Origin of the sequence: Clostridium sp., assembly GCF_029258205.1 — a bacterium.
Taxonomy (GTDB): domain Bacteria; phylum Bacillota; class Clostridia; order Clostridiales; family Clostridiaceae; genus Sarcina.
The window spans coordinates 1-45,952 of record NZ_JARHZJ010000070.1 but is presented as its reverse complement, the minus strand read 5'-3'; the positions used below and the strand labels follow the sequence as shown (position 1 = coordinate 45,952).

At 28.4% G+C, this 45,952-nt stretch carries 34 protein-coding genes and 1 pseudogene; 29 read left to right on the top strand and 6 right to left on the bottom strand.

What is annotated here, in order from left to right; genetic code table 11:
* The 3 genes from Q1J60_RS09135 to fabV all read left to right on the top strand — a co-directional run.
* Window positions 1-1,454 (top strand): glycoside hydrolase family 31 protein (locus Q1J60_RS09135; protein ID WP_300261164.1); only part of this gene is annotated, 1,454 nt, incomplete at its 5' end.
* A gap of 424 nt (window positions 1,455-1,878) precedes the next feature.
* Window positions 1,879-3,369, top strand: coding sequence for an amino acid permease (locus Q1J60_RS09130; RefSeq protein WP_300261161.1), 1,491 nt, complete (start codon window positions 1,879-1,881; stop codon window positions 3,367-3,369).
* Between the two features lie 237 nt (window positions 3,370-3,606).
* Window positions 3,607-4,776 carry an enoyl-ACP reductase FabV gene (gene fabV, locus Q1J60_RS09125; protein WP_300261158.1) on the top strand — a complete coding sequence of 390 codons (1,170 nt, stop codon included), beginning with the start codon at window positions 3,607-3,609 and terminating at the stop codon, window positions 4,774-4,776.
* A gap of 168 nt (window positions 4,777-4,944) precedes the next feature.
* Here fabV and ytaF read toward each other — a convergent pair whose 3' ends face one another.
* Both ytaF and uvsE read right to left on the bottom strand, forming a co-directional pair.
* Entirely contained in the window at window positions 4,945-5,553 is a 609-nt protein-coding gene (gene ytaF, locus Q1J60_RS09120; RefSeq protein ID WP_423249126.1) for a sporulation membrane protein YtaF, read from the bottom strand.
* Window positions 5,554-5,637: 84 nt separating this feature from the next.
* Window positions 5,638-6,876, bottom strand: a complete 1,239-nt coding sequence (uvsE, locus tag Q1J60_RS09115; protein WP_300261153.1) for a UV DNA damage repair endonuclease UvsE — start codon at window positions 6,874-6,876, stop codon at window positions 5,638-5,640.
* A gap of 956 nt (window positions 6,877-7,832) precedes the next feature.
* Between uvsE and Q1J60_RS09110 the strand changes: the two genes are divergently transcribed.
* From Q1J60_RS09110 to recJ, 7 genes are all read left to right on the top strand, one after another.
* Complete coding sequence (locus tag Q1J60_RS09110; protein WP_300261150.1) at window positions 7,833-9,233, top strand: glycosyltransferase family 2 protein; 1,401 nt, start codon at window positions 7,833-7,835, stop codon at window positions 9,231-9,233.
* 245 nt (window positions 9,234-9,478) lie between these two features.
* Window positions 9,479-10,546 carry a tRNA 2-selenouridine(34) synthase MnmH gene (gene mnmH, locus Q1J60_RS09105; protein ID WP_300261147.1) on the top strand — a complete coding sequence of 356 codons (1,068 nt, stop codon included), beginning with the start codon at window positions 9,479-9,481 and terminating at the stop codon, window positions 10,544-10,546.
* Complete coding sequence (locus tag Q1J60_RS09100; RefSeq protein ID WP_300261145.1) at window positions 10,539-12,485, top strand: DNA gyrase/topoisomerase IV subunit B; 1,947 nt, start codon at window positions 10,539-10,541, stop codon at window positions 12,483-12,485. Before mnmH ends, Q1J60_RS09100 begins: the two co-directional genes overlap by 8 nt.
* A 13-nt stretch (window positions 12,486-12,498) precedes the next feature.
* On the top strand, window positions 12,499-15,438 hold the full coding sequence (locus Q1J60_RS09095) for a DNA topoisomerase IV subunit A (RefSeq protein ID WP_300261143.1): 2,940 nt from the start codon (window positions 12,499-12,501) through the stop codon (window positions 15,436-15,438).
* A gap of 11 nt (window positions 15,439-15,449) precedes the next feature.
* On the top strand, window positions 15,450-16,025 hold the full coding sequence (locus Q1J60_RS09090) for a DJ-1 family glyoxalase III (protein ID WP_300261140.1): 576 nt from the start codon (window positions 15,450-15,452) through the stop codon (window positions 16,023-16,025).
* A gap of 212 nt (window positions 16,026-16,237) precedes the next feature.
* A complete protein-coding gene (locus Q1J60_RS09085) occupies window positions 16,238-17,449 on the top strand; it encodes a M16 family metallopeptidase (RefSeq protein ID WP_300261138.1) in 1,212 nt (403 codons plus the stop codon).
* Between the two features lie 11 nt (window positions 17,450-17,460).
* Complete coding sequence (recJ, locus tag Q1J60_RS09080; protein ID WP_300261135.1) at window positions 17,461-19,239, top strand: single-stranded-DNA-specific exonuclease RecJ; 1,779 nt, start codon at window positions 17,461-17,463, stop codon at window positions 19,237-19,239.
* A 121-nt stretch (window positions 19,240-19,360) separates the two neighbouring features.
* Here recJ and Q1J60_RS09075 read toward each other — a convergent pair whose 3' ends face one another.
* On the bottom strand, window positions 19,361-19,537 hold the full coding sequence (locus Q1J60_RS09075) for an alpha/beta-type small acid-soluble spore protein (RefSeq protein WP_300261132.1): 177 nt from the start codon (window positions 19,535-19,537) through the stop codon (window positions 19,361-19,363).
* A 136-nt stretch (window positions 19,538-19,673) separates the two neighbouring features.
* Here Q1J60_RS09075 and murG point away from each other — a divergent pair, with 136 nt between their 5' ends.
* The 8 genes and pseudogenes from murG (at window position 19,674) to Q1J60_RS09035 (ending at window position 30,573) form a co-directional block, all read left to right on the top strand.
* Entirely contained in the window at window positions 19,674-20,747 is a 1,074-nt protein-coding gene (gene murG, locus Q1J60_RS09070; RefSeq protein WP_300261130.1) for an undecaprenyldiphospho-muramoylpentapeptide beta-N-acetylglucosaminyltransferase, read from the top strand.
* Window positions 20,748-20,956: 209 nt separating this feature from the next.
* On the top strand, window positions 20,957-21,382 hold the full coding sequence (locus Q1J60_RS09065; protein ID WP_300261169.1) for a flavodoxin: 426 nt from the start codon (window positions 20,957-20,959) through the stop codon (window positions 21,380-21,382).
* Between the two features lie 110 nt (window positions 21,383-21,492).
* Window positions 21,493-25,002, top strand: coding sequence for a pyruvate:ferredoxin (flavodoxin) oxidoreductase (gene nifJ / locus Q1J60_RS09060; protein ID WP_300261166.1), 3,510 nt, complete (start codon window positions 21,493-21,495; stop codon window positions 25,000-25,002).
* 606 nt (window positions 25,003-25,608) lie between these two features.
* Window positions 25,609-27,027, top strand: a complete 1,419-nt coding sequence (gadC, locus tag Q1J60_RS09055; protein WP_300261128.1) for a glutamate/gamma-aminobutyrate antiporter — start codon at window positions 25,609-25,611, stop codon at window positions 27,025-27,027.
* Window positions 27,028-27,185: 158 nt separating this feature from the next.
* Entirely contained in the window at window positions 27,186-27,350 is a 165-nt protein-coding gene (locus tag Q1J60_RS09050) for a DUF2776 family protein (RefSeq protein ID WP_300261125.1), read from the top strand.
* A gap of 529 nt (window positions 27,351-27,879) precedes the next feature.
* Window positions 27,880-29,274, top strand: a complete 1,395-nt coding sequence (gene gad / locus Q1J60_RS09045) for a glutamate decarboxylase (RefSeq protein ID WP_300261122.1) — start codon at window positions 27,880-27,882, stop codon at window positions 29,272-29,274.
* Between the two features lie 207 nt (window positions 29,275-29,481).
* Entirely contained in the window at window positions 29,482-29,856 is a 375-nt protein-coding gene (locus tag Q1J60_RS09040) for a DUF1292 domain-containing protein (RefSeq protein WP_300261119.1), read from the top strand.
* A gap of 82 nt (window positions 29,857-29,938) precedes the next feature.
* Window positions 29,939-30,573: pseudogene (locus Q1J60_RS09035) on the top strand (HAD-IB family hydrolase).
* Between the two features lie 48 nt (window positions 30,574-30,621).
* Here Q1J60_RS09035 and Q1J60_RS09030 read toward each other — a convergent pair.
* Window positions 30,622-32,271, bottom strand: coding sequence for a putative manganese-dependent inorganic diphosphatase (locus Q1J60_RS09030; protein ID WP_300261117.1), 1,650 nt, complete (start codon window positions 32,269-32,271; stop codon window positions 30,622-30,624).
* A gap of 243 nt (window positions 32,272-32,514) precedes the next feature.
* On the opposite strand from Q1J60_RS09030, the gene Q1J60_RS09025 reads away from it, so the two are divergent.
* Window positions 32,515-35,064 (top strand): calcium-translocating P-type ATPase, PMCA-type, encoded by a 2,550-nt coding sequence (locus Q1J60_RS09025; RefSeq protein ID WP_300261114.1) that lies wholly within the window; start codon window positions 32,515-32,517, stop codon window positions 35,062-35,064.
* A gap of 89 nt (window positions 35,065-35,153) precedes the next feature.
* Here the strand turns inward: Q1J60_RS09025 and Q1J60_RS09020 are convergent, their stop codons facing one another.
* Window positions 35,154-35,558 carry a hypothetical protein gene (locus tag Q1J60_RS09020; RefSeq protein WP_300261112.1) on the bottom strand — a complete coding sequence of 135 codons (405 nt, stop codon included), beginning with the start codon at window positions 35,556-35,558 and terminating at the stop codon, window positions 35,154-35,156.
* A 274-nt stretch (window positions 35,559-35,832) separates the two neighbouring features.
* Here Q1J60_RS09020 and deoC point away from each other — a divergent pair, with 274 nt between their 5' ends.
* The 10 genes from deoC to holA all read left to right on the top strand — a co-directional run bounded on the left by deoC (window position 35,833) and on the right by holA (window position 45,530).
* Window positions 35,833-36,507, top strand: coding sequence for a deoxyribose-phosphate aldolase (deoC, locus tag Q1J60_RS09015; RefSeq protein WP_300261109.1), 675 nt, complete (start codon window positions 35,833-35,835; stop codon window positions 36,505-36,507).
* Between the two features lie 200 nt (window positions 36,508-36,707).
* A complete protein-coding gene (locus Q1J60_RS09010) occupies window positions 36,708-38,993 on the top strand; it encodes an AAA family ATPase (RefSeq protein WP_300261106.1) in 2,286 nt (761 codons plus the stop codon).
* Between the two features lie 133 nt (window positions 38,994-39,126).
* Window positions 39,127-39,462: an anti-sigma F factor antagonist gene (gene spoIIAA / locus Q1J60_RS09005; protein ID WP_300261103.1), complete on the top strand. Its 336-nt coding sequence runs from the start codon at window positions 39,127-39,129 to the stop codon at window positions 39,460-39,462.
* A 13-nt stretch (window positions 39,463-39,475) separates the two neighbouring features.
* Window positions 39,476-39,898 (top strand): anti-sigma F factor, encoded by a 423-nt coding sequence (spoIIAB, locus tag Q1J60_RS09000; protein WP_300261100.1) that lies wholly within the window; start codon window positions 39,476-39,478, stop codon window positions 39,896-39,898.
* 17 nt (window positions 39,899-39,915) lie between these two features.
* Window positions 39,916-40,665 (top strand): RNA polymerase sporulation sigma factor SigF, encoded by a 750-nt coding sequence (gene sigF / locus Q1J60_RS08995; RefSeq protein WP_300261097.1) that lies wholly within the window; start codon window positions 39,916-39,918, stop codon window positions 40,663-40,665.
* 143 nt (window positions 40,666-40,808) lie between these two features.
* Entirely contained in the window at window positions 40,809-41,276 is a 468-nt protein-coding gene (gene spoVAC, locus Q1J60_RS08990) for a stage V sporulation protein AC (protein ID WP_300261094.1), read from the top strand.
* 5 nt (window positions 41,277-41,281) lie between these two features.
* Window positions 41,282-42,301 carry a stage V sporulation protein AD gene (spoVAD, locus tag Q1J60_RS08985; protein ID WP_300261092.1) on the top strand — a complete coding sequence of 340 codons (1,020 nt, stop codon included), beginning with the start codon at window positions 41,282-41,284 and terminating at the stop codon, window positions 42,299-42,301.
* A gap of 66 nt (window positions 42,302-42,367) precedes the next feature.
* Window positions 42,368-42,733, top strand: a complete 366-nt coding sequence (gene spoVAE / locus Q1J60_RS08980) for a stage V sporulation protein AE (RefSeq protein ID WP_300261089.1) — start codon at window positions 42,368-42,370, stop codon at window positions 42,731-42,733.
* A gap of 51 nt (window positions 42,734-42,784) precedes the next feature.
* The gene (locus Q1J60_RS08975; protein ID WP_300261087.1) at window positions 42,785-44,440 is read left to right on the top strand and encodes a ComEC/Rec2 family competence protein; all 1,656 of its coding nucleotides are present in this window, start codon (window positions 42,785-42,787) and stop codon (window positions 44,438-44,440) included.
* Between the two features lie 43 nt (window positions 44,441-44,483).
* Window positions 44,484-45,530, top strand: a complete 1,047-nt coding sequence (gene holA, locus Q1J60_RS08970; RefSeq protein ID WP_300261084.1) for a DNA polymerase III subunit delta — start codon at window positions 44,484-44,486, stop codon at window positions 45,528-45,530.
* Between the two features lie 95 nt (window positions 45,531-45,625).
* On the opposite strand, the gene rpsT is transcribed toward holA, so the two are convergent.
* On the bottom strand, window positions 45,626-45,889 hold the full coding sequence (gene rpsT / locus Q1J60_RS08965) for a 30S ribosomal protein S20 (protein WP_164799787.1): 264 nt from the start codon (window positions 45,887-45,889) through the stop codon (window positions 45,626-45,628).
* Window positions 45,890-45,952: the final 63 nt, after the last annotated feature.

Below are 45,952 nucleotides of genomic sequence, written 5' to 3'. Positions count from 1 at the left end.
GTTATTTTAGCCAAGATGAAGTAAGAGAGTTAGTAAGAACTTTTGAAGAAAAAGATATTCCATTAGATGTAGTTTATTTAGATATAGATTACATGGATGGATTCAGAGTTATGACTTTTAAAACTCCCAATTTTGATGATGCGGCGTGTCTTATTAGTGATTTAAAAGAAAAAGGAGTAAGAACTATTACTATTATTGATCCTGGTGTTAAGGTAGATGAAGATTACCAGATATTTAAAAGAGGTAAAGAAGGAAACTATTTTACTAAGAAGTTAGATGGAGAAATGTTTATTGGAGCAGTTTGGCCAGGGGATAGTGCTTTCCCTGACTTTTCAAATAAGGATTGTAGAGAATGGTGGAAATATGAACTTAAAAAATTCATAAGTGAATATGGAATTGATGGGATTTGGAATGACATGAATGAACCTTGTGTGTTTAATAATGATCATAAAACAATGATAGAAACATGTCTTCATAATAGTGATAATGGAGTTATAGAACATAAGGAATTTCATAATAGATATGGTTTTGAAATGAGTAGATGTTCTAAGGAAGCACAAGAAGAATTACATCCTAATGAAAGAGGATTTTCAATGACTAGAGCTACTTATGCCGGTGGTCAAAGATATTCATCAGTTTGGACTGGAGATAATATGAGTCTTTGGAGCCAAATGATAATGTCAATATCAATGAATGCTAACTTGGGGATAAGTGGTTTTTCTTTCGTTGGAAATGATGTTTCAGGTTTTGGATTAGATTCAAGTGAAGAATTATTCATAAGGTGGATGGAAATGGGAGCATTTATTCCTATATTCAGAAATCACTCAAATATGTACACTAGAAGACAAGAACCGTGGGCTTTTGGACCAAGAGCTGAAAAAATAGCAAAAAAATATATTGAATTAAGGTATGAATTACTTCCATATATTTATGATTTATATTATATATCACATGAAGAAGGATTACCTATATTTAGACCTATGATAATGGAATATGAGAAAGATATGAATTTATTAAATATGAGAGAACAATTTATGTTAGGTGAAAGTATGATTGTTGCACCAGTATTATATGAAGGGGAAAGAAGCAAAACTGTATATTTACCAAAGGGGATTTGGTTTAATTATTTCACAATGGAGAAGTTACAAGGGGGAAAATGGCATAAGATTCCTTGTGAATTAGATGAGATTTTAGTTTTTGTTAGAGAAGGGTCAATAATACCAATATATAATAAGAAATTTAGAAATTTTAAAGAAAGACCAAATAATGTACTTCTTAAGGTTTTTGGAGAGAATGCTAAAGGATTCCACTATAATGATGATGGACATACTATGGAATATTTAGAAGGAAAATATAATTATATGGAAATAGAAGTTGTCAATGAAAAAGAAGAATTTAAGTATATTCATAGTGACTATATTAGAGAAGATATAGAAATTCAAATAATAAAATGATTTATCATAAATTATTTTTACAAATAAAGAGATTATTAAATTAATTTAACATAATAAGTAACATATGACCACTAATATTTAAAAAAATGTTAGTGGTCATACTTATTAATTAAATTAAAAGATAGTTATTAAAATTTTGTCTACTTAATAAAGATTTTTTTATTATTAGAACTTAAAAGTAAAAGTTTTGAAGTGAAGGAAAGAAAATAAAAGTAATAACAAGATAAGCAAGAAGAAGCTTTATAAATTTAGTTTAATAAAGGATTTTAACAATATTGCGTTAATTTTAATAGGATGATAAAATTAATATGTAATATTTAACGTTATAATAGATTTTTTATGTATTATTTTAAAAGTGGACAATTATTTTTCGGAAGATTTATAGGGGGATTGTTTTGCAAATAAAAATTAGGAGGAAAAAGATATGAGCAATAGCAATGATGAAAAGAAGCTTATGTGGTACAACCTTGGACTAATGGCATTCGTATCAGTTTGGGGATTTGGTAACATAGTAAATAACTTCGCAACTCAAGGGTTAACTGTAGTAACATCATGGATATTAATAATAGCTTTATACTTTGTACCATACGCACTTATGGTTGGAGAGTTAGGATCAACTTTTAGAGATAGTAAAGGTGGAGTAAGTTCATGGATAGGTAAAACAATGGGGCCTGGATTAGCTTACTTAGCAGGTTGGACTTATTGGGTAGTGCATGTACCTTATTTAGCACAAAAACCACAAGCAGTACTTGTTTCATTAGGATGGGCAGTGTTTCAAGATGGAAGCACTATAAAAACTATAGATCCTAAAATTACTCAATTAGTATGTTTAGTAATATTTTTATTTTTTGTTTGGATTGCTTCAAGGGGAGTAAATTCATTAGGTAAAATAGGAACAATAGCAGGTACTGCTATGTTCGTTATGTCTATTCTTTACATAATACTTATGTTAACAGCACCAGCTATTACAGGAACTCACATAGCAAGCCCGAATATGACTTCAATAAAAACATATATACCAAAATTTGATTTTGCATATTTTACCACTATAGCTATGTTGGTATTCTCAGTTGGAGGAGCTGAAAAGATATCTCCATATGTTAATAACATGAAAGATTCTAAAAAAGGTTTTTCAAAAGGTATGATAGCTTTAGCTGTAATGGTTGCAGTTACAGCGCTTCTTGGATCAATAGCAATGGGAATGATGTTTGATTCAAATAATGTTCCAGATGACTTAATGTTAAATGGTGCTTACTATGCATTCCAAAAATTGGGGAATTATTATGGAATAGGAAATTCTTTATTAATATTATATGCATTAGCAAACTTTGCAACTCAAGTTTCAGCCTTAGTATTCTCAATAGACGCTCCGTTAAAAGTTTTATTAGCGGACACTGATGCAAGATATGTTCCAATAGCATTAACTAAGACTAATAAGAATGGAGCTCCAATAAATGGATATATAATGACTTCTGTTTTAGTTGGAATATTAATAATAGTTCCAGCTTTAGGAATTGGAAACTTCAATGCTTTATTTACTTGGTTATTAAAATTAAATGCTGTTGTTATGCCAATGAGATATTTATGGGTATTCTTAGCTTATATAATGCTAAGAAAAGCTATAAAAGGTCAATTCAAGTCAGAGTACAAGTTTGTTAAAAATGATAAATTTGCAATGTTAATTGGGGCTTGGTGTTTTGCATTTACAGCATTCGCTTGTATATTAGGTATGTTCCCAACAGATATTCAAGCATTTTCTGAAGAATGGATGTTTAGAGTAGGAATGAATATTGGTACACCTTTAGTACTAATAGGATTAGGATTAATATTACCTAAAATAGCTAAGAGAACTAATGGAAAAGTATATGATGATGCAGTAAGAGAAGCAGCAGCAACAAAATTCGAAAATAAATAGTAAAAAAGCACTCTTTTAGGGTGCTTTTTTTATATGCTAAAACTTTATATTTTTGGAAGTTTATTAGGATAATTATAATGACAAAATATATGAAATATGATAATATGATAATTATAATATATTTTGATAATCAAACAAAATATTTATGAGAAATTAAAAAGAGAGTAGAGAAAGCTTTCAAGAAAATATGAGAGTTTGAAAATAATAAATATAAAAGAAAAATGGAGAGAAATCAGAATGATAGTAGAACCAAAGTTTAGAGGATTTATATGTACTACATCACATCCTGTAGGGTGTAAAAAAAATGTTGAAAATCAAATAGAGTATGTAAAAGAAAAAGGAAAGATAGAGGGAGCTAAAAAAGTACTTGTACTAGGGTCTTCCACTGGATATGGCTTAGCAAGTGCTATTGTGGCTTCTGAGGCATGTGATGCAGAAGTTTTAGGTGTTTCATTTGAGAGAGAGGCAAAAGGTAAGAGGACAGCTTCAGCAGGTTGGTATAATATAGAGTCATTAAAGAAGTTTGCAGAAGGTGAAGGTAAAAAATTTATATCAGTAAATGGAGATGCTTTTTCTAATGAAGTTAAAAATGAAGTTATAGAATTAATAAAAGAAAATATGGGTAAGGTAGACTTAGTTATATATTCATTGGCTGCTCCAAAGAGAAAGGATCCAGTTTCAGGAGAGGTTTATAGCTCTTGTTTAAAAACTGTAGGAAATCCATTTACTAGTAAAACTTTAAATTTCCATACAGGAGAAATACATGATATCACTATTAACCCAGCTACAGAGGAGGAAATAGAAGGTACTAGAAAAGTAATGGGTGGAGAAGATTGGATGCTATGGATTCAAGCTTTAAAAGAAGCTGATGTATTAGAATATGGAGTTAAAACAATAGCTTATTCATACATTGGGCCAGAAGTTACCTATCCAATATATAGAGAAGGAACTATAGGAAGAGCTAAAAATGATTTGGAAAAAACTGCAGGAGAGATAACTGAAGTTTTAAAATCATTAAATGGAGAAGGGTATATATCTGTAAATAAGGCCTTAGTAACACAAGCTAGTTCAGCTATTCCAATAGTATCTTTATATATTTCAATTCTTTATAAGGTTATGAAGGAAAAAGGTACTCATGAGGGTTGTATTGAGCAAATATACAGAATGTTTAAAGAGCTTTATGAAGGAAACTTAAATTTAGATTCAGAAAATAGAATTAGAATAGATAATTTAGAAATGGATGAGGATGTACAAAAGGCTATTGAGGAAATATGGCCACAAATAACTAGTGAGAATGTTTTTGAATTAAGTGATGCAGAAGGGTTTAAAAAAGAATTCTTTAAGTTATTTGGATTTAGTTTAGAGGGAGTAGATTACTCAGAGGATATTGATATAACAACAGTTTAATATAAAAATATTATTTGATTAATTTAAAAAATATGAAAAGGTCATACTTTAGTTAAGGTACTAGAAGTAAGGCCTTTTATATTTTATTAAGAGTTAATTTAGTTAATAAGTTATAGTTTATTTCTGTATGGTAAGGTTTTTTATATTTTGAATAAAACTTAATTGTATCTAAAAAATAATAAATAGTGATAATATGATGATTATTATTCCTGCAATTAAGTTACTATTTTTTGAAATATTTTTACTTTTTATTGTTTTTGATAAATAGAAGCCTAAAGATATAAATATCAATGAAATAATAAATGTTGATATTGTTGTAAATGTAATATTAAGTCTAGAGATGCTAGCTCCTATTCCTAAACCGAAGTTGTTTAAGGCCAAGGCTAAGGATAAGGCTAGAGATTCTTTAAAGTCAATATTACCAGACTTATCTTTATCAGCAAATTCTGGATTTTCTAATATAAAGGTTGGAGAGGAGTTATTATCACTATTAGGTGAGGTTAGTATTTTTTTTTCTTTAAAATAAGAATATATAGAATAAAAACCTAATGCAAGGAGAACTAAACCACCTATAATATCTCCTAATTTAACAGGAATTAAATTCACTAAAAATTGTCCTAATATCATTGAAATAAAAGTTCCTAAAGCAGATATGGATGCTATGACAAGAGTACTTGAAAAATTTATTTTTATGTCTTTTAAACCATATGCTAGAGAAACAACAAGTATATCTAAACTTGCAGCAATTACAAAAAGAAGTATACTTAAAAAGCTCACTTTTTCTGCCTCCAAAATTTTACTGTTAATTCCAATATATTTTATTAATATATAAATTGTGACAATTTTGTAGTGTGAGTAAGTTTAAGATTGAGAAATATAATAAGATAATTCCTTAGGTGGAAATTCTATTTTTTTTACTAACTTTGTTAAATAAATTTTAGCTTTTTCATATTCTTTTTCATTAATAAGCTTTTTAAAATATAGGGTTTCTCTATTACTAATATGATCTTTTAAAATAGTAAAAGCTAATTCTAAAGAGTATTTGAATCCTATTATATCCTTAGGAGATAATAATAAGTTATCTAGATAAGAGTAGAGTTCTATCAATCCATGAGAAAAGGAGTTAAGTTTTTTCTGAAAGTTTTTATCATATTGGAGCAAAAGTAATTTATAATCCTCTAATTCTTTTCTATAAGTTTTAATATCTAAAGTTTTATTTATTTCTTTTAAGGAATTTATGCATTTAATTGAAGAAATATCCTTATCCTTAACTTCTAACATTATATCTGGAGAAAACTCTTTAACTTCCTCATAATAATCTAAAAAACTATTTATAGAAATTGAAGAGGAATGCGATCCTTTCTTTTTAAAAATATTTTGTTGACTATAATGAACTTTCATATTTCCATCTAACTTTTTATTCCATGTTTTGATTACAAGAGAGTATATTTCTTTTAAACTATAGGAGTTATCTCCATAGCATATGTTATGTAAATTATCAAATATAACAGGAATATTTATTTTACTAGAAATATCTAATACATCATCTAGAGAAAAATTTCTCTCATCATTTTCTATGACTAATCGCTTTTTAGAAGAATCAGAAAGTTTATTAAATCCTTTTAAAAAATTTTCTTTTGCTAATTTTTTGTCACCATACACTCCTCCTATATGAAGTATTATTTTATTTTTATAATCTATATTTAATGAGTCTAAAAATTTACAATGGTACTCAATATCTTTAATAGATTTGTATAATATATCCTCTTTAGGAGTGTTTATTACTGTATATTGACCAGGATGCATAGAAACTCTAATGTTATTATTCTTAATAAAAGTTCCTATGGATTCTAAATTGTATTTAAATTCTTTTTGCCAGTTAATATTATTTATTTTATGGGAGCCTAAGGGAATAATATCTGACCCTATTCTAAATAGGTAAATATCATTTTTAATATTCCATTCTAATATTTTTTGTAAGTCTTCTAAATTTTGCTTTGCAATAGAAAGAAATTTACTCTTAGAAAAATTCTTTAGTAATATTCTACGATTGGTTCTAGCATTTATTGTTATTGGAGTACAAGCATATCCTATTTTCATACAATCAGTCCTTTTCAAAATATTAATTATATATTTTGCATTTAAATAAAAAATACAAGGGAGGAAGTTTGGTAATTTGATAAATTTTTGGGATATTATTTAATAATTAAATATAAATACTTATTAAAATAAAAATAGTGAAATTATTGCTAAATAATAGTTTAGGAACTATAATAATCATCACTTTTTATTTATAAATTAATAATTTTGTAATAATTCATAAGGGGGTTATATGGCAAAATTATATTATGAAAAAGATATATATTTAGATTTAAAGAAGTATAAGAAGTTTGTAAATTTTATTTGTTATAATTAAATATATAAATTTAATCTAAAGGACAGTGAGTATAACTATGAGGTTATATAAAGCAAACTTTGATAAAATGTTTAAAATACGAGGCAAAAAATTAAGGGTTTAGTGATATATCCAAAATTAAAAAATAATAATTTTTTAGTGGCTTATAATATTAAATAAAACGAAGCTTAAACTGATTTTTTTAGAGTAGGCAGTATTTAACTAGTATTATAGAATGGACTAAACATACTGCAGAATATGACGATTATATGGTTAGTAAAAGAATAGTAACAAATAATGATAAGAAATTTAAAAAAATTCTTAGGAAAATTCAAAAGGAACCTTTGTAAAAAAATGGTTGTTTAAAATATAAAAGTATTTCAAGAAAACATCTAATTAAACTTTTAGGGAGTTAAAACATCTTAAATAGATCGTTGTAATACTTAAAATTTTGGTGCAATTGATTCATAAAACATACTTTGTTTTATGAATCAATTGCTATGAAAATTTTATGACAATATTTATTTTAAAATGTTAATTTTATTCCAGTTAGGATGTTTTTTAATAGTTTATTAAAAAATAACAAAAAAATATATTTTACAAAATATATAAACAACTGTTATAATGTCAGAGGTTAATTTAAGTTATAGGAGTGGAATTTATGGAAAAGTATATATTTTGGGTAACAGCTATTTTTCAAATAGGCGTATTTGCTCTAATGCTATACTATTTATTCATAGCGTTATTTGGATTCTATAAGAAAAAAGATACAAAAACTTTTGAGCCTCAAAAGAAATTTGCAATGCTTGTAGCAGCCCATAATGAAGAAGTAGTTATAGAAAATCTAGTTGAAAGTTTAAAACATTTAGATTATCCAAAAGAATTATATGATATATTTGTTATTGCAGATAACTGTACTGATAATACTGCTAAGATTGCTAGAAAAGCAGGGGCAAATGTATTTGAAAGATTTAATAAAGAAAAAAGAGGTAAAGGTTTCGCATTAGAATGGATGTTTGATAAAATATTCAAAATGGATACTCATTATGATGGAATAGCAGTTTTTGATGCTGACAACTTAGTTGATAAAAATTTCTTAAAAGAAATGAACAATAAAATGTGTGAAGGATTTAAGGTTGTTCAAGGATATATAGATTCTAAGAATCCACAGGATTCATGGATAACAGAATCTTATGCTATAGCATTTACATCAGCTAATAGAATGCTTCAATTAGCTAAAAGCAACATAGGTTTATCAGCTCAAATAGGTGGAACAGGATTCGTTATAGATACTGCAACTCTTAAAAAATTAGGTTGGGGAGCTACTTGCTTAACAGAAGACTTAGAATTTAGTTGTAAGCTTATATTAAATGGAGAAAAAGTAGGTTGGGCACACGATGCTATAATATATGATGAAAAACCATTAACTTTAAAGGCTTCATGGAACCAGAGAAAGAGATGGATGCAAGGATTTGCTGATGTTGCTACTAGATATGGAATGAAACTTTTAAAGAAATCTATAAAAGATAGAAGCTTAGTTGCTTTTGACTGTACTTTATATGTAATGCAACCATTTGTTACTTTAGCAACTGGATTAGCTGGTTTATTAACTTTCATACAAATAAGGGCAGTAGATGGTCTTGGAATATTTGTTATAAGTTATTTGTTTAATGCAACAGTATGGCAATTATTCTGCGTATTCCAATTCTTATTAACACCATTTGCGTTACTATTTGATAAAAAGATGAGTGGAAAGTTATTTGTAGTTTTAGGACTATATGCATGTAATGTATTTATACAACCATACTTAATAACTCAATTAGGTATATTAGACAATGTAGTATTATTAACACTATTTAATGTGGCTTATGTAGGAATATTTTTAATAGGAACTTTATTATTCTTAGGTAAGAGAAATTTCCAAATGTTCTACAGATACTTAATTTATCCATTATACATATTAACTTGGATACCAATAACAATCCAAGGTATAATAGATAAAGATAAAAAAGAATGGTCACATACTAAACACGTTAGACAAATTGGAATATATGAAGTTTAATTATGATAAGACATCCATTAATGGATGTCTTATATTTTTGCTATAAAAGTGATTACGAGAATATAAAGTTGACAATATTACTAAGAACATATTATTTATATAACGTAAATTTTTGTATTTTAAAATCTTTTGATATAATTAATAATCGTGAAGTGATATAAAGATATGTTATATGAGAACAAACGTTTGACAATGTATTTTTAAAGAATTATACTATTTTAGTAAATTGAAAGGATGATATATAAATGTTTGGATTAATAAGTTATGAGGAGATATATGGACATGAGGACGAGTATATCTTTATAGATGTTAGAAGCCAAAGAGAATTTTTTGAAGAGCCTATGATAGGAGCTATAAATATTCCAGTGCTTTTAAATGAAGAGAGAGATGTAGTCGGAACTTTATATGTTAGAGAGAGTGCAGAGGCTGCAAAAGAGCAAGGAATAGAATTCATCTCTAGAAGATTGCCTGAAATATTTAAACAAGTTCAAGAACTTTATAGGAATAAGCATGGTAAAAAACTTGTTGTTTTTTGTGCAAGAGGTGGAATGAGAAGTGGAAGTCTGCATTCATTACTAAATAGTTTAGGAATAAATTGTTATAAATTAGAAGGTGGGTATAAATCATATAGAAGTTTTATAATAAATAAAATTGAAGAATTCTCAAGGAAAATTAATTTTATAGTATTATATGGAAATACTGGTGTAGGAAAAACAGAAATGTTATATAAGTTAGAAGAAAAGGGATATGATATTTTAGATTTAGAGGGATGTGCAAATCATAGAGGTTCAATTCTAGGAGGCGTTGGATTGGGTGATTGCAACACTCAGAAGAGATTTGATGCATTAGTTTATCATAAACTTAGATATAGAAGTTCTAATGTTGTATTCATTGAAGGAGAAAGTAAAAGAATAGGGAAAATTTTAATTCCAGATCCTTTATTTGAAAAGATGTATGAGGGTGCAAAACTTAAAATAAGTGCTGATCCAGAAGTAAGAGCAGAAAGATTAGTTAGAGAATATACTGCCTTTGAAAATGTAAATGAACAACTAGATGAAGCTTTAGGAGTTCTTAATAAGCATATAAGTTCAGAAAGAGTGGAACAATATAAAGACTTAGTAGCTAAAGGTGACTATAAGAAAGTGGCCTTAGAACTTATGGAAAAATATTATGATCCTAGATATGGAACAAGTGCAAAGAAAAAAACTTTCAGAAACGAATTAGAGATAAATGATATAGAAAATGAATTGTTTAAATTAGAAGAAATATATAAAGAGATTTTAGAAGAATTAAGGGAGGATTTATATGAGTAGTAGAAATAACAATTATGATGTTACCTCTTTAACTTCTTTAGAAAAGTTAGAACCAGTAAGAGTAAGACCAGGAATGTACATAGGTTCTACAGGAAGCAAGGGACTTCATCATTGTATATGGGAAATATTAGATAACTCTATAGATGAAATATCAAACGGATATGGAAATAAAGCTAAAATTATTTTAAATAAAGATAAAAGTGTAACTGTAATAGATAATGGAAGAGGAATTCCTACAGGGATGCATCCAATAAAGAAAAAAACTGGTGTTGAGATGGTATTTACAGAACTTCATACTGGTGGTAAGTTTAATAACCAAAATTATAAGACTTCTGGAGGACTTCATGGTGTTGGGGCGGCAGTTGTTAATGCCTTATCAAGATGGTTAGAAGTTGAAGTAAAACAAAACGGAAAAATATATAGACAAAGATTTGAATATGCTTATGACAAAGAGCTTAAAAAAGATATGCCAGGAACACCAGTAACTCCGCTAGAAGTAGTAGGAGAATCTGAGGAAACAGGCACAAAGGTTACTTTTTTACCAGATAGAGAAGTATTTTCAACATCAGATTTTAAATTTGACATAATAGATGAAAGATTACAAGAATTAGCTTTTCAAAACAAAGGAATAAGATTAGAACTTATTGATAATAGAAAAGAAGAGAGTGTAAGTAAAGAATATTACTCTGAAAGAGGACTTTTAGACTTTATAGATTATTTAAATGAAAGTAAAACTCCCCTTCATCCAACTCCTGTTTTATTTGAGGGAGAAAGAGAAGTAAATAATATACAAATGTGTGGAGAAATATGTCTTCAATTTACTGATTCAACAACAGAGAACATAGTTAGTTACGTAAACAATATTCCTACTACAGAGGCTGGTACCCATGAAACTGGTTTTAAAACAGGAATGACTCGTGCTTTTAAAGAATGGGCTAAAAAGCTTAATCTTGTAAAGGAAAAAGATAAGGATTTTGAAGGTGATGATTTAAGAGAAGGTATGACGGCTATTGTCAGAATAAAAATTACAAATCCAGTCTTTGAAGGACAAACAAAAACTAAGCTTGGAAATAATGAAGCTTATACAATGATGAATGATTTAGCTTATACTAAATTTGGTGAATGGATAGAGGATAATAAAGAAGTTGCAACTATGATTATAAATAATGCATTAGATGCAGCTGCTAGAAGAGAAAAAATTAAAAAGATTAATGATGCAGAGAGAAAGAAAATTGGAAAAGGGACAGCACCTTTAGCAGGAAAGGTTGCAGTATGCACATTGAAAAATAAGGAAGTTAATGAATTCATAGTAGTTGAAGGAGATTCTGCAGGTGGATCAGCTAAACAAGCTAGAGATAGAAGATTCCAAACAATAATGCCTTCAAAGGGTAAAATAATGAATACAGAAAAGCAAAAGTTAGAAAATGTTATAGCTTCTGAGGAATTAAAAATCTTTAATACTGCCATAGGTACAGGAATTTTAGATAATTATAATGAAGAAGATTTAAAATATGACAAAATAATTATAATGAGTGATGCTGACGTAGATGGATATCATATAAGAACTCTTTGGATAACATATATCTATAGATACATGAGATCTCTTATAGCTAATGGTCATCTTTATTTAGCGCAACCACCTCTTTATAAAGTTGCTAAATCAGGTAAGAGTAAAGATAAGATTCTTTATGCTTATAGTGAAGATGAATTAGAAGAAGTTAAAAAGAAATTAGGAAAGGGAGCAATTATTCAAAGATTTAAAGGACTTGGAGAAATGAATCCAGATCAATTATGGGATACAACTTTAAATCCGGAAACAAGAACTTTAGTACAAGTTACTATAGAAGATGCAGCTAAGGCTGAAAAAATGGTTTCTTTATTGATGGGTGATGTTGTTCAGCCAAGAAAGAACTATATGTATAAGTATGCTGAGTTCTAAAGGAGGAGATTAAATGGCTAAGAAGAATATTGAAATACCTAAGGATAATAATATTATCAGAATGCCTCTTGAAGAGGTTATGCCTGATAACTATTTACCTTATGCAGTAGAAGTTGCTAAGGATAGAGCACTTCCAGATGTAAGAGATGGATTAAAGCCTGTACATAGAAGGATTTTATATGGTGCATATATGTTAAAAGCTTTTCCAGATAAACCTTATTATAAATCAGCTAGAATAGTAGGAGATATACTAGGTAAATATCACCCACATGGAGATAGTTCAGTTTATGATGCTATGGTAATTCTAGCTCAAAATTTTAGTACAAGAGCTCCTTTGATTGATGGACATGGTAACTGGGGAAGTATAGATGGAGATGGAGCAGCTGCTATGAGATATACAGAGGCTAGACTTTCTAGTATATCTATGGAGATGCTTAGAGATATAGAAAAAAATGTAGTAGATATGGTTCCAAATTACTCAGATTCTGAAATGGAACCCAAGGTATTACCAGCTAGATATCCAAACCTTTTAGTAAATGGAACTTTTGGAATAGCTGTTGGACTTTCAACTAATATACCACCACATAATTTAAAAGAAGTTATAGAAGGTACTTTAGCTTATATAGATAATAATGAAATTACTACTAGAGAGTTAATGAATTATATAAAAGGGCCAGATCTTCCAACAGGAGGAGTTTTAATTGGTGAAAAAACTCTATTATCCGCTTATGAAACAGGGGAAGGAAAAGTAACTTTAAGATCTAAGGCTAAAATTGAAACTTTAGAAAATGGAAGACTTGGAATAGTAATAACTGAATTCCCTTATAGAAGAAATAAGGCTAGAATACTTCAAACAATATCCGATATGACTGGTGACAAGAGACATGCTAAAGCTTTAGATGGAATAGTGGATATTAGAGATGAATCAGATAGAACTGGTATAAGAGCTGTAATAGAATTTAAGAAGTCTGTAGATCTTGATATGGCTGATAAAGTTCTTAAGTATCTTTATAAAAAAACTGATCTTCAAGGTAATATAAGTTTTAATATGGTTGCCTTAGCAGATGGAAAACCAGAAACTATGGGATTAAAAACAATAATATCTCATTATGTAAATCATCAAAAGGATGTTGTTACAAGAAGAACAAAAAGAGAGCTAGAAGTAGCAGAAAAGAGATTCCACATAGTTGAAGGTTTTATAAAGGCTATAGGAATAATGGATGAAGTTATAGCTACAATTAGAGCTTCAAAATCAAAGAAAGATGCTCATGAGAATTTAGTTTCAAAATTTGAATTTACTGACTTACAGTCAGAAGCAATTCTAGAATTAATGCTTTATAGATTAACTGGATTAGAGATAAAAGTATTCCAAAAAGAGCATAAAGAATTATCAAAGAAAATAAAAGCACTTAGAAAGATTTTAGAAAATGAGTCAGTTCTTTTAGGTGTTATAAAAGATGAATTAAAAGAAGTAGCTGAAGTCTATGGAGATGAAAGAAGAACTGCTTTAATAGAAGATGAAAGCGAAGCTAAAATAGATCTAGAAGAGTTAATAGTGGCTGAAGATGTTATGGTTACTTTATCAAATGAAGGATTTATAAAGAAGATTCCTCTTAAAACTTATAATCGTTCAAATGTTGATGAAAATGAAATTGAATATAGAGAAGGAGATTATTTAAAATTCCTTATTAAATCAAACACTAAGAATACTTTGGCTATATTTACTGATAAGGGAACTGTTTATCAAATAAAATGTAATTCTGTAGCAGATAAGAAATGGAAAGACAAAGGAGAAAGACTTGAGGATTTAATAAGAGGATTAAGTTTAGAAGATGAAAAAATTATTGCTCTTGAATCAATTGATAATTTCCTTCCAAACAAATGCTTTAAGTTTATAACTGCTAATGGATTGATAAAGAAGACTACTTTAGATAAATTTGTTACTGCTTATTCAAAACTTATGGCTATAAAGCTTAAGAATGATGATTTATTGGCAAGTGTATCTTTAATAGATTCACAGGATGAAGAAAGATTTGTTGAAATTGAAACAACTAATGGGCTAAACTTTGTTGCTTCAGAACCAGAATTAGAATTTACAGATAGAAATATACTAGGGGTTCAATTAGTACCATTAAAGAGTGGTAACAAAATTAAAAATATAAGATTTGTAGATAACTATGAATATAAAGAATTTATCATAGGAATAAATAAAAAGGGAAATATAAAAACTTTTAGTAATATGAATAGCAATTCTTATGAAAAGATAAAAGTTAATTCATTTAGAAATATAATTGCTTTTTCAAATAAAGGAAAAGTATTTAAATTCCCAGCATACTTACTTCAAAATACGGAGGAAAGTAATATTTCAGATTTAGTAGATGGATTTGAAAAGGATGAACTTATAATAAAAGTAGCTCCTATAAATGAATTTGGAAAAATAGATGAAGATTTATTTGTTTATTTTTTCTCAAGAGAAGGATTAGTTAAAAAGACATCTTTAAGAGAATTTTTAGGAGAATTTAATAATCAAATAGCTTATAAATTTAAAACTCCAAAGGATGAGTTAGTAAATGTAGACATAAATTTTGAAAATGCTACAGTAATCTTAGTAACTAAGAATGGTATGGGAATTAAATTCTTAGCTACAGCTATTAATCCAATGGGAAGAGTGGCTTCAGGGGTAACAGGAATAAGTTTAAAAGATGATAATAAGGTTATATTTGGTAAGGTTATATCACCAACTGAAGGTATTGATGATAAAACTTTAGAGGCGTATAATGACTATAAAAAAGAATTAACTAGTAATTATGAGAAACTTGTTTTAGAGTCTAAGCAGAAAGAAAAGGCTGAGGTCAATATTGAAGATATTAAATTACAAAATAGAGCTGGAAGAGGAAGTAGTTTAATGATTTTAGTATTGGAAGACTACATAAAGGACGTAATTATTAAGTAGGAGGTATGGTCATGAAGAAAGTATTAGTATTTTTAGCAGAAGGTTTTGAGACTATAGAAGCATTATCAGTTGTGGATGTTTGTAATAGAGCTAAGGTAACATGCCATGCATGTAGCATTACAGAAAATAAAACCGTTAATAGTGCTCATGGAACAATGGTTATTTGTGATAAATTAATATCAGATAATGATTTAGAAACTTATGATGCAATTGTACTTCCTGGTGGAATGCCAGGAGCTATAAATCTTAGAGATAATGAAAGAGTACAATCATTGATAAAAGAATATAATAAAGGAAATAAAATTGTATCTGCAATATGTGCTGCTCCAATAGCCTTAGCTAAGGCTGGAGTTATTGAAGGAAAAACAGTTACAAGTTATCCAGGATTTAAAGAGGAACTTGGAAATGTTAATTATGTGGAAGAAGACACAGTAGTTGTTGATGGAAACATAATAACTAGTAGAGGGCCTGCAACTGCCTTAGTATTTGGCTTAGAAATATTAAAAAAGCTGGGATATGAAAAAGAAGCAAATGAAATAAGAGAAGGAATGCTTATTAACTTTTTCTTAGAAAAAGAAGGTAAGTAGTGCTTTAATAAATTAAAAAGAGTTGTATCAAGATAACTTACAAATAAAATTTATAACATATTTGGAAAATTACTTAATTAAACTAAGAAGTTTATAGTAAATATTTCATTTATAAATTTTGTTTTGAGTTTTGATATAACTCTTTTTGTTTTTTACAAGCTTATTAGGTATGTTAAAATATAATAAGATTTAATATATTTGGAGGAAAATATATGCAAAAAATAATTTTAAATAATGGAGTTAGATTATTATATAAATTAAAAGATATAGAACATACATCTTTTTGCATAAGCTTAGAAAGTGGAGCTAATGCAGAAAATAAAGATGAAATAGGAATGGCACATGCTTTAGAGCATATTTTATTTAAAGGAAATCACAAGCTTAAGGAAGATGAAATAAATGAAAAATTAGATGATTTATTTGGATTCAATAATGCTATGACTAATTTCCCTTATGTTATTTATTATGGAACTACTGCAAAGGAAGATTTTGAAGAAGGATTTTCTTTATATTCAGATATAGTTTTAAATTCAGATTTTCAGGAGTTTGGTTTTTTAGAAGAACTAAATGTTATAAAACAAGAAAGCGATGAGTGGAAAGAAGATTTAGAGCAACATGTAGAAGACCTTGCTTTAATGAATGGCTTACCAGATGAAAGAATCGGAAACTTGATAATAGGAGAAAAAAAACATATAGAAGATATAAGTTTTCAAGGGTTAAAAGATTTTTATGAAAGAAACTATTTCAGTGAAAATATAGTTGTTTCAGTTGTTTCTTCTCTTCCTTTAGAAAAAGTAAAAGAGGTTGTAGAGAAAAATTTTAATAAAGCAAAGAGAGGAAAGATATCTAAAGATAATTTAGAAAGAAATATTAAATGTGGTATATTCTCTAAAAAGATAGATGGAAATACTGGGGCAAAAATATGCTGTTTATTTGATATAAATGATTTAAGTATGGAGGAGGTAACCTTACTTAAAGTATTTAATCTTTGGTTTGGTGAAGGGGTAAGTTCAGTATTATATGATGAGATTAGAACTAAAAATGGACTAGCCTATGAAGTTTATAGTGAAGTTAAGTATGAAAAGGGAATAAGATTATTTAAAATTTATTTAGGAACATCTAAAGAAAAGGAAGAAAAGGCATTAGGGCTTATTGAAAAATGTATATCAAAGGCTATGAATATAGAAGATTATTTAACTGAAGAGGGATTAAATAAGCTAATAAAAAGATTTAAACTTAAAAATTCATTAGATTTAGAAAAAAGTATAGTTCTTGCTAATAGAATGGCTATATATGAAACTATGTTTAATAGAGGAGACTATATTTTTGAAGAATTAAACTTAGTTGAAGATTTAAGTTTAAAAGATATGAAAAATTTAATAAAAAGAGTTTTAAAGAAATCCATTGTGCAAATAATTAACTAAGAGGTGATGTAGTGAGAGAACAGTGGCTACTTAAACAAAGAAAAAGAGATGAAATAGAAATTTTAAAGGAAGAATTAAATATAGATTTATTAACATCTATTCTTTTAGTGAATAGAAATATAAAAGATAAGAAAGATGCGAATGAATTTTTATTTGGTGGAATTGAAAATTTAAATGATCCATATCTTATGAAAGATATGGAGAAAGGAGTTAAAAGGGTAAAAGAAGCTATAGAAAAGGGGAATAAAATAACTATATATGGAGATTATGATTGTGACGGTGTATCAAGTACTTCAATATTATATAAAGGGCTAAAAAGATGCAATGCTAACTTTAATTATCATATACCAGATAGGGAAGATGAAGGGTATGGTATGAATTTAAATAGAGTTAAAATTTTAAAGGAAGAAGGTACAGAGGTAATTTTAACTTGTGATAATGGAATAGCAGCATTTGAAGAAATAGATTTAGCACAAAACTTAGGTATGGATGTAATTTTAACAGATCATCACGATATTTCTCTAATTAAGGATGAAAATGGAGAGGTGAAAAAAGAAATTCCAAAGGCTTATGCTGTTATAAATCCTAAACAAGAAGATTGTAATTATCCATTTAAATCTCTATGTGGAGCAGGAATTGCCTTTAAATTTATATGTGCATTATATAAAGAGCTAGGAATACCTCATGAGGAAGCTTTAGAACTACTGGAAATATGCGCTATTGCTACGGTTTGTGATGTAGTTGATTTATTAGGAGAAAACAGAATAATAGTGAAAAATGGATTAGAAATGCTTAATAACACTAAAAATAAAGGTTTAATAGCATTAAAAAAATACACAGGTCTTGAAGGAAAAGAAATAGCTCAATATCATTTAGGATTTGTTATAGGGCCTTGTATAAATGCTACTGGAAGACTTGAAACGGCTGATTTATCTGTTGAATTACTTTTATCTGAAGAGGATGAAAAGGCAGATGCTTTGGCTAAGGAACTTTTTGAATTGAATCAAAGAAGACAGGAATTGACTAAAAATAGCGTTGATATGGTAATAAAGCAAATAGAAGATAATAATATGGAAAATGATAAGGTTATTTTGATTTATAATCCTTATATACATGAAAGTATTGCTGGAATTGTAGCAGGAAGAATAAAAGAAAAATATAATGTTCCTACAATAATAATGACTAAGGGAAAAGATATGCCTAAGGGTTCTGCAAGGTCTATAGAAGAATATAATATCTTTGAGGAATTATCAAAATGCAAAGAGGTCATAAGTAAATTTGGAGGCCATCCAATGGCTGCTGGTCTATCTGTGGAAGAAAAAAACATACCTATATTAAGAAATATGTTATTAGAAAACTGTAAATTAACAGATTATGATATAATACCAAAGGTTAGAATAGATGTTAAGTTACCTTTAGAAAGTTTAAATTATGGATTAGTAGACAATTTAGATAAGTTAGAACCTTTTGGAAAAGGAAATTCTAGCCCACTTTTTGGAGAAAAAGATGTTAAAGTGAGTAGGGTTTGGATAATTGGCAAAGAACAGAATGTAATTAAATTTAGATGTAAATTAAGGAATAGTTACAAAACAATAGATGCCATAGCATTTGGTAATAAAGTTGAGGAATTTAAAGAGGATTTTTCTAATAAATATGGAAAAGAAGAATTATTAAGAGTATTAGATGGTGGAAACTGTAATTTTAGTGTTGATTTAATTTATTATCCAAATATAAACGAATTTAATGGGAATAAATCAATTCAAGCTAATATAAAATATTTTAGATTATAAAACTAAAGGAGCAATATTTTAAAAATATTGCTCCAATGTTTTGTGTATAATTAGGCATAAATTAATTATATACACTATAAATATTTAATTTTATTTAACAGTAGATTTTAATTGCTTTAGATTAAATTCCTTTTTCGTATTGTTCTACCATTCTTTTAACCATTTCTCCACCAACGCTTCCGCATTGTTTAGAGCTTAAATCTCCATTGTAGTCTGAGAATGGTACTCCCATTTCAGATGCTACCTCATTTTTGAATTTTGCTAATCCGTTTTTTGATTCTGGAACTAATTGTGCCATTTTGAATTCCTCCTTAGTTATTAATTGAGTTTGCATTTATATATTGTGTAGAATAGAGTAAAATATGAGAGGGAATTATAGGAGTTATTACAAAAAAATATTTATAAAACCATAGATTATTAAGGGAGTTGATTTTTTGAAAAAGTATAAAATAATTATGACTGGTGGAGGTTCAGCAGGTCATGTTACCCCAAATTTAGCTTTAGTTCCTAAATTAAAAGAGTTAGGTTTTGAAATAAAATATATAGGAAGTAAAAATGGTATAGAAAAAGAAATAATAACTAAGGAAAATATACCTTATTATTCAATATCATCAGGTAAGCTTAGAAGATATTTTGATATAAAAAACTTTACAGATCCATTTAAAGTATTAAAAGGTATTATGGATGCCTCAAGAATACTTTCAAAAGAAAAACCAGATGTTATATTTTCAAAAGGTGGATTTGTTACAGTACCTGTAGTAATAGCAGCCTCAATAAAAAAAATTCCTGTAGTATCTCATGAATCAGACTTAACACCTGGATTAGCCAATAAAATAGCATCACCATTTTGTGATACTCTTTGTGTTACATTTCCAGAAAGTCTAAAGTATATAAAAGATAATAAAGGTGAATTAACAGGAACACCAATAAGAGAAGAACTTTTAAATGGAGACAAAGAAAGAGGAAGAAAATTCTGTAACTTCAAAGAAAATAAAAAGGTTCTTATGATAGTTGGTGGTAGTTTAGGTTCAAAAGTTATAAATGAAAGCGTTAGAAAAATTTTAAATGAGATATTAAAAGAATATAATGTCATACATTTATGTGGAAAAGGGAATCTAGATGAATCATTAAAGAATTTAGATGGATATAGACAATATGAGTATATATCAGAGGAACTTCCAGATTTAATGGCTTTAGCAGATTTAGTTATATCTAGAGCAGGAGCAAATACAATATTTGAACTTTTAGCTCTTAGAAAATTGAATATATTAATACCTTTATCAGCTAATGCTTCAAGAGGAGATCAAGTTTTAAATGCTAACTCATTTGAAAAGAGTGGATATTCTATGGTCATAAAAGAAGAGGAACTTAATTCAGAAGTATTATTAAAATCAATAAAGGAAATAGAAAAAAATCGAGAAAAGTACTTAAATTCTATGAAAATGAGTAAAATAGGTAATGGAGCTAATAATATAATAGATATAATAAAAAAATCTGCACATATGTAAATTTTTTTATAGATAATTATTAGCATATTGTAGAAAATTTACAAGAATTAAGAATAAATTATTAAAATATGTTTTAAAATATCTTAATATGAAACTTGAAAAATTTCTCTCAAAGAGTATAATTATTAATGTCGAGTGAAATTAGTTTTGTATCAAATAATATTGGGCTTCAAGATAAAATATATTATGAAGTATTAAGAGGTGTTTTAATGAGTAAAGTATCAGTAATATATTGGAGCAATGGTGGAAATGTTGAAGTGTTAGCAAACACTATTGCAGATGAGTTAGTAGATTTAGGAGAAGAGGTTTTAATAAAACATGTTTCAAACGCTAAAGTAGAAGATGTGTTAGAAGCCGATGCAGTAGCTTTAGGTAGCCCTTCAATGGATAATAATAGAATAGAACAATACGATATGGAACCATTTGTTAATCAATTCAAATTAACTCCAAATAACAATAAGAAAATGATCTTGTTTGGATCATATGGTTGGGATAATGGAGAGTTCATGGTTGAATGGGTTAAAAGGATGAAAGATTATGGATTCGACGTTGTTGGTAGTTTAGCTGTAAATGAATCACCAAACGATGATGAAATTAATTCAGCAAAAGAATTATCAAAAAAATTAATAAAATAATACTTATGCTAATAAGTAATTTTAATTAATTACTTTAAATATATTATAATTTTTAAGATTTTAATTTATATATCTACAAAATTAATGAAAGAGAGGTCATCTCAATGGCAATGAGAAAAATGAAAACTATGGATGGTAACACAGCTGCCGCTTATATATCATATGCGTTCACTGATGTTGCAGCAATATTTCCTATCACTCCATCATCACCAATGGCAGAGTGGGTTGATGAAAATAGTGCAAGAGGATTAAAGAACATATTTGGTCAACCTGTAAAAGTAATGGAAATGCAATCAGAAGCAGGTGCTGCTGGAGCAGTTCACGGTTCATTACAAGGTGGAGCTTTAACTACTACTTACACAGCTTCACAAGGTTTATTATTAATGATACCAAACATGTACAAAATAGCTGGTGAATTATTACCATCAGTATTCCATGTATCAGCTAGATCATTAGCTACTTCAGCTTTAAGCATATTTGGTGATCACCAAGACGTTATGGCTGCAAGACAAACTGGATTCGCTATGTTAGCAGAAGGATCAGTTCAAGAAGTTATGGATTTATCAGCAGTTGCTCACTTATCAGCTCTTAAAGCTAGAATACCTTTCGTAAACTTCTTCGATGGATTTAGAACATCACATGAAATACAAAAAGTTGAACTTTTAGAATATGATGAATTAAAAGAATTAGTAGATATGGAAGCTGTAGATGAGTTCAGAAGAAGAGCTCTTAACCCTAACAAACCTGTAACAAGAGGTACAGCTCAAAACCCAGACATTTACTTCCAAGAAAGAGAAGCAGTAAACAAATTCTACAATGCAGTTCCAGAAATAGTTGAGAGCTACATGAAAGAAATTACTAAGTTAACTGGTAGAGAATATAACTGTTTCGATTATTATGGAGCAGAAGATGCTGAGAGAGTTATAGTAGCTATGGGATCAGTTACTGATTTAATAGAAGAAACTATAGACTACTTAAACGCTAAAGGAGAAAAAGTTGGATTAATCAAAGTAAGATTATTCAGACCATTCTCAAATGAAAGATTAATAAAAGCAATGCCAAAAACTGTTAAAAAGGTTGCTGTTTTAGATAGAACTAAAGAACCAGGTGCTGCAGGAGAGCCTCTATACTTAGAAGTTAAGAATGCATTCTACGGATTAGAGAATGCTCCTGTAATAGTTGGTGGTAGATTCGGATTAGGATCAAAAGATACTGTACCAGCTGACATTGTTGCTGTTTATGAAAACTTAAATAAAGAGGATATAAAAAATGGATTCACTTTATCAATAGTTGATGACGTAACTAATACTTCATTAGCAACAGTTGCAGGTATAGATACTACTCCAGAAGGAACTAAAGCTTGTAAGTTCTGGGGATTAGGATCAGACGGAACAGTTGGAGCTAACAAGAGTGCTATCAAAATTATCGGAGACCATACTGATATGTATGCTCAAGGATACTTTGCATATGACTCTAAAAAATCAGGTGGAGTAACAATTTCTCACTTAAGATTTGGTAAAAAACCAATAAAATCACCTTACTTAATAAATAAAGCTGATTTCATTGCTTGCCATAACCAATCATATGTTAATAGATATTTCGTTTTAGATGGATTAAAGAAAAATGGAACATTCTTATTAAACACTATATGGACTCCAGAAGAAGTTGCTAAAAACTTACCAGCAAGCTATAAGAGATTCTTAGCTGAAAACAACATTAAATTCTACACTTTAAATGCTGTTAAAATAGCTCAAGAAGTTGGTTTAGGTGGAAGAATAAACATGATTATGCAATCAGCATTCTTCAAGTTAGCTAATATAATACCAGTAGAAGATGCAGTTAGATACTTAAAAGAAGCTGTTGTAACTTCATACGGTAAAAAAGGTGAAAAAGTTGTTAACATGAACTACGCTGCTATAGACAAAGGAATCGACGCTATCGTTGAAATCACTGTTCCAGCTGAGTGGGCTAATGCTAAAGATGAAGTTGTTGAAGCTAAAGAAGTTCCTGAATTTGTTAAAAGAATTGTTGAGCCAATGAACAGATTAGAAGGAGATAAACTTCCTGTATCAGCATTTAACGGAATGGAAGATGGTACTTTCGAACAAGGTACTGCTGCATACGAAAAGAGAGCAATCGGTATAAACATACCAGAGTGGATAGCAGAAAATTGTATTCAATGTAACCAATGTGCTTACGTTTGTCCTCATGCTACAATAAGACCATTCTTATTAACTGAAGAAGAAGCTAAAAATGCTCCTGCTTCAACTAAGTTAGTTGCTGCTAAAGCATTAAAAACTGAGGAACCAATGCAATTCACTATGGCTATAAGTACATTAGACTGTACTGGATGTGGAAACTGTGCTCAAGTTTGTCCTGCTAAGGAAAAAGCTTTAGTTATGAAACCACAACATACTCAAGAAGCACAAATGGAAGCTTGGGATTACTGTGTAAATGATGTTACACCTAAGAAAAATCCAATGAACAAAAACACAGTTAAAGGTAGCCAATTTGAGCAACCATTATTCGAGTTCTCAGGAGCTTGTGCTGGATGTGGAGAAACTCCATATGCTAAACTTATAACTCAATTATTTGGAGACAGAATGATGATAGCTAATGCTACTGGATGTTCATCAATCTGGGGTGGATCAGCTCCTTCAACTCCATACACAACTAACCATAAAGGTCATGGACCAGCTTGGGCTAACTCATTATTTGAGGACAACGCTGAATTCGGATTAGGTATGTTATTAGGAGTTAAAGCTATAAGAGAAAGATTAGTTGATGTTGCTGGAAAAGCAATTGAAGCAGGTGTTAAACCAGAAGCTAAAGAAGCTTTAGAAGCTTGGATAGCTGAAGTTGACAATGGAGAAGGAACTAGAGAGAGAGCTGACGCTGTTGTAGCTACATTACAAGGTGAAACTAACGAGTTCGCTAAAGAAATATTAAAAGATCAAGACTACTTAGTTAAGAGATCACAATGGATATTCGGTGGAGACGGATGGGCTTACGACATCGGTTACGGTGGAGTTGACCACGTTTTAGCTAGCGGAGAAGATGTAAACATACTTGTTATGGATACAGAAATCTATTCAAATACTGGTGGTCAGGCTTCTAAATCAACTCCAACTGCTGCTATCGCTAAATTCGCTGCTGCAGGTAAGAGAACTAAGAAGAAAGATTTAGGAATGATGGCTATGAGCTATGGTTATGTATATGTTGCTCAAATAGCTATGGGTGCAGATAAGAACCAAACTCTTAAAGCTATAGCTGAAGCTGAAGCGTATAAAGGACCATCATTAATAATAGCTTATTCTCCATGTATCAGCCACGGATTAAAAGCTGGTATGGGTAACTCTCAATTAGAAGAGAAGAGAGCTGTTGAATGCGGATACTGGGCTATGTACAGATTCAACCCAATGTTAAAAGAAACTGGTAAGAATCCATTCTCATTAGATTCTAAAGAACCAACTGGTGATTTCAGAGAATTCATAATGGGAGAAGTTAGATACGCTGCATTAGCAAAATCATTCCCAGAAGATGCTGAAGCTTTATTTGAAAAGACTGAAAGAGATGCTAAAGAAAGATTAGAAAACTACAAAAAACTTGCTGCTAATTAGTAAGTAGTAGATAACTAATTCGTTTAATATATTGATTGAAGTATAAAATAAGATAAGAGTTAGAGTATTTATGCTCTAACTCTTATTTTTTATTTAAATTTATTTTTATATGAGCAAAGTATATTTTTTTATATATAAGTAAAAAACTGATTTTATATATTTAGTTTTATGAAAAATAAAAGGATAAATATAAGATAACAATTAAATACATTATTATAAGTATAAATATTAATAAATTAATAATATAAAATTGTTATATTATTAATTAGTAAAAATAAAATTTTAAATAAAAAAATATGTTTTTTTATGTTTATTTAATTTATTTTTAATAAAATGTTAATAAAGTAATAAGATTAATGACATTAAATTAAAAATTAAGAAAATAAAAGAAAATAGAAATAATTTCAAGAAAATGCTTATTAATTACAAAATTTAATAATTAATGGAGACAAATGAAAGAATGAAAGTTTTGAATAAATTGTTAACAAGGGTTATTATATAAAATATAGTTGGTAGTTATTATTCAAGACAAATATTTAGAGCATAATAAATTTTTGTCTTAGATAATAGTTGGTGATTTAAATAATAATAGAGGAGGCGTTTATTATGTCAAGTAAATCAAGTGCAAATGTAAAAACACTTACTTTGTTTGGATTTTTTGCTATGACAGCATCAATGGTAATGACAGTATATGAATATCCTACATTTGCAACATCAGGATTTAATTTAGTATTTTTCTTAATTGTAGGCGGACTTCTATGGTTTTTACCAGTTGCATTATGTGCGGCGGAAATGGCAACTGTAGATGGATGGGAAGAAGGAGGTATTTTTGCTTGGGTAGGTAATACTTTAGGTGAAAGATGGGGATTCGCAGCAATCTTCTTCCAATGGTTTCAAATAACAGTTGGATTTGTTACAATGATTTATTTTATACTAGGAGCTTTATCTTACGTACTAAATTGGCCAGCATTAAATAGTGATCCATTAATAAAATTTATAGGAGTTTTAGTAATATTCTGGGGATTAACTTTCTCACAATTTGGAGGAACTAAAAATACAGCTAAAATAGCTAAAGCAGGATTCGTTTTCGGTGTTGTAGTTCCAGCAATTATATTATTTATATTAGGTATAATGTATATAGCAAAAGGTAATCCAGTACATGTTGATTTAAGTATGCATGCTCTTATACCTGATTTCACAAAAGTAAATACATTAGTTGTATTTGTATCATTTATTTTGGCATATATGGGAGTTGAAGCATCAGCATCACATGTTAATAAATTAGAAAATGCAAGTAGAAATTATCCATTAGCTATGTTTATACTTGTTATATTAGCAATAGTTCTTAATACAGTAGGAGGTTTAACAGTAGCAGCAGTTATACCAACCGATCAATTAAATCTAAGTGCTGGTGTTGTTCAAACATTCCACCAATTAGTAGTTGTAAACTTAGGTAAAAGTTTTGATTGGATAACAAGAGTGGTAGCACTATTATTAGCTTTAGGGGTTATGGCAGAAGTAAGTTCATGGGTTGTTGGTCCTTCAGAAGGTATGTATGCAGCTGCTAAAAAAGGATTATTACCTAAGAAATTAACTGAAGTAAATAAACATCAAGTACCAGTTCCATTAGTATTAGTTCAAGGTTTAGTAGTTACTATATGGGCAGCTGTTTTAACATTCGGTGGCGGTGGAAATAATGTTTCATTCCTTACTGCTATATCATTAACAGTTGTTATATACTTAGTTGGTTATTTATTATTCTTTATAGGATATATTATTTTAATATTAAAACATGAAGATTTAAAACGCGCATATCATGTACCAGGTGGAAAAACATTTAAGATGATAGTAGCAATAGTTGGTTTTATTGTATCAGTATTTGCTTTAGCTATTTCATTTGTACCACCATCACAATTAACAGGAAATAGTGTATCAGAATATTTAACTATATTATCTATAAGTTTTATAGTAACAGTTTTAATCCCATTTATAATTTATGCTTTACATGGTAAATGGAATAAATAATAAGAATAAATTAGATTTAAATCTGAAGTAGTCTATAGTTATAGGCTACTTCAAATATTTTATAGAAAAATAATTTGAAATTCTGAAATCTTAATTATATTACTATAACTAGTAATAGTAAAAATTTAAAAGAAGGTGAAATAAGAAGCACAGATAAAGTGCCTAGTTTAGTAGCTGGATTTGCAATTTTAGGTATATCTTTAGTTTGTGGAAGATTAATATCATTAGTAGTTAGTGTTTGTAGACAAATACTAACTACTTTTACTAATAAAGAGTGTTGGAAAGTGTTAATATTAGTTATTATATTAGGAAGTATAAACTAAGAGAAATCTTTTAATACCTATTATTACAGTATTAGCTTGTTTATTCTTATTAGAAGATGAACTAGTTAATATGGCATATTTTTAATGTTTAATAAAATATAAACTTTAAAATATCTTTTTATAAGTATATATTTAACTAATATCTTTTATATATGTATTATTTTATTAAAATATGAAATAATAAGTTTATTTACAAAAAAATAATAAAAATTATTAGATTTATTTTGATATATTATTAACAAAAACCGATTTTAAATATTTTATAGAGAAAAATCGAGAAATTTAAAGGAATTAAGAGGATTAAAGAGGAAAAACAAATGTTAATAAATAAACAATAAAATATTAACAAAATGTAACTAATTGGCGAATTTAAATATTACAATAAAAGGTGTATTATATAAATAACTTGATGAAGTAGTCATTGAGAAACACAAATAAAATGATTTATATTACTAAAAATTACTCTTAATTTCTTTAAAGTTATTAAGAGATTAAGAGTGATTTTTAGCTAAATTAGGAGGTTTTTAAAATGCTTTTTGGAAAAAATGAATTAGGTAGTGAATTTGAAACACCAATATTTGGTACTGTGGAGAGTAATGAATCTATTCCTAAGTATGAATTAGCTAAAAAATCAATTGCACCACAGGTTGCATATAGATTAATTAAAGATGATTTACTAGATGAAGGTAATGCACGTCAAAATTTATGTACTTTCTGTCAAACTTATATGGATGATGAAGCAGTAAAATTAATGTCAGAGACATTAGAAAAAAATGCTATAGATAAATCAGAATATCCTCAAACAACTGATTTAGAAAATCGTTGTGTAAATATATTAGCAGATTTATGGCATGCACCAAAAGATGAAAGTTTTATGGGAACTTCAACAGTTGGATCATCAGAAGCTTGTATGCTTGGTGGTATGGCTATGAAATTTAGATGGAGAAATAGAGCTAAAGCTTTAGGTATGGATGTTACATCAAGAAAACCAAACTTAGTAATTTCTTCAGGATATCAAGTATGTTGGGAAAAATTCTGTGTGTATTGGGATATAGAAATGAGACTAGTTCCAATGGACGAAGAACATATGAGCATAAATGTAGATAAAGTTTTAGATTATGTTGATGATTATACAATTGGTGTAGTTGGAATATTAGGAATTACATATACTGGGAAATATGATGATATTAAAGCTTTAGATAAAAAACTTGAAGAGTATAATAAAACAGCAAAATTAACAGTTCCAATGCACATAGATGCTGCTTCAGGTGGTATGTTTGCTCCATTTATAGAGCCAGAATTAGAATGGGATTTCAGACTTAAAAACGTTGTTTCAATAAGTACATCAGGTCATAAATATGGATTGGTTTATCCTGGAATAGGTTGGGTATTATGGAGAGATAAAGAATACTTACCTCAAGAACTAGTATTTGACGTAAGCTATTTAGGAGGAAAAATACCAACAATGGCAATTAACTTCTCAAGATCAGCTAGCCAAATTATAGGTCAATATTATAACTTCTTAAGATATGGATTTGAAGGATATAGACAAATTCATCAAAGAACAAAAGATGTTGCTATGTATCTATCATCTGAACTTGAAAAAACTGGATTATTTGAAATATACAACAATGGTGAAAATTTACCAATAGTTTGTTATAAATTAAAAGAAGATGTAGATGTTGATTGGACATTATATGATTTAGCAGATAGATTATTAATGAAAGGATGGCAAGTGCCAGCTTATCCATTACCAGAAAACTTACAAGATACAATAATTCAAAGAGTTGTTTGTCGTGCTGACTTTAGCCATAACTTAGCTGAATTATACTTAAGAGATTTAAAGGCAGCTATAGAAGATTTAAATAATGCAAGAATTTTAAATCAAAAAGCTAAAGCAGGAGTACAAGGATTTACTCACTAGTATATAATAAAAGAAACTCTCCTTAAAATATTTACTTTAAGGAGAGTTTTTTATAAGTTATAACTACTAGAAATATTATTTTTTATTGATTATAATATTATATTATGTTAAGAATATAATTAAATATTATGAAGAAAATGCTTTTATTATTTTGTATTTAAGGTTACAATTAATATAAAGTAAATTTTCCACAAGGGAGGAAAGATTATGTCAGATAAAGATTTAAACAAATGCTGTGGAGGTAACTGCAGTTGCGGAAGCGAAAAAGAAGAAAAGCATGAAGGATGTGGATGTGGTGGACACGGTCACAATCATGGACATGACCATCATGAAGGATGCGGATGTGGAGATGAGCATTTAGAACATTTCGTTGTAGATTTAGAAGATGAAGAAGGAAACACAATAACTTGTGATGTTATTGATGCTTTTGAATATAAAGATGAAGAGTATGTTTTAGTACAACATCCTGATGAATCAGTTTATCTATTCAAATCTCAAGGTGAAGAAGGAGAATTAGTTCTTCCTTCAGAAGAAGAGTTTGATGAAGTTGTTAAATTCTACGAAGAAAATGTAGCTGAATAATAAATAAAAGATGATGTTTTACATCATCTTTTATTTAGTTTATAATACTTTTTATAAATTTACTTGAAATGTGGAGAATTATATGGAAAAATTAGCTATATTTGATGTTGATTTTACTTTAACTAGTAAGGAAACTTTACTACAGTTATTTAAATTTTTAATAAAAGAAAATAAGAAAAACTTAAAATTCTTACCAAGGGCTGCTTTTTCAGGACTTATGTATGGATTAAAGTTTTATGATTAAAAAAAGTTAAGCAATCATTTCTTAAATTTATAGATGGAATAGAAGAAACTGATTTAAAAATAATTGTCAAAAAATATTATGATGAGGTTCTGAGTAAAATAATTTATAAAGATTCTATTGATATGATTAAAAAGTTAAAATCAGAAGGGTATAAAATTTACTTAATATCAGCTTCGCCAGAGTTTTATTTAAATGAGCTTTATAATATAAAAGAAGTGGATGTTATAATAGGAACAAGGTTCTCATTTAATGGATGAAAGTTTGAAAGAAAGATAATAGGAGAGAACTGTAAAGGAGAAGAAAAGGTTAGACGACTTAATAAATATCTAAAAAAACATGATATAAAGGTAGATTATAAAAATTCATATATGTTTTCAGATTCGCTTTCAGATAAACCTTTATTAGATCTAGTAGGAAATGCCTACTTAATAAATTATAAGAAAAATAATGATAATTATAAGATTTTAAATTGAAAATAAAAAGCAATCTCTATTTAGAGATTGCTTTTATTTTAATTAAAATTATTTACTAACTCTTGTTGTGATTATTTGAGTTAATGGTGGTACAACTTGTTTCTTTCTTGAAAGAACTCCAGGTAAGAAAGTAGTTGAATCTTCTAATTTAACTTTGAAAGCTTCTTCAGCTATTTCAGGACTTCTTCCAGCCACTAATATTTGTGAACCTTCATTTATTATGTCAGTAAGTAATAACATAATCATTTCTAATCCCATTGATTCAGCTTTTTGATTCATGTAAGCTAACATTTCATCTTTTAAAGGCATGAATCCTTCTATGTCCATTGTGTTAACTTGAGCAACACCTACTTTAACTCCTTCAATTGTGAAAGGTTTGAAGTCAGCATTGAATATTTCTTCAATAGACTTTCCTTTTAATGAAGTACCAGCCTTAAACATTTCTTTAGCAAATGTTTCAGGAACTATTCCTGCTATTTCAGCAAGTTTTCTGCACATTTTCACGTCTTGTGGAGTACAAGTTGGTGATTTGAATAATAATGTATCTGAAATTATAGCTCCACATAAAAGTCCAGCAGCTTCTTTTGATGGTTTTATACCATTTTCGAAGAATCTCTTAGCAACTATTGTTGAAGTACTTCCAAGAGGTTCATTTCTGAAGTATATAGGGTTACCAGTTTGTATATCTGCAACTCTATGATGGTCTATAATCTCTAATATTTCAGCATCTTCTAAACCATGTACTGATTGACCTCTTTCATTATGGTCAACTTGAATAACTTTTTTCTTATGATTAGAAATTAAGTGGAATCTTGCTATTGAACCAATTACTTTGTTATTTCCATCTATTACAGGATAGTTACTGTATCTAGTTTCACTCATTGTTACTTTTGCATCTTCAACTAAATCATCAGTAGACACAGATACTAAGTTATCTTTAGTCATAACATAGTTTACTGGTAAACTTTGAACGATTAGTCTTGATGCAGTGAATGAATCATAAGGAGTTGTAATAACTGTTATATTGTTTTTCTTAGCAAGGTCTATTATTTCTTTAGAAGGTGTATGTCCACCTGTTACTATTAATAAAGAAACTTTTAATTCTATTAATTCAGCTTGTATTTCAGTTCTATCTCCAGCTATAGCTATGTCACCTTCGCTTATGAATTCTTTTAAAGATTCAGCTTGCATAGCAGCAACTACAACTTTTCCAGGAAATATTTTTATTTCTTCATTTACGTTTTGAGCTTCAGCAGATAATGTATCTAATATGTTATCTAATGAAGTAGCACTTTTAGCAAGAATATTGCTATCCCAAATATCCATGTATGTTGCAGTTATGTTTGATGTTGATAACATTCCAACTAAATGGTTATTTCCATCAGCAACAGGGATTGATTTTAAGTTTTTATCTCTCATTATATTCCAAGCCATTTTTAATGAAACTTCTGGAGCTAATGGAGCTATTTTATCCATTTCTAAATCTTCAACTTTTAGTTTAACTGTTTCTAAAAATTGAGGTGCTTCTACACCAAAATAATCAAGTATGTATTGAGTTTCTTGGTTAACATTTCCTAATCTAACTGGTATAGCAGGAGTGTCTTGAGTTCTATTTTTGAATTCAGCATATGCTAAGGCAGCACATATTGAATCAGAATCAGGATTTCTATGTCCTGTAATGTATATAACGTCCTTCATTTAGGTTGCCTCCTTTGTTATTCGAATTTTTTGATTCATGAATATATTTTAATTCCTAAATTATAAAAAGTAAAGTTTAACAACACTCATTTTATCACAGTTTAAGAGAATTTTCTATGAGATAAAATTTAAGAATTATTCTTAATATAGGGTGTTACATAAGAAATTTTTTAGTTCTAAAAACAAGCTATTTAAACATATATTACAATAGATTGCTAGGAAAAGAAGGAGGAACAAGAAGTTATGCATGAGAAAGAACTCTTTAGAGGGTTAACAACTCAAGAAGCTAAAAAACGAATAGAGAAATTTGGATTAAATGAAATAACAGAAAAGAAAAAGGTATCTGCTATAAAAATATTATTACAACAATTCAATGATTTTATAATATGGGTTTTAATTGGAGCTACTATTATATCGGGACTTATGGGAGATGTCGCAGATGCTATTACTATATTTGTTATTATTGTAATAAACGGAATTTTAGGGTTTGTGCAAGAATTTAAGACTGAAAAATCTTTAGATGCTTTGAAATCCTTAGCAGCACCTACTTGTAAGGTATTAAGAGATGGAAATATTAAAGTAATTAATGCTAATGAATTAACTATAGGGGATGTTGTAATATTAGAGGCTGGAGATAGAGTACCTGCTGATGGAGAAATATTTGAGTGCACAAATTTTATGGTTGATGAATCATTACTTACTGGAGAATCAGTTGGAGTCAACAAAACAAATAATTCTAAAGAAGCTTCATTAATTTGTATGGGAACTAAAGTATTAAAAGGTAAAGGAAGATTTAGAGTAACAGCTATAGGTATGAGTACAAAAATGGGATCTATAGCAGACATGTTACAAGACATAGAAGAGGAAAAATCTCCTCTTAAAGAGAGATTAGATGGATTAGGAAAAATTTTGTTGATACTATGTTTAGCTATATGTGCTTTAGTAACTATATTAGGTATTATAAGAGGAAATGATTTAACTGAGATGTTCTTACTAGGGGTTAGTTTAGCTGTAGCAGCTATACCAGAAGGATTGGCTGCTATAGTAACAGTTTCCTTAGCTTTAGGAGTTTCTAGAATGCTAAAAAGAAATGCATTAGTAAAGAAATTGCCAGCTGTTGAAACATTAGGATGTACTTCAGTTATATGTAGTGATAAGACTGGTACATTAACTCAAAATAAGATGACTGTTAAAGAATTTTTTGTAGATGGAAAACATTATAGAATAGGTGAGGATAAAATACCAAATTCACCTATTTTAATGAAAGCTTTTGTTCATTGTAATGATTGTAACTATGACTTTTCAAAGGATAAATTAGATGAGGTATTAAATGGTGACCCTACAGAGACAGCTTTAATAAAGGCATATTTTAATAATGTAGATTTATTAAAAAATACAGTATCTAACGTAAATAGAGTTTTTGATATACCTTTTGATTCAAGTAGAAAGATGATGTCAGTTATAGTTAAGGAGAATGGAAGAGAAACTTGTTATGTAAAAGGAGCTCCAGAAAGACTTATAAATAAATGTAGATATATACATGAGGAAGGAAGAGTTAAATTATTAACTTCTCAGAAGAAACAACAAATATTAAATGTTGTTGAGAATATGAGTAATAGAGCGTTAAGGTGTATAGCGGGAGCATATAGAGTAGAAAATTTAACAAAAAGTGAAAGTCTTGAAAATGAACTTATATTTCTTGGAATTGCAGGGATAATAGATCCACCTAGGCCAGAGGTTAAAGACTCAGTAATAAAATGTAGATTAGCAGGAATAACTCCTGTAATGATAACTGGTGATCATAAAAATACTGCTTTTGCCATAGGAAAAGATTTGAATATTGCTAAGTCTCAAGATCAAGTAATAACTGGAGAAGAATTAGATAAATTAGATGATAAAGAGCTTAAAAAGAGAGTTAATAAGCTAAGAATATTTGCTAGGGTTACTCCTAATCATAAGTTGAGAATAGTTAAGGCATTTAAGCAAAATGGAAATATAGTTGCTATGACAGGAGATGGAGTAAATGATGCTCCAGCCATAAAAGAAGCTGACATAGGAGTCGCTATGGGTATTTCTGGTACTGATGTTACAAAGGAAGCTTCTTCAATGATTTTAATGGATGATAACTTTGAAACTATAGTATCTGCAGTAGAAGAGGGAAGAATAATATATGATAATATAAGAAAATTCATAAGATATTTATTATCATGTAATTTAGGAGAGGTTTTAACAATGTTTCTAGCTACAATATTCTATCTTCCAACGCCTATGTTACCTATACAAATACTTTTTGTAAATTTAGCTACAGATGGATTACCAGCTATAGCTTTAGGCGTAGATCCCGCTGATAAAGATATAATGAATCAACAGCCTAGAAGTAAGAAAGAAGGGATATTTGCTAGAGGACTTACTGAGAAGATTTTAGTGAGAGGATGTTTAATTGGAATATGTACATTACTAACCTTTATTGTTGGTGGATTATATGGAATGGATTTAAATACATGCAGAACCATGGCTTTATCAACATTAGTTATGTCTCAATTATTGCATGTTTTTGAATGTAGGTCAGAAAGACATTCAATTTTTGAAATAAAGTTATTTACTAACATGTATTTAGTAGGTGCAGTAGCAATATCTATACTTATGTTATTAAGTATTATTTACATTCCTTTCTTTAGCAGAATATTCCATACTACAGTATTAGGTATAAATCATTGGTTAATAGTTTTATTCTTCTCAACAATAATATTCTTTATAAATAGTTTATATTTATTTATAAAAGTAAAGAGATAATTTTAATAAAGAATATAATTTATAAATATAAATAGAATAAAATTAAAAGTGTTATATAAAGAAAAAAAGCTGTATTTATATACAGCTTTTTATCTTTGTTTAAACTGTTGTCTAGCTTTCTTTAATTGTGAATGGTCAACAGGTACTAAATCTTGTTTAGTAGTTAAGTTAAGTATGTTATTTAGAGCAATATACTCCTTTTCATTTTCCTTATTTGATTTAAGTCCTTGAACTATAACATTATTTCCTTTTTTCACACTTATGAAAGTAGGTTTTTTAAACCAACGATTCTTCTTATATACGCATTTTATTATTTGTTTACTTCTTTCAGGTTTAACTATTAAAGTAACAACTAATTTGTGGAATATCCAAAGAATGGTTTTTTCTTCGACTTTTTCAGAAATTACGCTTCCTTGAAATTGAGCCATTCTATCTCCGTATTTTTCAAGATAAGAATCAGTGTAATATTTGGATAGTTTTTCTTTGAAACCCATGATTATAACTCCTTTTAAGTTGACGAATTTACATTTATTATTCCTATAAATATATATTATATGTTTTATGATAGATAGTATTATAACATAATATTAAATATATTAAAATACTTTGATAATGTCCTAAATCCCATAGAATAAGAATTTTATATAAATATTATTTAATATATATTATTAAATTTATGTTAATGTAAAGAGTTAAATTATAGACTTATTTAGATTTATATTCTATAATTAAATATGTAATGAAAATGTTATCTTAGGAGGAATTATAATGGATAAACAACAATTAGCAAGAATGATAGACCACACTATATTAAAACCAGAAGCTGATAGAGCATCAATAGAAAAGCTTTGTAAAGAAGCATTAGAATACAATTTTGCATCAGTTTGTATAAATCCTACTAATATAGAATTAGCAGCTGAACTTTTAAAAGGAAGTGAAGTAAAGGTTTGTACAGTAGTAGGTTTCCCTTTAGGAGCAAACACTATGGAAGTTAAAGCTTTTGAAACTAAAGATGCAATAGCAAAAGGTGCAGATGAAATTGATATGGTTATAAACATAGGAAGATTAAAAGATAAAGATTATGAATATGTAGAGAAAGATATAAAAGCTGTTGTAGATGCAGCTGATAAGAAAGCGCTTACAAAAGTTATAATAGAAGCTTGTCTTTTAACTGATGAAGAAAAAGTTAAAGCTTGTGAATTAGCTAAAAAGGCAGGAGCAGATTTCGTTAAAACATCAACTGGATTCTCAACAGGTGGAGCAACTCCAGAAGATATTAAATTAATGAGAGAAACTGTAGGACCAGAAATGGGAGTTAAAGCAGCTGGTGGAGTAAGATCAATAGCAGATGCTGAGGCTGTAATTAAAAATGGTGCTAATAGAATAGGAGCATCATCTTCAATAGATATATGTGAAGGTAAAATTTCAGATTCAGCATATTAATATATAACTAATTAAATACCATATTTACTTAGTAGAGCCTATAGAAAGTTTTTCTATAGGCTTTTTTGTCGAAGAAAAAAACAAATAAAAAATAGAAAATGATGGTTAATTTTAAAGTTAGAGAATATTAATATAATAAAGTACTTATAAAGAGGAGGTTACTCTATTAAAGCTAATATTAGTTTTATGAGTGAATTTTTATGAGAAGAGAGTTAACTCCAAAAGAAGTAATTTATAATGAAGATTTTACTAGTGGGATATCTGAGAAGAAATCCTATGGTAATGAATATGAAGGGGTTTTTAAGAAAATTGATGAAGCATTAAGCATAAATAAAGAAGGATTTAATGTTTACTTAATTGATGAATTTTCAAAACAAAAGCTTAAAGATATAATGGTTCATCTAAAAGATAAAATGAAAAGTAGAGGTAAGCCTAAGGACATATGTTATGTTACATTAGAAGATGTTAGAGTTCCTAAGGTTTTATTTTTGGAAAATGGAATGGGAGAAAAATTAGAGGAAACTTTAGAATATCTAAAATCTTTTTATTACGATGAAATATATGCTTTTTACAATTCTTCAATAAATAAAGAAAAGGAAGAAATTATAAATGATATACAAAAAAAGAGGAATTATTATATAGATGATTTGATAAAAAGTGCAAAGGAAGAGGGATTTGATTTAAAAGCTACTTCTTCAGGATTTGCATTTATTCCTTTGGTAGATGGGGAAGCTATGACAGAAGAGGAGTTTGATGATTTAGAAGAGAATAGAAAAGGAGATATTTCTGTAAAGGCTGACAAGTTAAAAGAGGGGGCTGAGGATGTTCTTGAAGAATTGAAAAATATAGAGTTAGATTCTATTGAAAAATTAAAGGATATACTTAGAACCTATTTAGAGAATGAATCAGCCAGTGTTAAAGAAAAAATAAAGAATACTTTTAAAGAGGAGAATGAAGCTTATAATTATTTTATAGATGTTTGTAAAAGCTTAGAGAATTTGTTAATTGATAATTATACAATTAACTTTGATGATGATGAAGAAAAGATAAATGAGATTATTTCAAAATATGTTTGTAATATCATAAAAAATAGTAAGGGACAAGAGGCACCTAAGGTTATTTTTGAAGAAGATCCAAGCTTAAATAATCTTTTAGGAACAATAGAGTATGAAAATCATAATGGTGTGTATTCAACTGATGTAAAACTTATAAAATCAGGTTCATTGCTTGAGGCAAATGAAGGATGTCTAATAGTTAGATTAAGTTCTTTAGTTAATAATGCAAATAGCTATTATTATTTGAGAAGATCATTACTTAATGAAAAGATAAATTATGATTTTAATAGAAGATATTTAGAGGTTCTTTCATTAAATGGTTTAAATCCAGAGCCAATACCTATTAAGGTTAAGATAATTTTAATAGGAGATTTTGAAAGTTATGATATTTTGTATAATCATGATGAAGATTTCAAGAAAATATTTGGAATTAGAGCTGAATTTTCAAACTTAATAGGAATAGATAAAAATAAAAAATCTTTAATAGATCTTGTGAATAAAATTATAATAGATAATCATTTATTTAAAATTTCTACATCTGGAGTTAATGCTATTGGAAAACAATTAGCAAGGAAAGCTGGAACAAGAAAAAAAATATTTTGGGATATTGATGAAATAGAGAGGCTATTACTTCTTGGAAATGAAGAGGCAAAAAATAATAATAAGTTATTGATAGATAAGGATTCAATAGAGACAGTTGTAAATCAATGTAGTGAAATAGAAAAAGATTATTTAGAAATGTATGAAGACAAGAAGATAATTTTAGATATAGAAGATAGAGTTATTGGAAGTGTCAATGGATTATCTGTCATAGATTTTGGGTATATGAGTTTTGGAAAGCCTATGAGAATAACTTGTACTTGTTATAAAGGTAGTGGAAAAATTATAGATGCACAAAGAGAAAGTAATTTAAGCGGAAACATTCATAATAAATCTTTAAGTATTCTAAGGGGATTTTTAAGTAGTTTCTTTAACTCTTATGAAGTTTTACCTATGGATTTTCAACTTAGTTTTGAACAGCTTTATGGAAAAATAGAAGGAGATAGTGCTTCTGTGGCAGAGGTGATTGCTATGATTTCTTCTTTGAGTAAAATACCTGTAGATCAAAGTATTGCAGTAACTGGTTCGTTAAATCAATTTGGACAGGTGCAACCAATAGGTGGAGTAAATGAAAAAATAGAAGGATTTTTCAATGTATGCAAAAAAATTGGTACTTATATTGGAAAAGCTGTTTTAATACCAGAGAGCAATAAAGATGAACTTATATTAAATAGTGAAATAGAAGAAGCTGTAAGAAAAGGAGAGTTTAAGATATATATTATGAGAGATATAAATGAAGCTCTTAGTACGTTGCTTCTAAGTGAGACTATGTCTTTTGAAGATATAGCTACAAAAATAAGTGGAGAAATTAAAAAGTTTAAGGAAAATTAATATCTTAATAAGCCTATAGAGTTTGTTTCTATGGGCTTAATTTATTTTAGTATTATTTGACATAAATAATTAAAATATGTTAAAATATGGAAAAGAAACAGTGTGGGAGGTGTAACTCTATAAGAGTGATTGTATGTGGTTAGATTTTGATAAAATAGGAAATGTTTTAGTTGTAAGTTTAATTGGAGAGTTAGATCATCATAGTGCAGAAGAGGTAAGAGTAAAGATTGATGATAGAATTAGTAGAGAAAATATAAGAAAGCTTGTATTGGATTTCTCAGGTGTAACTTTTATGGATAGTTCAGGAATTGGTGTTATTATTGGAAGATATAAAAAGATAAGTATGCGTTCAGGTGAAGTTAACATAATATCTGTAAATAAAAGCATAAAAAGAGTTTTTGAGTTATCTGGAATATTTAAGATAATAAAGTATTACGAAAATTTGGATGAAGCTCTAAAAGTGGGTTAATGGAGGGATAGATATGGATAATAAAATGAGATTAGAGTTTTTGGCTAAGTCTGAAAATGAAGGATTTGCAAGAGTGAGTGTATCAGCTTTTATTGCTCAATTAGATCCAACTATTGAAGAATTAACTGATATAAAGACTGCTGTTTCTGAGGCTGTAACGAATGCTATAATTCATGGATATGAATGTGATGAGAGCAAAGTAGTTACTATTGAGACAAGTATTTGTGAAGATGAAATAAGTATAGCTATAGAAGATAATGGTATAGGGATAGAAAATTTAGAAGAAGCAAGAGAACCCTTATATACATCAAAACCAGAATTGGAGAGATCAGGTATGGGATTTACTGTTATGGAAACTTTCATGGATTCTTTAGAAGTTTATAGTGAAAAGGATAAGGGTACAAAAATAATTATGAAGAAAAAAATGAATACATAGGCAGGTGAATAAAGTCTATGGATATAAGTAGTATTGAGAAAGATAATTTTAATTATGACAAAAATACAGCGCTCATAGTCATGGCTAAAGAAGGAAATAAAGAGGCAATGAATAAGCTTATAGAAGTTAATACTCCTTTAGTTTCTTCAATATGCAAGAGATTTACAAACAGAGGGTATGACTATGAGGATATATTTCAGATTGGGTCAATGGGATTAGTTAAAGCTATAAACAATTTTGATACTAGCTTTAACGTTAAATTTTCTACTTATGCTGTGCCTATGATTATAGGAGAAATAAAGAGATTTTTAAGGGATGATGGAATAATAAAGGTAAGTAGAAGCACTAAGACTTTAGCTAAAAAGCTTCATTACAACAAGGAAGAACTAATAAAAAAATTAAATCGAGATCCTACTGTAGATGAGTTAGCTAAATATTCTGGTGTTGATAAGGAAGAGGTAATAGTGGCCTTAGAATCAGCAAGTAGTATGCAATATTTATATGATACTATACATCATGATGAAGGAACGCCGGTTCTCTTAATAGATAAACTTAGTGAGAAGGGTGAAGATGATGACATGGTTAATAAAATAGCTTTAAAACAAGCTATTAGCTCCTTAGATTCAAAAGGTAAGCAAATTATAATTCTTAGATATTTTAAGGATAAAACTCAAATTCAAGTTGCTAAAATGCTTGGTATAAGTCAAGTTCAGGTTTCTAGAATAGAGAAAAAGGTACTAAAAATTATGAAAGAAAAATTAGAATAGGATTGATTATAAATGAAATTTTTTAGGAGCATTATTTTATGTGAATTTAATCATATAAAATAATGCTCATTTTTTTGTATAGATTAAAAATAAGAACAAATAATATAAGTATATTTTAATAGAAAAGGGTGATTAATATAGCTATGTATGAAAATGACAAAAAAATAAGGACTAAGTTTAATGAACTTGAACAACAAATAAGACCAAAACCAAAGCTTCTTAGAAATTGTATAATGGCATTTATAGTAGGTGGATTAATTTGTGTAATAGGACAATTTGTTAGAAATACTTTTCTATACTATGGGTTCACAGAAGACCAAGTTAGTAGTTTGACACCTATGACAATGATTTTTATAGGTGCTCTTCTAACAGGACTTGGATTATATGATAGAATAGCTGCTAAGGCTGGAGCTGGTACTATAGTTCCTATTACTGGTTTTTCAAACGCCATGGTGTCACCTGCTATAGAATTTAAAAAGGAAGGATTTGTAATGGGAGTAGGTGCTAAAATGTTTACTATTGCAGGTCCTGTTTTAGTTTATGGTACAGGAACTTCTGTAATAGTTGGAATAATATATTACTTATTACTTAGATTTGGAATTGTGGGGTGATAAGAATGAGTAATAACACAAAAAGAGTAGGGTCTCAAACAATAGAATTAAAAAGTAAGCCTAGAATAATAGCTACATATAGTGTGGTTGGGCCTAGAGAAGGACAGGGGCCATTAAAAGAATATTTTGATAAAATATTGCAAGATGACTGTAATGGCTGTGATAGCTTTGAAAAGGCTGAAAGTAGCTTAATGATAACTGCTATAGAGGGAGTAATTAAAAAAGGAAAAATAAAAGAAGAGGACATAGATTATCTTTTTAGTGGTGATTTATTAAATCAATTAACATCAACAAATTTTGTTGCTAGAGAATTTAAAATTCCTTTTTTTGGTGTGTATGGGGCTTGTTCTACTATGGCTGAATCATTAAGTTTATCATCTATGATTATGGATGGTGATTTTGCAAAGTATGCAATTGCTTCCACATCCTCTCACTTTAGTTCAGCAGAAAGACAATTTAGATTTCCTTTAGAATATGGATGTCAAAGAAAAGAGTATTCTCAATGGACTGTAACTGGTTCTGGAGCTATGCTTTTAGGAAAGTCAGGAGATTATCCTTATGTAACCTATGTAACTACAGGAATTGTTAAGGACTATGGAATTAAGGATGCAGATAATATGGGAGCTGCTATGGCACCAGCTGCTGTAGATACTATATATAAGCATTTTGTTGATACAGGAAGAAGACCTGAAGATTATGATGTAATAGCAACTGGAGACTTAGGAGCTGTAGGAAAGAAATTAACAGAGGAATTATTAAAGGAATATGGATATGATATTAGTAAGGTTTATATAGATTGTGGGGAAAAGATTTTTGATAATGAAAAACAAGGAACTTTTGCAGGTGGAAGTGGATGTGGATGCTCAGCTGTTGTAGCCTGTGGATATTTATATAAAATGTTAAAAGAGAAAAAGTTAAAAAGAGTTTTATTAGTTTCCACAGGAGCTTTATTAAGTTCTACATCTGCCTTACAAGGAGAAAGCATACCAGGAATAGCTCATGCTGTAGCTATAGAATATATTTAGAAATATTATTATATTTAAGTTGGCTATTGTGTTAATATTTTGCTATAGAAATTTAATAATGAGGAGATGAGAATTTTGCAAGATTACATAAATGCTTTTTTAATGGGTGGTGCAATCTGTGTAATAGGACAGATATTAATAGATAAAACTAAACTGACACCAGCTAAAATATTGGTTGCATTTGTTTCAATAGGAACAATATTAGGAGCTTTAGGAATATATGAAAAGCTAGTTAAAATAGGTGGAGCTGGAGCTACAGTTCCATTACCTGGTTTTGGTTATGCCTTAGCTAAAGCAACTATAAAAGAAGTAAATGAACAAGGATTAATGGGAGCCTTTACTGGTGGATTAAAGGGTGCAGCAGGTGGAATAACCGCGGCTATTTTCTTTGGTTATATAATGGCATTAATATTTAATCCAAAAACTAAATAAATGATTATAATTTCTATAAAAGGTCAATAATTTTTTCGAAGGAGAGATTCTATGAAAAAAATTGAGAAAGTTATTGTAAATAGACCTTTAGGATTAATTTGTATTTTTACTATTTTAGGAATTATAACATACTATTTTAGTAGTTTTAACTTAATAGGTACAGCTTTCTTAGTTGTACCTTTAATTTTGTTAAGCTATTTTTTATTGGATATAGATAACTTTAACATAGGAATAATATTTTTCCTTATAGCTATTTTAAGTTGTACAATTTATTATGAGCCCAAATTTCAACAAGAAGGGGTTCAAGAAATAAGAATAATAGAAGTTACAGATAAAGTTATATTAGGGAAGATTGATGGAAGAATAGTTGAAGTAAGAAATCAAAGTGGAATTGAAATTCAATATGGAGAAAAAATATATGTAGTTTGCAAATTCAAGAGAAATATCAATTTGGATAGAGGTTATGTTGGACAGGTTTTCTTAAAGAACATATTAAAAAGAGAGAAAGATTTAACATATAAAATAAAAAATATACCAAAAAAGTATTATGAAAAGTTAAGTGAAAATTTTTCAACCTTTGAAAGTGCACTTTTAAATGCTGTTTTATGGGGAGATAAAGAAAATTTAACTTATGATCAAAAGGATTTTTTAGCAGACTTGGGAGTAATTCATTTAATATGTATATCAGGATTTCATATAGCATTACTTTTTTCAATAATTTATAAAAAGTTTTCTTTTAAGATAGCCTTAAGTATATGTGCTATTTATGTAATCTTAGTTGGAGCATCTAGTTCAGCATTAAGAGCTTTAATTATGATAACTTTATTAAAGTCTTCTAAAAGGCTATTTAAGACCTATGATTCATTAAGTTCTATATCTTTAGCAGCAATAATATTACTTATTTATAAACCATATAACCTTTTTAACATGGGATTTTTATTATCTTTTGGTGGAACATTAGGAATAATTTTATTCTATAAAAAAATATTAGATGGATTTTATATGTTACCACCAAAGTTAAATGAATATTTGAGTTTAGGATTATCTGCACAAGCTTTTATATATCCTATTTTGGTAATTGCTTTTGGAAAATTTTCTATTAACTTTTTAATATCAACATTTTTAGTAACTCCAATAATAGTAGTATTATTACAGATATTATTAATTTCTATTTTAATTGGTGGAAATTTAACTGGAATTATAGTGTTTTTAATAAATATAATATTGATAGTATTTAGAGGAATTTTAGTTTTTTTAGATAAGGTAATATGGGTTACTCCTTATGTATCCCCAGTATTTGCAATTGCTTATATGACTATGTTTTTATCAGTTTACATGAGCATTAATGGGTTTAAAAAGTTTAAAATAGGAGTTTATTTAGTTATACCTGTTTTGCTTTTAAATTTATATGTATTTGGAGCTAAAATTAGAGTTGTAGAGGATAAATGGAATAAGGCTATAGTTATAGAATCTGGATTTAAGAAGATTGCTTTAGTAAATAATGATAGTGATTATTTTAAAAAATCTATAATGAAAAAGGAATATGTTAATGAGTTTATTCATATAAAAAAAGAGTCTCAATTTGAACTAACAAAAAGATATTCAATATCCATAAAAGATAATTTTAACAGGATAACTTTAATGCCAGAGAACAGCGATTATGATATAATTGATTTGATTCAAAAGAAAAGTGTGTATATACTTTAACTTATGTAAATAAGTAGCTGGGATTTGAAAGGTTGATATTTTAATGATAGATTTAGATGGTTTATATGAAAATTTGAAAAAAGGAAAGATAGAAAAAAGTTATATATTAGTTGGATTAGATGAGCTTTTAATTAAAGAAGGTATAGAAAATATAATTGATAATGTATTAGATGAGGGATTTAAGGATTTAAACTTAATTAGGCTAGATGGTAATAATCTTAATTTTGATGACTTTATGAATGCTTGTGAAACATTGCCTTTTATGAGTGATAGAAAAGTAGTAGTTTTAAATAGAACTAATATATTTAGGGATAAACAAGATAAAGAAACTGAAAAATTATATAAGCAATGTGTAGAATATTTTCAAAATACACCAGAACATTGTGTTTTAATAGCATATACAACTTTAAAAGATAAAAGAGATAGGGTTAATAGATTAAGCAAACTAAAAAAGCTTGAGAAAAGTAGCTGTATAGTTTCTGTTGAAAAGTTAAAAGGAGCAAAACTACAACAAAAAGTAGGCAAGATTTTTCAAAGATATAATAAAAATATAGGAAAAATAGAATTAAGATACTTTTGTGACTCAGTAGAAAATAATTTTGATGTTATAGAAAGAGAAGTTGATAAAATAATAAACTATGTAGGAGAGAGAGAAATAACTAGAAAAGACATAGATTTACTACTTCCTCCTAGATATGAGGACGACATATTTGATTTAGTTGAGCTTATTTCAATTAAAAGAGCAAAACAAGCTATAGATTTAATGGATGAATTAGTAGGTAGAGGACAAGATCCTATATTTATATTAAGTCAAATTAGAGAGCAATTTCAAAAGCTGCATAGGGTAAAAATAAGACTTTCTGAAAATTATAGAATTGATGAAATAAAGAAAGATTTTTTAGAATCTAGTAGATTGAACTTACCTGACTTTGTAATAGAAAAGTTTATTAATCAGAGTAAGAAGTTTTCTAATAAACAGCTTAATAAATGTATTAATTTATGTTTATATACAGAAAAGAAACTTAAGAGTAATTCAAATTTAAATAAAAAAACAGAGCTAGAACTCATGATAGTAAATACTGTAATATAAAAAATCCAGATTAGAATTATCTAATCTGGATTTTTTACTTAAAGAAATACTTCTAATAAAAGAAAATGGTGTTAGAAATTCTAACACCCATATAATTAAGCCATAGCGTTTAACTTAGCAGCTAATCTTGATTTCTTTCTAGCAGCCATGTTTTTATGAACTACTCCTTTAGAAGCAGACATATCTAAAGCTCTAGCAGCTTCAACGTATAAAGTTGTAGCTTCTGCTTTGTTATTAGCTTCAACAGCTACTTCAAACTTCTTTATAGCAGTTTTAAGAGCTGACTTAATCATCTTATTTCTTAAAGTTTTCTTTTCAGTAACTTTTATTCTTTTCTTTGCTGATTTAATATTTGCCATTCTAGTTCACCCCCTTCAACTTTTATAGCGTATCTGCAGTTTTGGGGAATCTGCGTACGAGTT

Coding starts and splice junctions, on each gene's coding strand:
- Q1J60_RS09130 (WP_300261161.1), top strand. CDS start 1,879: ATGAGCAATAGCAATGATGAAAAGAAGCTTATGTGGTACAACCTTGGA.
- fabV (WP_300261158.1), top strand. CDS start 3,607: ATGATAGTAGAACCAAAGTTTAGAGGATTTATATGTACTACATCACAT.
- uvsE (WP_300261153.1), bottom strand. CDS start 6,876: ATGAAAATAGGATATGCTTGTACTCCAATAACAATAAATGCTAGAACC.
- Q1J60_RS09110 (WP_300261150.1), top strand. CDS start 7,833: ATGGAAAAGTATATATTTTGGGTAACAGCTATTTTTCAAATAGGCGTA.
- mnmH (WP_300261147.1), top strand. CDS start 9,479: ATGTTTGGATTAATAAGTTATGAGGAGATATATGGACATGAGGACGAG.
- Q1J60_RS09100 (WP_300261145.1), top strand. CDS start 10,539: ATGAGTAGTAGAAATAACAATTATGATGTTACCTCTTTAACTTCTTTA.
- Q1J60_RS09095 (WP_300261143.1), top strand. CDS start 12,499: ATGGCTAAGAAGAATATTGAAATACCTAAGGATAATAATATTATCAGA.
- Q1J60_RS09090 (WP_300261140.1), top strand. CDS start 15,450: ATGAAGAAAGTATTAGTATTTTTAGCAGAAGGTTTTGAGACTATAGAA.
- Q1J60_RS09085 (WP_300261138.1), top strand. CDS start 16,238: ATGCAAAAAATAATTTTAAATAATGGAGTTAGATTATTATATAAATTA.
- Q1J60_RS09075 (WP_300261132.1), bottom strand. CDS start 19,537: ATGGCACAATTAGTTCCAGAATCAAAAAACGGATTAGCAAAATTCAAA.
- Q1J60_RS09065 (WP_300261169.1), top strand. CDS start 20,957: ATGAGTAAAGTATCAGTAATATATTGGAGCAATGGTGGAAATGTTGAA.
- nifJ (WP_300261166.1), top strand. CDS start 21,493: ATGAGAAAAATGAAAACTATGGATGGTAACACAGCTGCCGCTTATATA.
- gadC (WP_300261128.1), top strand. CDS start 25,609: ATGTCAAGTAAATCAAGTGCAAATGTAAAAACACTTACTTTGTTTGGA.
- gad (WP_300261122.1), top strand. CDS start 27,880: ATGCTTTTTGGAAAAAATGAATTAGGTAGTGAATTTGAAACACCAATA.
- Q1J60_RS09040 (WP_300261119.1), top strand. CDS start 29,482: ATGTCAGATAAAGATTTAAACAAATGCTGTGGAGGTAACTGCAGTTGC.
- Q1J60_RS09030 (WP_300261117.1), bottom strand. CDS start 32,271: ATGAAGGACGTTATATACATTACAGGACATAGAAATCCTGATTCTGAT.
- Q1J60_RS09025 (WP_300261114.1), top strand. CDS start 32,515: ATGCATGAGAAAGAACTCTTTAGAGGGTTAACAACTCAAGAAGCTAAA.
- Q1J60_RS09020 (WP_300261112.1), bottom strand. CDS start 35,558: ATGGGTTTCAAAGAAAAACTATCCAAATATTACACTGATTCTTATCTT.
- deoC (WP_300261109.1), top strand. CDS start 35,833: ATGGATAAACAACAATTAGCAAGAATGATAGACCACACTATATTAAAA.
- Q1J60_RS09010 (WP_300261106.1), top strand. CDS start 36,708: ATGAGAAGAGAGTTAACTCCAAAAGAAGTAATTTATAATGAAGATTTT.
- spoIIAA (WP_300261103.1), top strand. CDS start 39,127: ATGTGGTTAGATTTTGATAAAATAGGAAATGTTTTAGTTGTAAGTTTA.
- spoIIAB (WP_300261100.1), top strand. CDS start 39,476: ATGGATAATAAAATGAGATTAGAGTTTTTGGCTAAGTCTGAAAATGAA.
- sigF (WP_300261097.1), top strand. CDS start 39,916: ATGGATATAAGTAGTATTGAGAAAGATAATTTTAATTATGACAAAAAT.
- spoVAC (WP_300261094.1), top strand. CDS start 40,809: ATGTATGAAAATGACAAAAAAATAAGGACTAAGTTTAATGAACTTGAA.
- spoVAD (WP_300261092.1), top strand. CDS start 41,282: ATGAGTAATAACACAAAAAGAGTAGGGTCTCAAACAATAGAATTAAAA.
- spoVAE (WP_300261089.1), top strand. CDS start 42,368: ATGAGAATTTTGCAAGATTACATAAATGCTTTTTTAATGGGTGGTGCA.
- Q1J60_RS08975 (WP_300261087.1), top strand. CDS start 42,785: ATGAAAAAAATTGAGAAAGTTATTGTAAATAGACCTTTAGGATTAATT.
- holA (WP_300261084.1), top strand. CDS start 44,484: ATGATAGATTTAGATGGTTTATATGAAAATTTGAAAAAAGGAAAGATA.
- rpsT (WP_164799787.1), bottom strand. CDS start 45,889: ATGGCAAATATTAAATCAGCAAAGAAAAGAATAAAAGTTACTGAAAAG.